Here is a 56,663-nt window from a genome sequence, read left to right as displayed (position 1 = left end):
GGCCAGAATCAGCCCCATGTTGGCAATGGTGGAACCCACCGCGTTCCCCACCGCGGTGTCGGGCGAACCTGAGAGGGAGGCGATGAGGGAGACGGTGAACTCGGGGATGGTGGTGGCCAGGCTGACAATGGTGGCGCCGATCAGCACCTTGGGCAGCCTGGTATACGACGCGAACCAAATGGCCGAGTCGGCGAACCAGTCACCACCCTTGACGATGAACAAGATGCCCAGCCCGAAGAGAAGAATGGTTAGTATGATGGATTCCAATGAAATGCCTCCATATCGTTGTGAAGTAAAATAGAGGTAAAGATGCCAACCTCATCCTATCCCTCCAACCCCCACGGCGCAAGCGCCAGCCCGTGGCGGTGGCCCCGGGGCCCGATGGGGCCAGGACGACAGGGCAGGAGGTTTGCCATGGACCTGCGCCAGCTCCAGAAAGAGGTCGCCCGGTGGATTGAACGCACCCCCGAGGGGTACTGGCCGCCTCTGGCCAACCTGGCCCGGCTGGTGGAAGAGACGGGCGAACTGGCCCGTGCCCTCAATATCGGGTACGGATCCAAAACCCTGAAGCCTGGTGAACCACCGCCCTGTCTGGCAGAAGAGATGGGCGATCTCCTCTTCACCCTCCTGGTTCTGGCCAACCAGACGGGGGTCGATTTGGAGCAGGCCCTGATCGCCACCCTGGACCGGTACGAACGACGGCGCCAGTCGGGAGGCGGCTCCCGGAACACCGAGACCCCCCGGTTCTTACCCTAAGGTGAGGCAGCACCACTCGGGGGGATACCTGGATGAAGTTTGATGCGGCGGCCGACCTGCTTGCGGCCATGAAACCCTTCGTGCGGACCGACATGGAGCCCCGCCTGGATGGTCTGGAACGGCTGGTCCGCACCAGCACCCACCTGAGAGGCCAACTCCACGCCGTGCGGGATGTCCTGCCCCCACCCCGGCGCCGGGCCTCGCGGCGCCTTCTGGCCACCGGCAACCCCTCGGATCCGGGGGCCCCGGAGGCGGCAGACGAAGGCTCCCTGGCGGTCGCCGCCCTCCCACCGGAAGAGGACGAGGCTGGCGGCCTTGAGGCGGCCAGCCAGCCTGACCCGCCCCGCGCCGAGCGCGGAACCCCGCTGCTCTTCCTCCTGCTCCTCCTCCTCTTGGCCCGGTGAAAGCCCTGCCCGTTGGGGCCCTGGGCTCCCCGGTCCGAGGACCCAGCGGAGCCCGGGCGCGCTTCCCGTCGCTCCGGGCCACCACCCGCGGCCCTGCCTCGCCCAAGGGCCCCCAGCATACTTGACCATTCCGGGCTGGATTCATAGAATAGCCCTGAACCACCAGCACCGAAGATCCCATACAGAATTGTAGGCGATGATATGAAACCTGCGGAACACACCCAACCTCACGTGCCAGATGCTGCGACCGAGTACCCAACCATCCTGGACACCATCGGCCGGACGCCCGTCGTCCGCCTGCAGCGGATCGGCCCGAACCCGCCCGGCACCCCGGGCCCGACCATCTTGGTCAAGCTGGAAGCCCGGAACCCGGGGGGCAGCGTCAAGGACCGGCCCGCGTTGGCCATGATCTCTGCCGCCGAGGCCGCCGGCCGGCTCAAGCCCGGCGACACGGTGATTGAGCCCACCAGCGGCAACACCGGCGTGGGGCTGGCGGTGGTCTGCGCGGCCAAAGGCTACCGGCTCATCTTGACCATGCCCGAGGGGATGAGTGAGGAGCGGCGGAGGCTCTTCCGGCTCCTGGGGGCCGAGCTGATCGAAACGCCGCGGATTGAGGGGATGGCCGGCGCCATCCACAAGGCCAACGAGCTGGTGGAGAAGCATGGGTACTTCATGCCCATGCAGTTCGAGAACCCAGCCAACCCCCAGATCCACCGGGAGACCACGGCCCAGGAGATCCTGGAGGCGACGGGGGGGAAGCTGGACGTCTTCGTCGCCGGGGTGGGTACGGGCGGCACCCTCACCGGGGTGGGCGAGGTGCTGAAGGAGAAGATTCCCGGCGTCCGGGTGGTCGCCGTGGAGCCAGCCCAGTCCGCGGTCCTTTCGGGTGGTCCCCGGGGCCTCCACCGGATCCAGGGCCTGGGGGCAGGGTTCGTCCCTGGGGTGCTCAACCGGGAGATCATCGACCGAATCATCCCGATCAGCGACGAAGACGCCTTTGAGATGACCCTCCGCCTCGCCCGGGAGGAGGGGATCCTGGCCGGGATCTCCTCCGGCGCCGCGGTGACGGCAGCCGTGGAGGTGGCCCGGGAACTCCAGCCGGGCCAGACGGTGCTGGCCGTGCTGCCGGACACGGGCGAGCGTTACTTGAGCGTACTGGAGGCCTAAAGGCATGAAGGTGACGGAGGAGGTCCACCGGCAGATGGTCCAGCATGCCTACGCCGGGAGCCCCTTGGAAGCGTGCGGCATCCTGGGTGGGCACGGGGACCTGGCCGACCGCTTCTTCCCCACCACCAACGCGCAGCAGAGCCGGGTGGGCTACGCCATCCCGGAGAAGGAGATCCTCCAAGTGATGCGCACCCTCGACCGGGAGGGGGCGGACCTGGTCGGCATCTTCCACTCCCACCCGGCCACGCCCGCCTATCCGTCGTCCACCGACATCCGGCTGGCCTACTACCCCGACGCCTTCTACGTCATCTGCTCCCTTCAGAATCCCCGCCGGCCGGTGATCCGAGCCTTCCGCATCCGCAACGGCACCGTCAAGGAAGAGCCCATCGAGATCATCCGCCAGCCGCCCCTGGTTTCCGGGCGGGGGGAGTGAAAGGGAGGGCGTCGTCATGGTCGAGGTGTACATCCCCACACCCTTCCGGGTCCATACGGGGGGCACGGCCCGAGTGCAGCTGGAGGCAGCCACCGTCGGCGAGCTGCTCGCCCGGCTGGTCGACCAGTTCCCCGCCCTGGCCAGCCACGTGCTCACCGAGGAGGGGACCCTGCCCGAGCACCTGAACGTCTTCCTCGACGAGGAGGAGGTGCGGAGCCTCCAGGGCCTGGAGACCCCGCTGGTGGGCGTCCGAGAGGTGGCCCTGGTGCCGGCCATGGCCGGCGGGGCGGCCCCCTTGCTCTCAGCGGCCCAGCTGGTCCGCTACGACCGCCAGATCCGCCTGGATGAGGTGGGGGTCGAGGGCCAGCGGAAGCTCCTGGATGCCCGGGTGCTCCTGGTGGGTGCCGGCGGCCTGGGGTCGCCGGCAGCTATCTACCTGGCCGCGGCCGGAGTGGGCACCCTGGGTCTGGTCGACGGGGACCGGGTGGACCGGAGCAACCTGCACCGCCAGCCCCTGCACTTCGACGAGGACGTGGGCCGCCCCAAGACCGAGTCAGCCCGGGAGCACCTGGAGCGGCTCAACCCCGACGTGCGGGTGATCGAGCACCGGGAGGTCCTCACCTCGGAGAACGCGCTCCAGATCCTTCGCAACTACGACGTGGTGGTCAACGGGTGCGACAACTTCCCCACCCGGTACCTGGTCAATGACGCCTGCGTCCTCTTGGGCAAGCCCCTCGTCGACGCGAGCATCCTCAAGTTTGAAGGCCAGTGCACCGTCTACCTGCCGGGGCAGGGGTGCTACCGCTGCCTCTTCCCCAGCCCGCCGCCGCCGGGTTCGGTGCCTAGTTGCGCGGAGGCGGGGATCATCGGCGCCCTGGCCGGACACATGGGCACCCTCCAAGCCCTGGAGGCCATCAAGGTGATCTTGGGGATCGGCGAGAGCCTGGCGGGCCGGATGGTCGTCTTCGACGCGCTGGAAGGCCGCTACCGCCAGCTCCGGTTCCGTCGGAACCCTGACTGCCCGGTCTGCGGCGACCGGCCCACCATCACCCAGCTCATCGACTACGAAGCCTTCTGCGGCGTCCCCCAGCCGAAGGCGACGGTGGAACCCCTGGCCGCCCCGAACGGGCAGGCGGCCCCGAACGGTCACGGGGAGGCGCCTCGGCCCCAGCCCCGGCCCGCCCCCGAAGGGGCGCCCGCGGTGGTCCTGCCCGATGAGCCCCCGGAGGTGGTGGCCGTCCGCCGGGCGGGTTGGAGCCTGGAGCCCGAGGCCGCCCAGGCCAAGCTCGCCGATCCCCAGGTCCTGTGGCTGGACGTCCGGGGGCCCGATGAGCACCGCCTGATCCGGATCCCCGGGGCCACCCTCATCCCCCTGGACCAGCTGCCCGCCAAGCTCGCCGCCCTGGATCCCCAGCGGGAGACGGTCGTCATCTGCCGCACCGGGCACCGGAGCGCGCTCGCGACCCGGTTCTTGCGGGCCCGGGGCTTCACCCAGGTGTACAACCTGGAGGGCGGCCTGGTCCAGTGGGTCAACTACGGCTTCCCCACCGAACGAGGAGCGCCTGCTGCCGCTCAGCGGCCGTCGTCCTGACCCGACTTTTCCGCCGCTAGCCGGGCCCGGGTCGCCTCGATCCGGGCCTCGGCCCGGGCCACGTACTCGGGCTCGATCTCGTAGCCGACGAAGCGCCGGCCTGTCTCCAGGGCGGCCACCGCCGTGGTGCCCACGCCGGCGAAGGGATCCAGCACCACCTCGCCCTTGTAGGTGTACAGGCGGATGAGGCGCCGGGGGAGCTCCACGGGGAAGGGAGCCGGGTGACCCACCCGACGGGCCGACTCGGGATTGAAGCTCCAAATGCTCTGGGTCAGCTCGAGAAACTCATCCCGCTCCAGGGTGGGCTCCCGGCCTTGCCGGGGCCGGTCGAAACGCTCCTTGCTGAAGACCAGGATGTACTCGTGGACATCCCGCAAGGTGGGGTTGGAGGGCGAGAGCCAGCTGCCCCACGCACAAGAGCCCCCCGGCGCGGCGGCCTTGCTCCAGATGATCTCGCCCCGCATGAGGAAGCCGATCCGGAGCATCACCTGGGTGACGTACAGGTGAAGGGGCACGTAGGGCTTCCGTCCCAGATTGGCCACATTGACCGCCGCCCGCCCGCCCGGCACCAAGACCCGGTAGGCCTCCCGGAAGACCGCCTCCAAGAGCTCCAGGTACTCGCTCAGGGAGAGATCCTCATCATACTCCTTCCCCACGTTGTAGGGCGGGGAGGTGACCATCAGGTGGACCGAACGGTCGGGAAGCTGGGTCATCTGGCGAGCATCCTGGCAGAAGATGCGGTTGGTGGCCTCGGGAGGCAAAGGCGTCTCCCCCGGGGAAGGAGCCTCGCCCTGGCCGCTGGCCGGCGGGGACGCCGGCCGCCCGGGCCCGATTCCCTTAGGGAGGGGGATGCCGTCTGGGCTCGATTGGTAGAGCTGGCGGGCGTAAAATGGGCTGGAATCGTGCCCTTCCCGCCGCGAGACGCCGAAGGCGCTGGTCCGGGTGCCCCGGCGGGTCCGCTCCCTCACACCCCTCACCTCGTCCGTTCTCCCGTTATGGGGTTCGTCGTGCAAACAGGCTCTCCCAGGGCGCACGCCACGCCCCGGGAGAGCCTTTCGCGACCGGTTCCGCCCTTTCCTGCCTCGCTCAGGAGAACCCACCCTCACCGGCGGGAGAGGTGGGTGATCCAGCGGGCGATGGTCTCCACCACCTCCGGCGCCACATGCCCCGGATCCTCGTACTCCCCGGGGTGGGAGGGCCCCGTGCCCACCATGAACAGGTGGTTCAACTCGGGAAAGAGGTGGAACTGGACCCCGGCGCGACTGGCCAACCCGGCCTGGAACCGCCGGAAGTCCGCCTCGGTCACCTGGTAATCCCGCCCACCCTGGAGGACCAGCATGGGGAGCTCCAGCTCGCGGGCGACGGCGACCGGGTCCAAGGCGTCCAGCTCTTGCCAGTACGCGGCCGGCGCCCCCAAGATCATGGCCTCCGGCGCTACCGCCCCGCTCACCGCCTGGGCTAAGGCGGTACGGAAGGCCTCCACCTGCGCCTCTTCCTCAGGCGTCACCTGCCCGTCCACCTGGGCCAGGTAGGCGAGCTGCTCGGGCAGGACCTGGGAGACGGGCCGGGCCATGGGGGCCAGGAGGATCACCCCCGCCAGCTCAGGGGCTCGCCGGGCGATGACCGGAGCCAAGGTACCGCCCAGGCTGTGGCCGGCCAGGTAGATGGGGCCGATCTCCGGCCGGCCCGCCAGGAGCTCCACCGCGGCCAGCGCGTCGGCCACCACCTCGTCTTCCAAGGTGACCTGGGTGGGGTCCAGGCGGGGCCCGTGGACGAAGGTTCGCTTATCGTAGCGGAGCACCGCGATGCCCCGGGTGGCCAGGCCCCACGCCAGATCCCGGAAAGGACGGTTGGGGCCGATCCGCTCGTCCCGATCCTGGGGCCCGGACCCGTGGACCAGCACCACCCCGGGGAAGGGCCCTTCACCCCTGGGGAGGGTGAGGGTCCCGGGCAGCTCGTAGGGCGGCTGGCCGACGGTCACCTCCACCTCGACGAACCGGGACGGGTCGGCGTAGGGTGGAGGCGAAGCGTCCGCCTGAGCCTCGCCGGGCGGGTCTTGGCGGGGCACAACCCAGAACCCGGCAAGCCGGCCCCGGTCGTCGAACGCGTAAAGGAGATCCACCTCGCCGCCGGCGAAGGTGGCCGGCTGGCGCACTTGGACTACTGGCTCCTCCCCGGCCACAAAGGCCTCACCCACCGCCTGTAGGGGTCCCAGCTGGGCCTCCAGGGAGGCCCACACCACGGCCAGCTGGCCCGGGGGCAAGGCCGCGGCCAGGGCCGGGTCGAAGCGGGCTTCCACCTCCTGGAACCGGCCGGCCCGCAGCTGGTCGGTGATCTGGACCGCCCAGGCCAACGGGTCACCCAACGCCTCCGCGGCCCCGGTTAGGCCCGGTCCGACCAGAATCACCATAGCCCACCCCAGAAGGATCCGCCCGAACCGCAGGTCCATCCCCATTCCGCTCCCTCCTGGCCCGGCGTTACCGGGCGTTGATCCGTTGGAAAAGCACCGCCGAGTAGACGGTGGTGACCAGCACCACCACGAGGCTCCCGCCGATGAGCGCGTAGAGGGCCGCAGCCCGGGAGAAGGGCCAGGCCAGCCAGGGGAGGAGGCCGGCCAGCACAAAGAGCCGCCCGCCCAGCCGGTGGGTCCGGCGCCAGACCTCTTCATTGGCCAGGGTCCAGGGGGTGCGGATCCCGACGAAGTAGTTGTGGCGGATCCGCCCCAGGGAGTTGCCCAGGTACACGAAGAGAAGGCTGACACCTAGGGTGACCACCAGCCCCACATCGATGGGCCGCCCCAGGGCCGCGTACAGGGTGACGCCGTGGAGACCGGCGAAGAAGAAGGCCATGAAGACCCGGAACCCCCGGTAGAACCGGATGAAGCGGGGGTAGTTGGCCCGCTTGGGATCCACCAGCGGGAGGAAGAGCAACATGAGGTAGATCCCCACATTCAGCAGGGGAAGGCCGATGGCCCCCCAGAACTTGCCGGCAAACCCATCGGCCTCCCCGTGGAGGTTCCAGTGGATGGGCACCTGCTCCGGCAGGTGGGGGTAGAGCATCAGGCTTGCCACGAAACTGGCCAGAAGGGCGAGCCAGGCAGGCCAATCCCGCCGGGCTTCCTGCCAGTCCACCCGGTACGTCGACGGCTCACTCGCGGACATGGTTGGATCCCTCCCCATGGTCAGATCGGCCCGCTCCGTCCTCCTTCGAGGTGGCGGGGGCCTCGCCTGCCCCGACCAGGTCCATGACCCAGGCCATCACCTCGGCGAAGACGGTGGTGTCCAGGGAGTAGATAATGTGCTGGCCTTCGCGCCGGTCCTCCACCAGCCCCGCCTGTTTCAGGACAGCCAGGTGATGGCTCACGCTCGGCTTGCTGATGGAGAAACCGGCGGCAATCTCGCCGGCCGAGAGATCCCCCTGGGCCAGCATGCGCAAGATCTGGCGGCGGATGGGATCGGACAAGGCTTTGAACACCTGGGTGAGGGACATGGGTGCCCCCCTTACCAAGATAGATATTTAGCTACATGTCGAATCATCGTCCCCAGCATACCACAGGCCCGGGCCACCGTCCAGGCCAGGATGGAAGAGGAGCTCCCGGCGAGACGTGGAATTTGGTACCTCATACCCCGGAGGGCGTCATACGTCGAGCAGGTGTCAGATAAATCTTCCTATAAAAAGGAACCGTTCCGGTTCGCGACGAATCTTATTCGCCAAGTCGCACCTTCGCGATGAAGTCCGCCGGTTCTCCATCATCTTGACGAGGAGGGGCAACGTGACCCAGTACCGTTGGCACGCAGCAGCATTGGTGGTGTTCTTGGCGGCCTTCATGGCTGGCGTACCGACTGTGGCCGCGCAGCAGCACTTCATCAGCATCGCCACGGGTGGCACGGCAGGGACCTACTACCCGCTGGGAGGCGCCCTGGGCGAGATCTACAACCAGCACGTCCCAGGCGTCAACGCGAGCGTGCAAGCCACCGGGGCCTCGGTGGCCAACATCAACATGCTGGCCCAGGGCCAGGTCGAGTTGGCCCTGATCCAGAACGACATCGCCTATTACGCCGCGAACGCCCAGGAGATGTTCCAGCGGCCGGTCACGGCGGTCCAGGGCATTGCCACCCTCTATCCCGAGGTGATCCAGATCATCGCGCGGGCCGACGCGGGGATCCGGTCCATCGAGGATCTGCGCGGGAAGCGGGTGGCGGTGGGTGACGCCGGCTCGGGCACTGAGGCCAACGCCCGCCAGATCCTGGGCGCGGCCGGGATCACCTACAATGACATCAGCGTCCGGTACCTCTCCTTCGCGGAGGCCTCCAGCAACCTGCGGGATGGGCACATCGACGCCGCCTTCGTCACCGCTGGGCTGCCTACCGCGGCCATCCAGGACATTGCGGCCCAACGGGCCATCACCTTGGTTCCCGTGAGCGACGAGCTGGTGGCTCGGCTTCAGGAGGAGTACCCCTTCTACACCCAGGTGGTGGTGCCGGGCGGCACCTACCGGGGCGTGGACCAGGACGTTCAAACGGTGGCCGTCAAGGCGATGCTGGCAGTCCGGGCCGACCTGCCTGAGGACCTGGTCTACAACCTGACCAAGGCCATGTTCGAGAACCTGCCGCGTCTGGCCCAGGCCCACGCCCGGGGAGGCGACGTGAGCCTGGAGACGGCCTTGGACGGCATGTCCATCCCCGTCCACCCCGGTGCGGCTCGGTATTACGCTGAGGCTGGCCTGTAACGACGGATGAGCCTGTTCGGCGCCGGCGGCCGCTGGGGGCCGCCGGCACCCAGCCCGTTGGGCAAGGTGGGAAGCCTGCGGGAGCGGCTCGCCCACCTTGCCCGTCTCCCGGTCAGGGTGTGGCTGGCCGGCCTCTTCAGCCTGGTGGTGACGCTGCAGGCGGGCCCCGTCCTCGTGGCGGCCTCGGCCGATGGGGCGGGTTGGGTCGTGGTGGTGGACGGGGCGGTCCCGATCCCCGCCCCCGGGTTGGAGGCCGACCGGGACGGGTCAACCCTGGTCATCCCCCTGCCCGCCACGTGCCCCCGGTTTGGGATTCTCTTCCGCCACTCGGTCGAGCAGACGCCGGTGATTGAGTGGTTTGAGCCGGCCGGTGACGGCGATGGGCTCCTCTTGGTGGCGACCGAGTACCGTTCCTACGGGGCAGGCCTCCCCACCGAGGCGCCGCCCGGCGCCCGTTTCGTCCGTTTGCCCGACCGGTTCCGCATCGAGGGCCTGGCCGTCCCCGTGGGGGAGCTGAACCTCCGGATCCTCCCCCTGACCGAACACGCCCTCCTGGTGGGCGGGGAGGCGTACGACCTCACCCAGTGGGCCGGCCCGGACGGGAGGCTGCGGGTGCGGGTGCTCGCGGCTGGCCTTGTGAGGAAAGACGACGAAGAGGAGGGCCGTTCGTGAACCGTCAACATTCCGAGTCTCAGAAGCGGCTGGATCCCGGGCCAACCCCGGCCCACCTTCCGTCGGACCCAGGGCTGGCGGCCTCACCTGGCGAGGAAGGCTTTGACCTGGATGAGGTGCTCGCCAAGTACGACCGCGAGTCGGCCTTCCGGCGCCTGGCTGGGCCTGTCGGCCGCCTGATCGCGCTGGTCCTGATCGGGTTCTCCCTCTTCCAGCTGTATACCGCCGCCTTTGGCGTCCTGGACGCCCGCATCCAGCGGGCCATCCACCTGGCCTTCGGCATGAGCCTGGTCTTCCTGCTCTACCCGGCCCGGAAGGGCGGCTCCCGGACCAGTCTGCCCTGGTGGGACGTCCTCCTGGCCGTGGCCTCGGCGGCTGTCTCCCTCTACCTGGTGGTCTTCTACCACGAGATCGTCATGCGGGCGGGGATGCCGACCACCGCCGACCTGGTGGTGGCCACCCTGGCCGTCCTCCTGGTGCTGGAGGCAGCCCGGCGGGTGGTGGGCCTGCCCATCGTCATCATCGCCGGGGCCTTCCTGGTCTACGCTTTGGTGGGCCGCCAGCTGCCCGGCTTCCTCGCCCACCGGGGGTACAGCTTCAGCCAGATCGCCAACCACATGTACTTCACCACCGAGGGGATCTTCGGCCTCCCGTTGGGGGTCTCGGCCACCTTCATCTTCCTTTTCATCCTCTTCGGGGCGTTCCTGGAGAAGACGGGCATCGGCCGCTTCTTCATCGATCTGGCCAATGCGGTGGCCGGCTTCGCCTCAGGAGGCCCGGCCAAGGTGGCCGTCATCACCAGCGCTCTGGAAGGGACCGTCTCCGGCAGCTCGGTGGCCAACACCGTCGGCTCGGGCAGCTTCACCATCCCCATGATGAAGCGCCTCGGCTACCGGCCTGAGTTCGCGGCCGCGGTGGAAGCGGCCGCCTCCACCGGCGGCCAGCTGATGCCGCCCATTATGGGCGCGGCCGCCTTCCTCATGGCCGAGTTCACCGGCATCCCCTACATCCGCATCGCCACCGCGGCCCTCTTGCCCGCCATCCTTTACTTCACGGGCATCTTCATCGCGGTCCACTATGAGGCGAAGCGCCTGGGTCTGAAGGGGATCCCCCGGGACCAGCTGCCCAGCGTCTGGTCGGTCATCCGGGAGCGGGGCCACCTCTTCCTCCCCCTGGTGGCCATCATCGTCCTCCTGGTCCAGGGGAACACCCCCATGAAGGCCGCTTTCTACGGCATCGTCCTGGCGGTGGTGGCAGCCATGATCCACCCCTCGACCCGGATGAGCCTGCGGGACATCATCGCAGCGCTGGAGCAGGGCGCCCGGGCCGCCCTGGGCGTGGTGATGGCCACGGCCGCCGCCGGCATCATCATCGGGGTGATCACCCTGACGGGCCTCGGCCTGAAACTGGCCAGCGGGCTGGTGAGCCTCGCCCAGGGGCAGCTCTTCCTCACCCTCTTCTTCACCATGATCGCCTCGCTCATCCTGGGCATGGGCTCGCCCACCACGGCCAACTACGTCATCACCTCCACCATCGCGGCCCCGGCCCTGCTCCAGCTGGGCTTGCCCGTGCTGGTGGCGCACATGTTCGTCTTCTACTTTGGGATCCTGGCCGACATCACCCCGCCGGTGGCCCTGGCCGCCTACGCCGGCGCCGGGATCGCCGGGGCCCAACCCATGAAGACAGGGGTGACCGCCACCCGGATCGCGGTGGCCGCCTTCCTGATCCCCTACATCTTCGCCTACAACCCGTCGATGCTTCTCATCGACGTCACCTGGCAGCAGATCCTCCAGATGGCGATCACGTCCATCCTGGGCATGTTTGGGGTGGCGGTGGCCATGGGCGGCTTCTTCCGTACCAACCTGACGGTGCCCGAGCGGATCCTTTTCGCCCTGGGCGGCGTGCTCATGATCGATCCGGGGCTCGTCACGGACCTGGTCGGCCTCATCCTGCTGGCTGGCGGCATCGGTCTCCAGCTCTGGCGGGTGCGCCAGCAGCCCCACCGGCCGGTGGGCGCGTCGGTCTAGGGGGCCCCGAGGCCTCAAGGGCAGCATGGGCGACCAGGCCCGCGGGAGGCTCCCGCGGGCCTGGTCGCGCCCGGTCGCCCGACGGTTGGGGCGGCGCAGGGCGGGAACAAGGGCCGCAAACACAAAGCGGGAAGGCCGTCCTGGCCTTCCCGCTGGTGCGCCCGAGAGGATTCGAACCCCTGACCTTCTGATCCGTAGTCAGACGCTCTATCCAGCTGAGCTACGGGCGCCTGCTTGGCCGCCAGGGTAACCCCTGGCGCATCGCTTAGTATACCAGCCGGAAGGGTTCCCGTCAATCCGCCGGGAGGGGCAAAGCCCCTGGCGAGGCCCGCACCGCCTCCTCGTTGTACGCCCGCAGCACGTCGCCCTTGGTGATGATCCCCAGGATCCGGCCCCGATCCTCCCGCTCGACCACCACCACCCGGCCCACATCCTGGCCTGTCAGGGTGGCGAGCACCTGGTCCAGGGTCTCGTCCGGGAAGCTGACGATGGGCCGGGAGCTCATCACCTCCGCGACGGGGCGTTGCAGGCGGCCCTCCAGGGGTGTTTCCCGCACATCGTCCAGGGTGACCATGCCCACCAGCCGATCCTGGTGGTCCACCACGGGGATCCCGTGGTAGCGGTACTCCCGCATGAGGGCCACCACATCGGCCACCGTCTGGTCGACCCGGACCGTCCGCACCTCCCGGGTCATCACCTGGGCGGCGGTCACCCGCTGGAGCACATCGATCTGGCGGCCAGACCGCCACTCGATGCCCGCCTCATAAAGGCTCAGGGTGTCCAGGTTGTACGGGCTGAAGGCCCGGGAGACCCGGTAGGCCGCGGCGCACGCCAGCATGGTGGGGAGGATGACGGCGTAGTCCCGGGTGAGCTCAAAGAGGAGGAGGGTGGCAGTGAGGGGCGCCAGGGTGAAGCTGGCCAACATGGCCCCCAGCCCGACCAGGGCGTACCCGCCCACCTCCCCGGTGATGGCCGGGAAGAGCTGGCCCATGAGGGTGCCGTAGCCGCCCCCGAGAAAGGCCCCGATCACGAAGCCAGGAGCGAAGGCGCCGCCGGCCCCGCCCGAGCCCAGGGTGATGGCCGTGGTCGCCACCTTGACCAGCGCCAAGGCCAGAAGGACCTGCCAGGCGAGCCCCCCTTGGGCGGCGACGGCGATGGGGGTGTACTCCGCGCCCAGGGTGATGGGAAGGAAGGCGCCCACGGTACCGAAAAGGAGCCCGCCCACCGCCGGACGGAGCCAGGACGGACCGGGCAGGCGCTGGAAAAGCCGGCCGCTCCCCCGGATGGCGGCGATGTAGAGCCGTCCCATGAGGCCGGCGGCCAGGCCCAGGCCCGCGTAGAGGAAGAGCTCGGCCCAGTGGTGGAAGGTGTAGGCGGGCACCTGCAGCACGGGCTCCCCGCCCAGGACCCCGTGGGCCAGAACGGTGGCCGCCACCGCCGCCAAAACCACCAGGCTGAAGGTCCCCGCGGCGAAGTCGCCCAGGATGATCTCCAGCGCGAAGAGGGAGCCCGCCACGGGGGCGTTGAAGGCAACGGCCACACCGGCGGCCACCCCGGCCGCGAGGAGGGTCCGCATCTCCCGGCCCGACAGTTTCATGAGCCGGCCCAAGGTGCCGGCCAACCCGGCGCCGATGATGACCACCGGGCCCTCCCGTCCCGCGGAGCCGCCGGTGCCAATGGTGACCGTCGACCGGATGAAGATCCCCAGCGCGTCCCGCAACCCCACCAAGGGCCGACCCAAGGCCGCACCGTAGATCACCCGGGCCACCCCGTCCAGCCGGTCCCGAGGGCCCAGGAGCCCCAAGAGCCCCACCACCAGACCGCCCGCGATCGCGAGGAACACCACCCGAGGCCCGGTTCCGGCCACCAGGGCCTGGCCCCAGCGGACGGCGGCCTGGGTCGCGGTGTAGTAGGCCAGGGACCCCAAACCGGCCAGCAAGCCAGCCAGGACCACCAGCGCGAAGAAGAGGTTGACCCGGAAACCGGCCCGTCGCAGGTCGAAGAACTCCCTCCACCTCCCCCGGGTCGGGGGCTGAAGGGGGTGGGGCATGCAGCTCACCTCGTCTGTGGGCAAACCAAAAGATTGTGAACGGCGTCTCAGAACAAGCGGGTTCAGCCGACCAGCTGGCTCGTCTCCGCCTGAAAGATCAAGGAGAGGGTTCCGTTCAAGTTATCGATGGCATCCGTTTGGTCGAAGCCCAAGTCCCGCAGGACCTGGACCGTCTCCTGGTCTTGGTCCAGGACCTCCACCATCAGCCGCTCCAGCCCCTTCTCCTCCCGGGCATACCGGGCCAGGGTCCGGAGCGCGTCGGCCAGCACCTCGGGGCGGCGGGCCTGGGGATCGCCCAGGAAGGGGATCACCCACGCCTCTCGGGCCACAGGGTTGATCCCGTGGAGGTCCAGATCGCCCACGTACCCCGCCTCAGGGAGGTCGATGGCCCACTGCTCACTCCTGGGATCCTGGGCCAGGGTGGCGAACCACCGGCGCAGGTCCTCCTCAGTCCGGGCATCCACCTCGATGCCGATGGTCCGCCGGTGGATCTCCGGATCATTGGTCCAGACCACCCGGCGGGCCATGTCCGCCTCCCGGAGCGGGCGCAGGGTCACGAGCCGGCCCCGGAGACAGGGTTGACCCATGGGTCTTCCCCCTTTTGCTGGCTGCCCTAGGGGCTGGAACGCGGAAACGCCCGCCCTCGACAGGCGGGCGCCGTTGCCGATCTTGGCGGAAGGGGAGGGATTCGAACCCTCGCTAGGGCCTTTCGACCCTACTAGCGGTTTAGCAAACCGCCCTCTTCGGCCACTTGAGTACCCTTCCACGCTCCCGACCCAGACCGGTCGGCTTTCTCACTGTACCACAAGGCATGCGAAACTGTCAACGGAGCGGCCGCCCCCTCCCGGCCCGGATCCGCCTTTTCCAGCCAGTCCCACCCGGTATTCCCGTGCCTTCCGTTGCCAACGCTAAGGACGCTCGTTTATCATGGCGGTGAGCCATCCTCGGCTCTCCTGGCCGTGTGCAGGAGCCTTCCCGACAGGCGACGGGGTAGGAAGGCGGTGACAGCGTTGGAGCACGCCTGGGGCGGCCAGGTCGATTGGACGCTCTTGGGGGGTCAGGCCAGCCTCGGCCTCCTCCTCGGGTATGCCGTGGGTTACACCACCAAGAAGGCCCTGAAAGTGGGGCTGATCCTCGTGGCCCTCCTCCTGGTCATGGGCATCGCCCTGGAGGAGTTGGGTTTTCTCGTCATCAACTGGGGTGTTCTCGAGGAGACCTATCGGGGCTCGGTGGAGCAGATGGGGGGGCTGGGCGGGATGCTGCGCCAGTGGTCGGAGCGCCTCGCGGCCTACCTCCCGGTGGGCGCCGGCTTCAGTGTCGGCTTTCTCCTCGGCCTGCGGAACGGTTGACCCTCACCGGATCGCCTGGCCCTCGCCCTCAGTCAGCCCCTCCACCACCAGCCGGATCACCGGCAGTTCCACCTGGGCCGACCGGTTCGCCTCCTTGAACAGGACCTGGTGGAGGCACGCCTCCAGCTGAGGCAGCAGGGCGTCGATCGCCATCCCTTGGTAGCGGGGGGCAAACTCCCGCAGCATCCGGGCCGCCGAGTGAAAGAGGCTGGCCGCGCCAAAGAGGTTCCCGTCTTCCCAGTGGCGATACGCGCCCGCCACCTGGATGAGGCCTTTGTAGAACCGTTGGGTGGTCTGGCGCTGCCAGAGTTCCAGCAGCGCCTCGTACGCCTGATGGTACTCGCCTTGGTTGAAGCGCCGGACGAACCTTTCGTACTCTTCTGGGTACACCGCCCGCGGTGCCCCCTTTCCCTCCTGGTCCCCGGCCGGGGCTGCCGCCCGGCCTGCGGCTTACGGTCATTCTAGCACGCCGCAGCCTGAGCGGCAGCCCCGGGGACCGCTGCCCGCCGGAGATCTTCCCGGGCTGGGGGCCCGGGGCTCACCACGCCTCTCTCAGGGCCTCCCAGTCGGCCAGGTCCGCCCGGAAGAGCAACCGATCGTCGCCCGCGGCCCACAGGAGGCGGATCGCCCCATCCTCACCGTCGGGCAGGCGGGTGATGGTGACGGGGGTGGACGGCTCAATCCCAGCGGCCGGCTCCAGCACCAGTTGCTCCGCTCCGGCCGGCAGGGCCTCGCCCGGCCGGTACCCGGCCTGGCGTTCCGCGTCGGCGCCGGCGGCCAGGACCTCCTGAGCCCGGAAACTCCGGATCTGCTGGAAGAGGGCCCGGACCTCGGCCTCGTCGGCCCAGCCCGCCTCATCCCGGACGAGGCTCCGGGTCTCCCCGTCGCCGGTCCACCGCACCGCCGCCAGGGCCTGGCTCAGGTCGCTGGGCCAGGTGGGGGGCAGCAGGCTCCGCTGGGCCAGGCGGAGGGGCTGGGCCGTCACATCGAAGAAGGTTTGGATCCGGTCTCCCCGGATCCGGTAGACGGTCCGCTCCCCCGCCAGGCGGACGGTGACGCCAGACCCATCAGGAAGGAAGTTACCCACCCAGAGGACCTGAGCGTGGGGCAGGCCCGCCTCCGCCCCCGTCGGCGGGGAGGTCTCGGAGGGCTCGTCCTCCGCCGAGGAGCTTGCCGGGCTCAAAAGGATGAGCGCCTCCCCCCGGGGGTTCTCCAACCCGTAGTGGGCCAAGACCTCGTCGGTCGCCTCCTCGGCCAGGATCTCCTCGGCGCGCATCAGCTCCAAGTCAAAGAGGAGGTCTTGGACCGCGGACCGGTCGGCAGGGGCCTGGACCGGCTGGTGCAGCCGCCAGGCGTCCCCGGACCGGCTGAGCTCAACGGGGGCCTTCCCCTCCCAGAGGAGCCGGATCCCTTCCGCCCGCTCGGGGCCGAAACGGGCGAACTGCATCAACCGGAACCCCTGGTGCTCCCCCAAGAGGGTCTCCAGGGGATAGGCCGAGAGGGTGTAGACCCCCTCTCGCTCGGGGGTGGCCACGTAGTAACTCTGAATGCCCCCAGTGGAGCTCCGCAGCGGGGTGGCCTCGCCCACCAGGAGCTCCCGGATGATGGGTTCCGCCTCCCCCTCTTGGGCCACATGGAGCCGGACCGTCGCCTGAGGCGGCTCCAGCCCGTAGGCCGCCCGTTCCGCGGCGCTCTCCGTGACCTGGGCCAGGGGCCGGGGTTCGGCTAAGGAGAAGAGGAGGCTGGCCAGGGTCCCTGGATCGGCGGGAACCGGCTCGGGCTCCACCAGCCACCACGCGGTCTCGGGTCCGGGCGGCAGGAACTGGTCAAAGGGCGCCCGCGCCACCCCCTGGAAGCGGGCGGGCAGCCGATACGCCACCGGCTCCGGCTCCACCGTCATCCGGTCGAAGACCAGCCGCTCCCCATCGGACCGGAGGACCTCCACCCGCCTCACCGCGTTCCGGTCCTCCTGCCAGAAGGCGTCCAGAGTCAGGGCATCGGAGGGTTGCTGGGGCCGGCCGCTCCAGAGGGTGTAGGCCAAGAGCCCCGCGAAGACCAGCACCGTGCCCAGAATCCCCCAGGTTCGCCGGTTCACAGCGCCCGCCTCCTCCACCAGACCAGGCCGCCCGCGAGCAGCACCACCAAGGGGAGCCCCACGACGAAGCCGTAGAAGAGGTGCCTCATGAAGGAAGGGGTCAACTGGACGGTGGGCGGGCTGATCACCTTCGGCCGGATGCTGATCAGGTGCTCCTCCCCCACCAACCAGTTGAGGGCGTTGAGGAAGAAGTCCTGATTGCCCTGGATCCCCAGCATCTGGCCCTCCACAAAGGAAGCGTTGCCCACCACGACCGCGACGGGCTCGGGGACGGCCTCACCCGCCTCCCCCGTGTCAGCCGCCTCACCCTCGTCCTGGGCCGCCCCGTCGGCGCCGGCCCCGTCCTGGGCCGCCGGGCGGGTGATGGCCACCGCCAGGGTCAGGGGGCCGGGCGTGTCCTCCTCATCCTTCCGCAGGGTGGTGCCCTGCAACGTGGTCTCACCCCAGGCGTCGAAGCTGCTTTCGAGGAGGGTGGTCACCCGGTAGGGCGCCGGGTCGTCCAGCCGCTCCAGGGAACGGGCCCCGGGCAGCATCACCCGCATCTGCCGCTCCTGCAGCTCCCGGGTGATGGCATGGTACCGGAGGGTGGGCATGGGCGAGAGGGGGTCCAGGAAGAAGGACTGGGCCGGGTCCACCACCACGTCGGTCCGGAAGCGGACCCCCAGTCGCTCGGCCAGCTGGTTCCACCCGTCGATGGGCCGGTTGGAGGGATCGAGCAGGAGGATGAGCCGGCCGCCTGCCTCCAGATAGGCGGCGATGGTCTCCTCCTCTTGCGGGCCCAGGTCGCTCTGGGGCCCCACCGCCACCAGCACCGTGGCATCCTCGGGCATCCCGCCCTCCTGGGCGAGGTTGAGGGTGGCCACCGTATACCCTTCGCCCTCCAGGTAGGTGGCCAAGCGGCCCAAGCGGTCGGCGGGGGTGGCCTCACCGTGGCCGGTCAGGAAGTAGACCTTCAGCTGCTGTTCCCGGCCCAGCTCCACCAGGGCCCGGGTGATGGCCTGCTCGCCCCGGAACTCCAGCTCCTCCCGGGCGGTGCCGAAGCCGTACAGGTTGCTCGGCTCGATCCGCCGGCTCCGGCTGCCCATCTCCAAGATCACCGTGTCATACTGGGTGACCTCGTACTGGCGGGCCAGCGACGGCTCCTTGACCGGATCGACCAGGCGGAGCTGGAAAGAGCTGCTCGCCCGGTCATACTGCTGGAGGAGGTCGGTCAGGAGCCCGCTCGGGCCGTCCCGGACAAAGGCCGTCACCTGCACGGGAGCCGGCAGGCGCTCCAGCACCTGGCGGCTCAGGGGCGAGAGGGTAAAACGTCCTTCGGCGCTCAGGTCCGCCTGCCAGCCCGTCCGGCCGGCCAGGATGTTGAGCAGCACCAGGATGCCGAGCACAGCCACCGTCAGCACGGCCGACTCGCTGCCCCGCCGGATCCGCCTCCTCCGGCCGAGGCGCCTGCTTCCGGAGTCTGCGGGTGGTCCCGCCGTCGGTCCACGGTCGTTCATCCCCACAACCTCCGTTCCAGGTTCCGTTCAGCCAAGAAGAGAAAGCCGGCGATGACGCTGAGGAAGTAGGTCACGTCCGCGGCGCTGATCAACCCCCGGGTGAAGGGCTCAAAGTGGGTGAAGGCCGACAGGGCCAGGAGCACCTGCCGGAGGGTCCCGGTCACCGAGCCTGCCGCCAGGTCGATGAACCAAAAGAGCAGGAGCAGGCCGAAGCCGGTCACCGCCGCGATCACCTGATGGTGGGTGAGGGTGCTGGTGAAGAGCCCCACCGCCAGAAAGGCGGCCCCCAAAAGGAAGAAGCCCAGATACGAGGTGAGGATGGTGGGCAGGTGGGGGTCGCTCCGGAGGATCAGGACCAGGGGGTAGCCCACGGTCAAGAGCAGGATGCCGGCAAAGAGGGTCGCCACCGCCAGGAACTTGCCCACCACCACCTGACCCAGGCTGACGGGGCTGGTGAGGAGCAGTTCCGCGGTCCCCCGGGCCTCCTCCTCGGCCCAAAGGCGCATGGTGAGCACGGGCACGATAAAGACCAGGACGATGGAACTGTTGCCGAAGTAGCCGCTCAGGGAGGCCAGCGCCGTGTTGGCCAAGAACAGCCAGAAAAAGTACCCCCCCAGGGCCAGGAAGACGGCGGCCACCACGTAGGAGAGGGGGGAAGCCAGAAGGATCCGGAGCTCTTTCCGGTAGATGGTGCCCAGTCCACTCATGCCGAACCCTCCCCTGCCTCGGCCGGCTCCTGCGTCACCAGCTCCATGAAGACCTCCTCCAGGGAGAACCGGGGCCGGGTCAGCTCCAGGATGGGCCACTGGGCCTCGGCCAGGGCGAAGAAGATGGCCGGCCGGGCGTCCATCCCGGGACGCTCGTCCACCTGCAGGCGGACCTGGCCGCCGGTCTCCGGCTCCAGGATCCGGACACCGGCCACCTCAGGCACCTGCTCGAGCCTCTGGGCCACCGCCGGAGCTGGAGCCTGGACGACCAGCTCCAGGCGGCCGCCCGCCTTGCTGGCGCTCAGGTTCTCCGTCCGGTCCTCGGCCACCAGCCGTCCCCGGTTGATGATGATCACCCGCTGGCAGAGGGCCTGCACCTCCGGCAGGATGTGGGAGCTGAGCAAGACCGTGTGGGAGCCGGCCAGCTCCCGAATCAGCTCGCGGATCTCGATGATCTGCCGGGGATCCAGGCCCACCGTGGGCTCATCCAAGATGAGGACGGGCGGCTCGCCCAAGAGCGCCTGCGCGATCCCCACCCGCTGCCGGTACCCCTTGGAGAGATGGCCGATGAGGCGGTGCCGCACCCCCGTGAGGCCGGTCCGCTCCATGGCCTGTTCCACCTGCTTGGTCCTTTGGGACCGGGGCACCCGCTTCAGATCGCTGACAAAGGTGAGGTAGGTCAGCACGCTCATCTCAGGATAAAGGGGAGGTGACTCGGGCAAGTACCCAATCCGGCTCTTGGCCGCCACCGGGTCTTCCACCGGATCAAAGCCGGCCACCTCCACCCGGCCTTCGGAAGGCGGCATGTAGCCAGTGATGATGCGCATGGTGGTGGTCTTCCCCGCCCCGTTGGGCCCGAGAAAGCCGACCACCTCGCCCTCCTCCACCGAGAAGCTCAAGTCCTCCACCGCGGCACGCCCCGCGTACCACTTGGAGACGTGCTCCAGATGGATCACACCACGCCACCTCCTCCTAAGGGTTCATTGTAGGAAAGGCCCTCGGACCGATTCAAGAGAGGGGCTCCCCAAGCCCCCGTCAGCGCCCGAGAGGGCGGCCGGGAGGCTTCCGCCAGATGTTTCTCGGTTCTTGCAGGAAATGGCCTACCTCAGGAGAAATCTGTTTCTGAAAGGATTGGTGCATGTTTCATGGCGACCCTTCGTCAGGTAGCGGAACTCGCCGGCGTCAGCGCCGCCACGGCCTCCCGGGTGATGAACGGGGATCCCCGGGTGCGGCCGGAGCTGCGCCGGCGGGTGGTCGAGGCGGCCACCCGCCTGGGGTACCAGCCCGCCCGGCCCCGCCGGTCCCGGGCCACCTCCCGGATGGTGGCCCTCCTGGTCCCCAACGTGAGCTCCCCTTTCTACTGCGCGGTGCTCATGGGGGTGGAGCAGGAAGCCTTCGCCCGGGGGTACGACCTGGTGCTCTACACCACCGAGGGTCGCTCCCAGGAGAACGTGGTGGAGCGGATCCAGCAAACGGACGGGCTGGCTGGGCTGGTGGTGATCACCCCCCGACACCGGGAAGAGGAGCTCTTCGCCAGCCAGAAGGGGCGCCTCCCCATGGTGGTCGTCGACCACCGGAATGCGGGCAGCCGCTACCCCCATGTGGGGGTCGACAACCTGCGGGGGGCCCACCGGGCGGTCCAGTACCTCCTCAGCAAGGGGTACGATCCCATTGGGCTGATCACCGGTCCCCTCACCATCCAATCGGCCATCGACCGGGTCCGGGGAGCCCGGCTCGCCCTGCAGGAGGCCGGCCTGGAGCTCGATCCCGACCTGGTCTGGGAGGGCGACTTCACCCAGCCGACCGGGTACCGGCTGGTGGCCGAGCGGCTCCGGTCGGGCCGGCCCCTGCCCCGGGCGATCTTCTGCGCCAACGACCTCATGGCCCTGGGAGCCCTGGCCGCCCTGCACGAGCACGGCGTGTCCGTCCCTGACGATGTGGCGGTGATGGGCTACGACGACCTGCCCCTGGCGGCGACGGCCATCCCGCCCCTCACCACCGTGCGCCAGCCGGTGGCCGAGATGGGCGCCATCGCCTTTCGCATGGTGATCCGCCTGGCTGCCGGTGAGGATCTGGAGACCGAGCGGGTCCTCTTGGAGACCCAGCTGGTGGAGCGAGCCTCCGCCTAGCCGGGCCGGCCCCTCGGGCCTGGAGGTGGACTGCAATGACAAGGCTCCGGCCTCTGGAGGCAGCGACGCCATCCCGGGCTCGCACTCCCGCCTCCACCCGGTGGAAGGCGCACCTCCGGCGCTTCGGCCCCGCCTACCTGCTCATCCTGCCCGCCGTCCTGGGGATGCTCTTCGTCCACTACATCCCCATGCTCTCGGGCATCATGGTCGCCTTCCGGGACGTCAACCTGTACACGGTCACCCAGTGGACCAGCGCCCCCTGGGTGGGCCTGCAGAACTTCATCGACGGCTTCGACCCGGCCGGCCGGTTGGGGGCCCGCTTCTGGCGGTCCCTCTGGAACGTGACCCTCTTCGGCGTGGTCACCATCGTCCTCGGGTACGTCATCGGCATGGCCGTCGCGCTCCTCCTCAACCGACCCTTCCCTGGCCGGAACCTGGTTCGGGGGCTGATCCTCCTCCCCTACATCACCCCCGACTCGGTCGCCTACAGCGTCTGGCGTTTCATCTTCCAAGCCCGGATCGGGCTGGTCAACAAGTGGCTCTTGGGGTGGGGGCTGGTGGAGGAGCCCATCATCTGGCTGGTGGGCAGCCGGGCCCTCTACGCGGTGATGATCGCCGCCCTCTGGAAGGGGTGGCCCTTCGCCGCCCTGATCCTGGGGGCGGGCCTCCAGAGCATTCCCAAGGAGCTCTATGAGGCGGCCCGGATCGACGGGGCCGGCCGGTGGCAGCAGTTCCGCTACATCGTCCTGCCCCTCCTGGCCCCCATCAGCCGGACCTTGATCCTGATGTCCGTCCTGTGGAACTACAACGCCTTCAACCAGTTCTACGTCATGCTGGGCAAGGATCCGGGGTGGGCGGCCGACGTCCCCTCCACCCTCATCCACCGGGAGAGCTTCACCACCTTCGACTTCGGGGTGGGGGCGGCCATGTCGTTGGCGCTGATGGCCATCATGTTGATCTTCACCGCGATCTACCTGCGGGCGGTACGGCGGGGCAGCAGCCTCGCCGAGGGGTGAGGTGAGACGCATGGCGACGCGGTCCAACACCCAGCCGCGCAGGCGGCAGCGCCTCCGGCGGGCTTTGGGATGGGTCCTCTTCTCCGGCGCGGTGGCGCTGGTCCTCTTGAGCGTCCTGATCCCCTACGGGTGGATGGTCTCCGGCTCCTTTAAGACCTCCTTGGAGCTGCAGGGGGCCGATGTGACCCAGCCGGGACGGGAGCCCTCGTGGATTCCCCGGTCCTTCACCTGGGAGAACTACCTGAACGTCAACCGGACGGTGCCCATGCTGGATTACTTCAAGAACAGCCTGATCATCAGCAGCGGAACCATGGTGCTGGCCACCTTGCTGGCCTTCCTGGCCGGGTACGCGCTCAGCCGGTTCCGCTTCCCGGGCCGGGAGGCGTACGTGGTCTCCGTCCTCTCCACCCAGATGCTGCCGGGCATCCTCTTCCTCATCCCCTACTTCATCCTCTTCACCTGGATCAACCACCGCTTCGGCATCCAGCTGCGGAACACGTACCCGGGCCTCATCCTGACCTACACCTCCTTCGCCCTGCCCTTCTCCATCGTGATGCTCTGGAGCTTCCTCGACACCATCCCCAAAGAGCTGGATGAGCAGGCGCAAATCGACGGGGCCAGCCGCCTCCGGACCCTCTTTTCCGTCATCTTGCCCCTGGCCCGGCCCGGCCTGGCCGCGGTGGGCATCTACGCCTTCATCATGGGCTGGAATGAGATCCTCTTCGCCTCGGTGCTGACAGGACGGGGTACCCGGACGGTGGCGGTGGGGCTCCTGGAGTACATCACCGCCCAGGAGGCCCACTGGACGGGGATGATGGCCGCCTCGGTGCTGGTCAGTCTGCCGGTCGTTGTCCTCTTCACCCTCATGCAGCGGGCCATCATTGACGGTTTGGTCGCGGGCGCGACCAAAGGCTGACGCGGGTCTCCCGCGGGATGAGGTGATGGAGGCCGTCGAGGGCTGGCTGCCCGTGCAAACACCCGGAAGATTCCAGCAAGGGAGGGCATCTGTGTGCTGAGCAACCGTCTCATGCGAGGTCTGGGAGCCCTGTTGCTGCTGCTGGCTTTGGTCGTGGCGGGGACGGCGGCGGCGGCCGCCCAGGAGATCACCTTCTGGGTCATGCCCAACGCGCCCGACGCCATCCATGTTCCCTGGCTGCAGAAGAAGGCGGAGGAGTTCCACGCGGAGACGGGCATCCGGGTCCACTTCGAGGTGATCGGCTGGGACGTGGCCTGGAGCCGGATCTCGACCGCCATCATCACCGGTGAGGGCGTCGACGTCTTCCAGGTGGGCACCACGTGGAACCCCCAGCTGGCGGCCACCGGCGGGCTGTCCCAGCTGGACATCAACGAGTTCGGCGGCGCGGACGCCTTCATGGCCGCCAACCTGGCTTCCACCACCTACAAGGGGGACTTCTACGGCGTCCCGTGGTTCGCTGAGACCCGGGCCCTCTACTACAACAAGGACATGTTCGCGGCCGCCGGCGTGGAACCCCCCCAGACCTATGAGGAGCTGGTCGCCGTCGGCCAGAAGCTGATCGCCACCCACGGCGCGGGCCGGGCCATCGCCATCGCCGGCACCAACGCCTACGACCTCATCCACAACTGGGCCATCATCCTCTGGGCCTTCGGCGGCGAACTGGTGGACATCGACGCCCGGCGGGCCGTCTTCAACGGGCCGGAGGGTGTGGCCGCCATGGAGTACTACGTCGATCTGGTCCGGCAAGGCCTCGCCTCCCGGGCAACGGCTGAGTATAACCAGGACCAGGCGGACGCTGCCTTCATCAACGGCAACGTGGCCATGGCCTTCATGGGTCCGTGGAACATTGCCGACATCGAGATCGAGAATCCGTCCCTGAACTACGGCATCGTGCCGCCTCCTGCGGGGCCGGCGGGGCGCGCCGCCTTCTCCGGCGGGAGCAACCTGGCCATCCTCCGCCAGAGCCCCAACCAGGAGGCCGCCAAGAAGTGGATCCAGTTCCTCCTGAGGGACGAGAACCTGGTCGATTACACCAAGAACCTGACCAAGATGCTGCCCGCCACCCTCTCTGCCTTCGAGGACCCCTACTATGAGCAGGGTGTCTGGCAGACCTTCAAGACCACCCTCGGCTTCGCCCGGGCCTACCCGCCCCTGGCCACCTGGGGGACCATCGAGAACGCGATCGTGGGCGAGTTCCGCAACGTCCTGGCCGCGTACGTCGATGGCACCCTGGAGCGCCAGGGCGGTGTCCAGGCCTTCCTGAACCGGGCGGCAGAACAGGTGGACCGCGCGCTCCGCGACGAGCGGTGACGGACGCGGCGGGCGGCCGGGCTCCGGCCCGGCCGCCCCTCCCTCCGGTGCAGGGCGACCTTCAACCCAGGAAGGAGATTGTGACCATGCTCGCTTTCCCAGAAGGGTTCCTGTGGGGAACGGCCACCTCGGCCTACCAGGTGGAGGGGAGCACCCGGGCCGACGGCCGGGGTGAGTCCATCTGGGACCGTTTCACGGCGGAGCCGGGGCGCATCGACGACGGCTCCAGCGGTGAGCCGGCCTGCGACCACTACCGGCGCTGGCGGGAGGACATCCAGCTGATGCAGGCCCTGGGGCTCCAGGCGTACCGGTTCTCCATCAGCTGGCCCCGGATCTACCCCACCGGGGAGGGCGCGCCCAACCCCGCCGGCCTGGACTTCTATGACCGGCTGGTGGATGGCCTTCTGGACGCACAGATCGAGCCTCTGGTCACCCTCTACCACTGGGACCTGCCCCAGGCTCTGCAAGCCCAGGGGGGCTGGGCCCGCCGGGAGACCGCCGCCCGTTTCCGGGACCTGGCCGTCACCGTCATGGAACGGTTGGGCGACCGGGTGAAGCTCTGGCTGACCATCAACGAGCCATGGGTGGTCGCCTTCCTGGGGCACCTGTACGGCGAGCACGCGCCGGGCCTGCGGGACCTGGCCACCGCGGTCCGGGTGAGCCACCACCTGCTCCTCGCCCACGGGCTCGCCCTGCAGGCCTTCCGCCAGCTCAACCTGCCGGGCCGGATGGGCATCAGCCTGGATCTCCACGCCTACGTCCCCGCCTCCTCGGCTCCGGAGGATCAGGAGGCGGCCCAACGGGCCCTGGCCCTCGAGAGCGGGTGGTTTCTCGATCCCCTCTTCCGGGGCCGCTACCCCGACACGGCCCTCGCCTGGTACCAGGCGCGGCAGGTCGAGCCGCCGGTGGAACCGGGAGATCTGGAGCTGATCGCCCAACCCATGGACTTCCTGGGAGTCAACTACTACACCCGGCACGTGGTGGCCCACGACCCCTCGGAGCCGTGGACCGGCATCCGGAACGTGGCCGGTCCCGGTCCCGTCACGGCCATGGGGTGGGAGGTCTACCCCCAGGGGCTCCAGGAGGTCCTGACCTGGGTTCACCGGACCTACCTGGCTCCCCGCTTGGCGGCCGTTCCCGCCTCCTCTCGGGCACGGGAAGAGGTCCCGTCCGCGGGGAGCCAGCCCTCCCCGTGGGACCACCCCTGCCCCCTGATCATCACCGAGAACGGCGCGGCGTACCCCGACGAGCTGGTGGAGGAAGGGGGCGAGCTCCGGGTGGCCGATCCCGAGCGGATCGCCTACCTGGAGGGGCACCTGCGGGCCATCTGGCAAGCCCTTCAGGAGGGGGCACCCGTGGCCGGCTACTTCGCCTGGTCCTTCCTCGACAACTTTGAGTGGGCCCGGGGCTACACCCGCCGCTTCGGCCTGGTCTACGTGGACTACCCCACCCAGCGGCGCATCCCCAAGGCCAGCGCCCTCTGGTACCGAGACGTGATCGCCCGGCACGGCCTCGACGCCTGACGGGAGGCCGCCCTTGCCGGCCGGGGCCAGGCCCTGGGAGGCTCGGGCCTTCTCCACGCGCCGGCGGAAACCTGCCCCCCACGGAAGAAGGCCGCCTGCTCAGCCCTTGAGCAGGCGGCCTCACGCTTCTCCGGGCCGTCCCCTGGGATGGGGAGAGGGTGGGGCGTCCCAAGCTTCGCCCCGCAGAGGATGCCCCAGGGGCGGAGCCCCACTGGCGGAGGGGGTGGGATTCGAACCCACGGGGCCTTGCGACCCTGCGGTTTTCAAGACCGCCACGTTCGGCCGCTCCGTCACCCCTCCACGAGGAGCCCCGCCCGGTCGGCTTCAGCCTAACACGGTCTCTTCGGCCCTGTCAATTCAGGCCGGGGGCTGCAGGACCTCCAGCCCGCCCATGTAGGGCCGGAGCACCTCGGGGATTCGGACCGAGCCGTCCTCCTGCTGGTAGTTCTCCAGGAGCGCGGCCAGCGTGCGGCCCACAGCCAGCCCTGAACCGTTCAGGGTGTGGACGAACTCGGGCTTCGCCTTGGGCTCGGGCCGGAAGCGGATGCCCGCCCGCCGGGCCTGGAAGGCCTCGAAGTTGCTGCAGCTGGAGATCTCCACGTAGCGGCCGTAGCTGGGCATCCAGACCTCCAGGTCGTAGGTCTTGGCGGCAGCGAAGCCCAAATCACCCGAGGAGAGGCAGACCACCCGGTAGGGGAGGCCGAGGCGCTGGAGCACCGCCTCCGCGTCCTGGACCAGGGACTCCAGCTCCTCATAGCTGGTCTCGGGCCGGACCAGCTTGACCAGCTCAACCTTGTCAAACTGGTGATTGCGGATCAGGCCCCGGGTGTCCCGGCCAGCCGAGCCCGCCTCAGCCCGGAAGCAGGCGGTGTAGGCGGTGTAGCGCAAGGGGAGCTGGTCGGCCGCGAGGATCTCGCCCGCGTGGAGGTTGGTCACCGGGACCTCCGCCGTGGGGATGAGGTAGTAGTCCGTCCCCTCGCACTTGAACATGTCCTCTTCGAACTTGGGCAGTTGTCCCGTGCCGATCATGGCCGCCCGGTTGACCAGGAAGGGCGGGAAGACCTCGGTGTAGCCGTGTTCCTGAGTGTGGAGATCGAGCATGAAGCTGATCAGGGCCCGTTCCAGACGCGCCCCCGCCCCCCAGTAGAGGGCAAACCGGGCCCCGGTGATCTTGGCCGCCCGCTCGAAGTCGAGAATGCCCAGACGGGGGCCCAGCTCCCAGTGGGGCTTGGGTTCAAAGGCGAATCGGGGTGGCTCGCCCCACCGGCGGATCTCCTGGTTGGCCGTCTCATCGGGGCCGGTGGGGATGCTCTCGTGGGGCAGGTTGGGGATCTGGAGGAGGCGCTCCTCGATCTGAGCCTCCACCGCCTTGACCTGCTCGTCCAACGCCCGGATGGTCTCGCCCAGCTCCCGCATGGCCTGCATGCGGTCGGCCACATCCTCGCCCGCCTGACGGGCCCGGCCGATCTCCTGGGAGACCCGATTCCGGTAGGCCTTCTTCTCCTCGACGGTGGCCAAGAGCCGGCGCCGCTCTTCGTCCAGGCGGAGGAGCTCATCAATGGAGGGGAGCGCCTCCTCCCCCCGCCGGGCCAACGCGGCACGGGTCTCCTCGGGATGCTCCCGGATCCACTTGAGATCCAACATGGACGTCACCCTCCTGCTCGCCCCGGCGACGGCCCCGGCCGCCGGTGGCCCGCCGGGAACAAAGAAAAAACCGCCCGACTTCAGGGGCGGATTGGACCGCGGTGCCACCCTGATCCTTCCGGACGCGCCTCGCCGGAGGATGGCTCGTGCGGGCTGTATCGGGCCCAACCGGTTGGCTTCACCGCCCCGCGCTTCAGACGGGGGCGGCTGGCCGCCTGCTCCGGGGTGGATTCCCCTTCCCGCCCGACCGGCTCGCAGCACCCGCCGGCTCTCTGGACGGGCTGGGCGAAGGGTACTGGTCCCCATCATCGCCTCTGCCTTCTCCCTTGGTTTCCATTATATCCGGACCTGGTCGGGCCCGGCAAGGCCAGCGCCGGCGGGCGCAGGCTCGCCTTGGACGGCGGCCGCCTCCCGGACAACCTGCCGGTAGATCCCCTCCACCGCCCCCAGAGTCCGCTCCAGGGAGAAGGTCTCCCGGGCGAAGGCGGCGGCCGCCTCCGCCTGGCGGGCTGTCCGCTCGGCCTGGTGGAGGCAGAGGGCGCAGCGGCGGCTGAGGGCCGCCCGGTCTCCGGGCGGGACCAGATGGAGGAGCTCCTGGCCACCAGGCCTCCCGGGCCTAGCCACCACCTCGTCGATGGCCGGCAACCGGTACCCAACCACGGGCACCCCCGCCGCCATGGCCTCCATGATGGTGTAGGGGAAGCCGCCCTCGCCCCGGGAGGGATGGAGGAGGAGATCGATGCGGGCGAAAAAAGGCTCCGGTTCCTGCCAGCCCAGGAGGTGGAGCCGCTCGGCGACCCCTCGGTTCCGGGCCAGCCGGACAGCGGCCTCCCGATGGGGACCCTCCCCGCCCACCACCAAGACCGCGGGCCATCCTGCTTGGACCAGCCGGGCCAGAACCTCCACCGCATCCAGGACGCCCTTGGGCGCCCACAGGCGCCCCAAGTACCCCAGGATCGGGATAGGGATGGGCGGCTCTCGGGGCCCCACGGGATGCTCAGCCGGCCCTTCCGGCGCCTCACCCTGGGCCTCCGACGCTGCCGACCAATCGAGCCGGGCTGCCTGCTCCCGCCGCCGGCGCTGGGCCAGGGCGTCCATCTCCTCCCGGGCCAGGCCGTTCCGCACCACCTGGAGCCGCGCCGCCCCGCCAGGCCAGAGCTGGGCCACCTCCCTCGCCAGGCTCTCGGAGACCGCGATCACCCGCAGGGGACGGCCCTCCGCCGCGCGGAAGAGCCGCCCCAACCAGAGCCTCGCCAGCACCCCGGCCGGCGGGCGGGTGTGGAGGGTCCACACCGTCGGCCAAGAAGGGGCCATCTTCCGGAAGACGGCCCACGCAGGCCGCCAGCCGTGGACGTGCACCAGGTCGAAGGGCGGGCTCTGGCCGTCCCCCGGATCAGCCCAAGGCTCCCGGCCGTGCCCGGCGGGGGCCCAGGAACCGCCGCCTCCCGGCAGGGGCCAGAGAGCCTCCACCGCCGGAAGGGCGTCAAGGCCGGCCAGAACCGCCGGGGGACCGGCCACCACAAAGCGGTGGCCCGCCAGGCCCCGCAGGAGCTGGACCAGGTGCCGGCGGAGGCCCCCTTCGGCTGAACCGACCACCTGCAGGACGCGCATGGGCATCCCCCCCACGGGGGCAGTTTGCCCCGGCGCGCCCCGGCACCCCCAGGGGCGGCCCTGACCCGGGAGAGGGTAGGAAAGGGCCGGGGCCGTGGCTTTCGCCACGGCCCCGCTTGCCATCGAACCCAACCGGCGCCTGTTCGCCAATCAGGCCCGATGCCTCGAAGGTGGCGCCTTCCCAGCGGAATGATGGTGCATCACCGAGAGAGATGGAACAAGAGCTGCTGCCAGCCGCTGGAGCACCACGCTCAGGGGCGGAACGCCCCATTATGATTGTATTTACCTTACCATGGCGCTCCGCGGAGTGTCAAGGCAGGTCCTGGCCGCCTTCTCCCGGAAGAACCGGGGCCGCCGGTGGCCGCACCCGCAGCGGGCCGCTTGTTCCCCCGGGACAAGGAGCCCAGCGGGCCGTCCCGAACAGAGGGAGCAGCTGGCTCTTGGAAGGAGGCGTCTGCGTGACCTTGCGCTGGGGTCGGACCTTCTTGCTGGGTTTGGGATTCTTCGCCATCTCAGGGGCCTGGGCGCTCTTCAACGTCCAGGTCCCCCTCTACCTGCGGGGGTTCCTGGCGCCCCGGTTCCCCGAGCAGGTGAACACCTTGGTGGGCACCTTCATGATCCTGGACGAGATCGCCGCCCTCTTCCTGGAACCGTACGTGGGCGCCCTCAGCGACCGGACCCGGACCCGCCTGGGCCCCCGGCTGCCCTACGTCCTGGTGGGCATGCCCCTGGCGGGCCTGGCCTTCCTCTTCCTCCCCTACCACACCAGCCTCGTCAGTCTCATCGCCCTCGTCATCCTCTTCGACTTCTTCATGGGGATTCACCGCTCCCCCACCGTCGCCCTCATGCCCGACGTGACGCCGGAACCGCTGCGGAGCCCGGCCAACGGCGTGATCAACCTGATGGGCGGCCTGGGCGGCGCCGTCGCCTTCGGGGTGGGGGCCCTCTTCCTGCCCGACCATGACCGGACGGCCTTCGCCATCATGGGCGGCCTCTTGCTCGTGGTGCCCTGGATCCTCCTCATCTTCCTGAAGGAGGCCAGGACCCCCCTGGGGTGGCGGGACGGGCCGCCAGAGGAGGAAGCGCCTGGGCTTCTCACCACCGTTGGAGGCCTGATCCGCTCCCGAGACCGCCGGCCCCTGGCGCTCCTCTTCGGGCTCCTCTTGATCTGGGGTTCCTGGAACGCGCTCAACCAGCTGTTCAGCACCTACGCCACCGTCCGGCTGGGGATGACCTCGGGCGCCGCCTCTCAGGCGCTCCTGGCGGCCGCAGCCATGCTCATTCTCCTGGCCATCCCCGGCGGCCTGGTGGGAGCCCGGCTGGGCCGGCACCGGACCATGGCCACCGCCGGCGGGCTGCTGGTGCTGGTTCTGCTCGTGGCGCCCCTCCTCCGCCCCGGCCTTCCCCTGCTCCTGGCCCTGGCCGCGGTGGGGATTCTCTGGGCCTTCATCGTCGTCAACGCGTACCCCTCGGTGGCCGCCCTCGGCCAGAATGTCCAGACGGGCACCTACACGGGCCTCTACTACCTGTTCACCACCACGGGGGCCATCCTCACGCCCCCCGTCCTGGGCGCCCTCATGGACCGGTTCGGTGAGGCCTTCCTCTTCACCGGGGCCGCGCTCCAGACCCTCCTGGGCGTTCTCCTCCTCTGGCTGGCCGCGCCCCGGGCCGCCCACGCCCCGGAGGTCCGGCCCTAGCGGGCGGCCGCCGGCAGGGGCAAACGAGAACGGGCCGGGGAGACCCGGCCCGCTTCCGTCCCCACCTTGACCTGGAGCGGATCAGAGGATGGGGCTGGCGTGCTTGGCCTTCAGCTGCTCCCAGCGGAAGTCGACCTCCCGCTGGATTTCCTCCAGCATCTCGGCATATTCCGGCTTGAGCAGGTGCCGGGTCTTGCCCATCATCTTGAGCCACTCGCTGACGGGCACCTTCTTCTCCCGGTCCTCGGGATTGTAGGTGATGGTGGTCTTCCCCTGCTCCACCTCGTAGAGCGGGAAGAAGCAGCTGTTGACGGCCGCCTCCAGGATCTTGGTGCCCAGCCGCTCCTCGCTCCGCCAGTTGAGGGGGCAGCTGATGAGGATCTTGCCGTAGGCCGTCCCCTCGTGGGTGGCGTAGTACTGGGCCTTGGCCGCCTTCTTGACCAGATCCTGGGGGAACGCCTCGGAGCCCGTGAAGACGTACGGGATGCGGGTCGCCGCCATGATCTGGGCCGTGTCCTTGTGGTGGAAGGTCTTGCCCCTGCCCACCGAACCCACGTTGCTGGTGCTGGTCCGGTGCCCGTAGGGCGTCGAGTACGACAGCTGGGCGCCGGTGTTCATGTACCCCTGGTTGTCGTACTCCAGGATGATCAGCCGGTGGTTCCGCAGGGCGGTCCCCAGGGCGGAGCCCATGCCGATGTCCATCCCGCCGTCCCCGGTGATCATGATGAAGGTGAGCTCATCATCGGGCGGAAGCTCGCCCCGACGCTGCCGCTCCCGGAAGGCCTCCAGCGCACCGGCCAGGGTGGGGGCCCCGTTTTGGAAGAGGTTGTGGATGAACGAGACCCGGTGGGCGCTGTAGGGGTACCCGGTGGTGGTCACGTAGGCGCAACCCGTCTGGTAGAGGACCACCACGTCGCCCTCGATCCCCTTCAGGAAGGTGTCCACCCCAGAGAAGATGCCGCAGCCGGGGCAGGCCCCGTGACCCGAGAGGATCCGCTTGGGCCGCGCGGTGAGCTCCCGCGGCCGGGCGATCTTCACCTCAAGGCGGCCCGTCTCCTCGTTCTTGGTCACCTCGACCAGGCCCTGGTTGACCTCTTCCTTGGTGAGAGGATCGACGACCCGCACGGGCGTCTTCTCAGGATCGCCCGGCGTCACACCCAGGTAGTCGAAGGGCTTCTCCACCTTGCCCGTCTTGGCCGTCTCGATGGCCAGCTCGAAGAGAGCACGGGCGTCCTCCGGGTAGAACTCCTTGCCGCCCAGGCCGTAGATCCGGGAGAGGACCAGGGTCTTGTTCTCCCGGTCGTCCCAGAGAGCCGACTTGATCTCGTGGGTGAGCTGGGACCCGTCCTCGCCAAAGGAGGTATCGGCCCGCTCGCCCACCACCAGGGCCTTGACGTTCTTGAGGGCACGGCGGATCTCCTCAGCCGGGAAGGGCCGGAGCACGTTGGGGCTGATGACGCCCGCCTTGATGCCCTCTTCCCGCAGCGCGTCCGCCACGTCCTTGGCCGTCTCCGCCGCGGAGTTGACCAGGAAGAGGGCGACCTCCGCATCCTCCATCCGGTAGGTGTCCAGGATGGGGTAGTGCCGGCCCGTCAGCTTGCCCCACTCGGCGAAGATCTCCGGGATCACCCGGCGGGCCTCGTCGAAGGCCAGCTTCAGCTGGTACTTGTTGTTGATGAAGTCGGGCTCGTTCATGTAAGGCCCGATGCTCACCGGGTTGCGCGGGTCGACGGAGGTGAACTCCTGGTGCCGCTCACCCAGGAAGTCCCGGACCACCTGGGGATCCTCAAAGTACTGGACCCGGCGCTTCTGGTGGCTGGTGAAGAAGCCGTCGTAGGCCACGATCACCGGGAGCTGGATCTTGGGGTGCTCGCCGATCTTGACGGCCAGCACGTTCATGTCGTAGACGGCCTGGGGGTCGCGGGCCAGGAGGACGATCCAGCCGGTGTGGATGGCAAAGTAGAGGTCCGAGTGGTCCCCGTGAATGTTCAAGGGGCCGCTGATGGACCGGGTGACCAGGTTGAGCACCATGGGCATGCGGGTGCCCGACTGGACGGGCAGCTGCTCCAGGGCGTACATGAGCCCGTTGGCGCTGGTGGCGTTCAGGACCCGGGCCCCTGCCGTCGCGGCGCCGTAGCAGATCCCCGCCGCGCCGTGCTCCCCGTCCCCGGGGATCATGACGATGTCGTGCTCCCCTTCCGCCTTCATGGCGTCAAGGAACTCGGCAATCTCCGTGGACGGGGTGATGGGGTAGTAGCCCATCACGTGGAAGTTGATCTGGCGGGCGGCCACCGCGGCCATCTCGTTGCCGCTCAGGAAGTCGACCTTCTGCTTGGGGCGCCCGGCCTCGCGCAGGGCCTCTTCGGCAACAGCCATCAGGCAATCACCCTTTCCGCGTGGACGAAGCGATGGGGGACCCGGCGGCTCGCGACCAGTTCGGCGGTCTCCCTGGCCTCCGTCAGGGCGCCGGGCACCGGGCAGGCTTCAACACACTTGAGGCAGCCCTTGCAGTACTGGTAGTCGATGCCCACCAAGCGCTGGGCCGGGCGGCCCTTCTTGTCGGTCCCCTGTTCCCAGACAAAGCAGTAGTCGGGGCAGACGAAGTCGCACTGGCCGCAGTCGATGCACTTCTCCCGATCGAAGACAGGCACGAAGCCCTCCCGGGAGGCGCTCAGATCCTTCAGCATGCTGTTGCCGGGATCGGCGACCACGCCGCCCAGGGGAGCGTTCAGGTACCCCCACTTGGGAGCCGGACGGTGGTAGGGCTTGCCTTCGCCCGTACCGTCGCCCAAGGTCTTCAGCTCCAGCTCCTCGTAGCCCCGGTCGAAGCTCCGCAGGTTCCGCTCGACCAGATGGGGGTACTTCCGTTCAAAGGTGGAGCGGATGACGGCCTTGACCGCCTCGGGATCAATGAAACCCGAAGCCCGGGTCAGCGCGCCCATCATCACGGTGTTGATGCGGCTCTTCTCCTCCACCGCGATCTGGAGCGCATCCACCACGCCCAGGGTGCCGCTGGTCATCTTCAGGTCCTGGGCCAGCTCATCCAGGCTCCGGGCGGTGTTGACGACCACCACGCTGTTGGGGTAGATGCCCCCGGCGGGGTCGCCCGTCCGGATCAAGGCCTCGTGGAAGATGGCCAGAAGGTGCGGCCGCTCCACGGGCGCGCTGGTCCGGAGCTTGATCTCCGGCGGGCCCAAACGGATGAAGCTTTTGACAGGCGTTCCCTTCTTTTCGGAGCCGTACGAGGCGAAGTTGGCCCCGTTGAAACCCATGTGCAGAACGGCGGCTTCGGCGAGCATCTTGCCCGCCAGGTTGGCCCCCAGCCCCCCGATGGATTCCAGACGAATCTCGTAGAATCCCTCTTCGTTGGTGACGGGCAACGTCGCGTTCATCGAGTTCCCCCTCTCCCTCACGACAGAGACACGCTCCGGGCGGCACCAAACCCACGCGTGTCCCACTCGATCGTACCATTGATCACAAGATCACACAACCGACGAACCGACCGATCCAACAATCCCCATCACCTTCTCCGCAAATAGGGTCAAAGTTCACGGGTCATCTGTCCCAAGGGTCGGCTCGTCCCCGGCAAGGTTGAGTCCCCGGGTGAGACCAGCGCGGCGCGTGAAAAAGGGCCCTGCCGCGGGCAGGGCCCTAGATCCCAGGCCGGCTCAGGGCCAGCCGGGGTAGAGGGGGAAGGCGTCGGTCAGCTGCCGGACCTGGTCGGCGATGGCGGCGGCCTCGGCCGGCGCGGTGAGGGCCCGGTCGATCAGGTCGGCGATGAGGACCATCTCCCCTTCTTTCATCCCCCGGGTGGTGACCGCCGGGGTCCCCAGCCGGATCCCGCTGGCGATGAAGGGCTTCTCCGTGTCGAAGGGGATGGTGTTCTTGTTGACGGTGATCCCCACCGCCTCCAGCCGCTCCTCCGCCTCCTTGCCCGTCAGGCCCCGGGCCTTCACGTCCACCAGGAGGAGGTGGGTGTCGGTCCCGCCCGTCACCAGGCGCCAGCCCCGCTCCTGCAAGGCCTGGCCCAGGGCCCGGGCGTTCCGGACCACCTGTTCCTGGTAGGCTCGGAACTCCGGCGTGAGGGCCTCCTTCAAGGCCACCGCCTTGGCCGCGATGACGTGCATGAGCGGGCCGCCCTGGATGCCGGGGAAGACCGCCTTGTCCACCGCCGGGCCCCACTCGGCGGTGGTGAGGATCAACCCACCCCGGGGCCCCCGCAGGGTCTTATGGGTGGTGGTGGTGACGAAGGTCGCATGGGGCACCGGGTTGGGATGGAGCCCCGCGGCGACGAGCCCGGCGATGTGGGCCATGTCCACCATGAGGAGGGCGCCCGCTTCCTGGGCGATGGCCGCAAACCGGGCGAAGTCCAGCTGGCGCGGGTAGGCGCTGGCCCCGGCCACGATCAGCTTGGGCCGGTGCTCCAAGGCCAGGCGGCGGACCTCGTCGTAGTCCAGCTCCTCCGTCTCCCGGGAGACATGGTAGGGGATGACCCGGAACCACTTCCCCGACAGGTTGACGGGGCTGCCGTGGGTCAAGTGGCCCCCGTGGGGCAAGGCCATACCCATGATGGTCGCCCCCGGCTCCAGAGCCGCGAAGTAGACGGCCTGGTTGGCCTGGGCCCCCGAATGGGGCTGGACGTTGACGTGCTCCGCACCGAAGAGGGCCTGGGCCCGCTCGATGGCCAGCCGCTCCGGGATGTCCACGTACCGGCAGCCGCCGTAGTAACGGCGCCCTGGGTACCCTTCGGCGTACTTGTTGGTCATCACCAGGCCCTGGGCAGCCATGACGGCCCGGCTGGCGAAGTTCTCGGAGGCGATCAGCTCCAGGGTCTGCTGCTGGCGACGGACCTCGGCGGCGATGGCCTCCGCCACCTCCGGGTCCACCCGCCGGATCTGCTCCAACGCTTCCGATCGGTAAAGAGCTTCCTCGTCGGCCACGATCCTCAGCCTCCTGCTGGCCCGGCCTGCCCGGCGGCTACCAACCGGGATGGGCGGCCTCGTACGCCCGGATGGCCGCCTCATGCTCCAAGGTGATGTCGATGGGGTCCAGCCCCTCCAAGAGCATGCGCCGCCGGAAGGCATCCAGCTCAAAAGGCTGGACCAGCCCGTGATCGTCCCGCACCTGGCAGGCCTCCAGGTCGACGGTCACGTAGTACCCCTCCTCCTCCGTGGCGCGGCGCATCAGCTCCCCAACCACCTCAGCCTCGAGCCGGACCGGAAGGAGGCCGTTGTTGAGGCAGTTGTTGTAGAAGATGTCCGCGAAGGAGGGCGCCAGGATGGCCCGGAAGCCGTACTCCTTCAGGGCCCAGGGGGCGTGCTCCCGGGAGGAGCCGCACCCGAAGTTGGCCCCGGTGATGAGGATGGTCGCCCCCTGGTAGCGGGGCAGGTTGAGGACGAAGTCGGGCCGGGGCTGGCCCTGCTCATCGTACCGCCAGTCGTAGAAGAGGAACTGGCCGAAGCCCGTCCGCTCCACCCGCTTGAGGAACTGCTTGGGAACGATCTGATCGGTATCCACATTGATCCGGTCCAAGGGGACCGCCAAGCCCCGGTGGACCCGGAACGGTTCCATGCGCACCGACTCCCTTCAGGCCATAAGGTCAGGCTGTGAGCACCCCGAGTTCCCGCACATCCACAAAGTGGCCGTAGATGGCGGCCGCAGCGGCCATCACGGGGCTGACCAGGTGGGTCCGCCCGCCCCGCCCCTGCCGGCCCTCAAAGTTCCGGTTGGAGGTGGAGGCGCACCGCTCGCCGGGTTGGAGGATGTCCTGGTTCATGCCCAGGCACATGCTGCAGCCCGCCTCCCGCCACTCGAAGCCCGCCTCCTTGAAGATCTGATCCAAGCCTTCCTGCTCGGCCTGGTACTTGATCCACTGGGAGCCGGGCACCACCATGGCCCGCACGCCCGGGGCCACCTTCTTCCCCCGGACCACCTGGGCCGCCGCCCGGAGGTCCTCCAGCCGGGCGTTGGTGCAGGACCCGATGAAGACCCGGTCGATCTTGATCTCCTGGATGGGTGTGCCCGGCTCCAACCCCATGTACTCCAGGGCCCGCTCCGCCGCCCGGCGGGTTTCGGGGTCGGCAAACTCACTGGGGTCGGGCACCCGGCCGGTCACGTCGGTCACCATGCCGGGGCTGGTCCCCCAGGTCACCTGGGGCGCGAGGCGGGAGACGTCGAAGACCACCCGGTGGTCAAAGGTGGCATCGGGATCGGTGGGGAGGGTCTCCCAGTAGGCGACGGCCCGCTCGAAGGCGGCGCCCTTGGGCGCGTACCGCCGTCCCTCCAGGTAGGCGAAGGTGGTCGCATCAGGGGCGACCATCCCCGCCCGGGCCCCGGCCTCGATGGCCATGTTGCAGATGGTCATCCGCTCCTCCATGGTCATCCGTTCCACCACGGGGCCCCGGTACTCCACCACGTAGCCTGTCGCCCCGTCGGTGCCGATCTGGCCGATGAGGCCCAGGATGACGTCCTTGGCCGTCACCCCCAAGCCCAGCTCCCCCTCGATCCAGATCTCCATGCTCTTGGGCTTCCACTGGGGGAGGGTTTGGGTGGCCAGCACATGCTCCACCTCGCTGGTCCCAATCCCAAAGGCCAGCGCACCGAAGGCCCCGTGGGTGGAGGTGTGGCTGTCGCCACAGACGATGGTCTTCCCGGGCTGGGTGAGGCCCAGCTGGGGGCCGATGATGTGGACAATCCCCTGGTCCGGGCTGTACAGATCAAAGAGGGTGATCCCGAACTCCCGGCAGTTGCGGATCAACGTCTCCATCTGCTGGGCCGCAATGGGGTCCGGGCTCAGGGGCTGGCCGGGAATCCTGGGGGTGGTGGGCACGTTGTGGTCCATGGTTGCAAAGGTGAGGTCAGGCCGCCGCACCCGGCGTCCGGCCAGGCGCAGGCCTTCAAAGGCCTGGGGGGAAGTCACCTCGTGGAGGAGGTGGAGGTCGATGTAGAGAAGGGGCGGCTTGCCCGGCTCCTCCACCACCACGTGGGCTTCCCACACCTTGTCGAAGAGGGTCTTTCCCGCCACCTTGGTCACCTCGATTTATACCGGCGGTCGCCAGGGTTTCAGAATGAGTACGGCGCCCGGCGGGAGAACCCTGCCCGGGCGCCGTCACGAAGGCTCTCAGGCCTACACCAGCGGGGGCGCCTCGGGCAGCTCTGCCAGGGCCCGGGCGATGGCCTCACCTGGATCCCTCACATCCTCCAGCTGGCCCGAGCGGTAGGCGTCGTAGGCCGCCATATCGAAGTGGCCGTGGCCCGACAGGTTGAAGAGGATGGTGCGGGCCTCGCCCTGATCCTTGCAGCGGAGGGCCTCGTCGATGGCGGCCCGGACCGCGTGGGCCGACTCAGGCGCAGGGACGATCCCTTCGCTCCGGGCGAAGAGGACAGCAGCCTCAAAGACCGCCCTCTGGGGATAGGCTCGGGCCTGGATATGGCCCTCATGGTAGAGCTGGCTGACCAAGGCCGAATCCCCGTGGTAGCGGAGCCCGCCCGCGTGGATGGCCGGCGGCACGTAGGTCCGGCCCAGGGTGTACATGGGCAAAAGAGGCGTCAACCCCGCCACGTCGCCAAAATCGTAGGCGTACCGGCCCCGGGTGAGGGTGGGGCAGGCTTCGGGCTCCACCGCCAGCACCTCCACCTCGTCCCCGGCAAACCGGTCGTAGAGGAAGGGGAAGGCGATCCCCCCGAGGTTGCTGCCCCCGCCGCAGGAGGCGATGACCAGGTCCGCCTTCTCCCCCACTAAAGCCAGCTGCTCTTTGGCCTCCAGCCCGATGACCGTTTGGTGAAGGAGGACGTGGTTGAGGACGCTTCCCAAGGCGTAGTTGGTATCCTCGTGGGTGGCCGCATCCTCCACCGCCTCGCTGATGGCGATCCCCAAAGAGCCGGGCGAGTCGGGCTCGGCCCCCAGCACCCGCCGCCCCGCCTGGGTGTGGGGGCTCGGGCTGGGGTGGACCGTCGCCCCCCAGGTCTCCATCATGGACCGACGGTAGGGTTTCTGGTCGTAGCTCACCCGCACCATGTAGACGGTGCACTCCAAACCGAACAGGTTGCAGGCCAGACTCAGCGCGCTCCCCCACTGGCCCGCCCCCGTCTCGGTGGCCAGCCGCCGGATACCAGCCTCCTTATTGTAGTAGGCCTGGGCCACCGCGGTGTTGGGCTTGTGGGAGCCCGCCGGGGAGACGCCCTCGTACTTGTAGTAGATGCGGGCGGGCGTCCCCAAGGCCGCTTCCAGCCGGTGGGCCCGGAAGAGGGGCGTCGGCCGCCAGAGGCGGTAGACCTCCCGAACAGGCTCGGGGATGGGGATCCACCGTTCGCTGCTCACCTCCTGCTCGATCAGGGCAGGAGGGAAGATGGCCGCCAGATCCTCGGGACGGACCGGGGCTCCCGTCTGGGGGTTGAGGGGCGGCTTGGGGGGCGTGGGCATGTCGGCCAGGATGTTGTACCAGTGGGTGGGCAAGCGTGACTCGTCGAGCAGGATCTTGGTGGGCACCTGGGACATCCTCAGCTCAGCTCCTCTCAGACGATGGCCCGTCTCAGCCTCTCGCTCACGGGGTCGGCCGCGCTGCCCTCTGGGGGCAGGTCGGCCGGATAATATCAGCACCTATTCGCCGCACCCCATCCAAGTCCTGCCAAGGCCGGTTCTGCCGGCGGCTCCGTCCGGCGTAGGGTAGGACGGGAACGGTCGGGCGCTGGGGGTGGGGTGGGTGCCGGGGGACGGCGAGATCGTCCGGGGGATGGCCCTGCTCAGGGTGCTTTCAGGGAGCTTGGAACTGGCCGCCGCCTACCTGATGATCCGCTGGGGCCGGGTGGACCACGCCATGCGGATCAACGGGCTCTTGGGCCTGGTCGGGCCGACGGTGCTCCTCTTGGTCAGCCTCCTGGGCCTGGCCAGCCTGTCGGTCCACCTGCCCTGGCCACGCCTGGGGTTGATCGCCTGCGGGGTGGCCCTCATCCTCCTGGGAACGCGGTAGGCCCGGCCGCGCGGCCGGGCCCTGGAGAGCGTTTCCCGGGAAATAGGGCTTGGGTCAGGGTGTGAGGCGGTTGAGCATTCGGGGGAAGGGGATGGTCTCCCGCACGTGGGGGAGGCCGCAGATCCACGCCACCACCCGCTCGATGCCCATGCCGAAGCCCGAGTGGGGAACGGTGCCGTAGCGGCGGAGGTCCAGGTACCAGTGGTACCGGTCCACCGGAAGCCCATGCTCCCGGAGCCGCTCCTCCAAGAGCGCCACGTCGTGGATCCGCTGGCCGCCGCCGATGATCTCGCCGTACCCTTCGGGGGCGAGGAGGTCGTCGCAGAGGACCACCTCGGGCCGCGCGGGGTCAGGTTGCATGTAGAAGGCCTTGCACTGCCGGGGGTAGCGCTCGATGAAGACGGGCCGGTCGAATTGGCTGGCCAGCCAAGTCTCCTCAGGCGCTCCGAAGTCGTCACCCCAGGTGAAGCCCTCGGGCCGCTTCTTGAGCATTTCCACCGCTTCATCGTACGTGAGGCGGGGGAAGGGCGGCTCCACCTTCTCCAAGGGGGCCAGATCCCGCTCCAAGACCTCCAGCTCCTGCCGGCGGTTCTGGAGCACCTGCCGGACCACGTGGGTGACCAGCTGCTCTTGGAGGGCCATGTTCTCCTGATGCTCCATGAAGGCAGCTTCGGGCTCCACCATCCAGAACTCCGTCAGGTGGCGGCGGGTCTTGGACTTCTCCGCCCGGAAGGTGGGGCCGAAGGTGTAGACCCGGCCGAAGGCCATGGCCGCGGCCTCCGCGTAGAGCTGGCCGCTTTGGGTGAGGTAGGCCTTTTCCTCAAAGTAGTCCGTTTCGAAGAGGGTGGTCGTTCCCTCCACCGAGAGGGGCGTGAGGATGGGCGCGTCCACCAGCAAGAAACCCTGATCGTCCAGGAACTGGCGGGTGGCGCGGATCACCTCGGCCCGCACCCGCAAGATGGCGTGCTGCCGGCGGGAGCGGAGCCACAGGTGGCGGTGATCCATGAGGAACTCCACCCCGTGCTCTTTGGGGGTGATGGGGTAGCCCTCGGCGGCCTGGATCACCTCCAGGCCCGTCACCGCCAGCTCGTACCCGCCGGGCGCCCGGGGGTCCGCCTTGACCACGCCCCGGACGATGATGGAACTCTCCTGGCCCAGGCGCTCCGCCCGCTCAAAGATCTCGGGCAGCTCAGGCCGGAAGAGGACGGCCTGGACGATCCCCGTCCCATCCCGCACCTGCAGGAAGAGGAGCTTGCCCGAGGAGCGCTTGTTGTACAGCCAACCCCGGAGCTCCACCTCCTGGCCCACGTGTTCGCCCAAACGCTCCACCCAGCTCCGCACCACGGCAGACTCTGCCACCCCAAAAGCCTCCTTGCCCACAGTCTCCTGCCCTTAGGGGGCGCCTTGGCCCGGCACCCAAAGCTTGCTCTGCACGGCGTCGACCGTCTTCCGCCCGCCCCCGTCCCCCGCGGGCCGGTCTGGCCCCTGGGGCGGGGCCTGACCTTCCATAAGGCCCGCGGCTTCGAGGAGCTCCCGCTGGATCTGGTTGAGCAAAGCCAAAAGTTCGGCCTCCGCCTCGAAGAGCTCTCGGATGTAGGGGTTGTAGGCGGCCAGGCTGGTCACGTGCTGGTAGCGAGCGACCAGCTCCTGGGGCACCTCTTCGCCCCGCTCGGTCCGTTCCAGGATCTCCTGCTGGACCTCTTGGACATCTTTGAGCATGATGCGGGCCGCCTCTCGGGACGCCACCATTTGGCGGGCCTCCCGCACCCGGGCGACCGCCTGGGATGAGGCCAGCGCCTCCCGCAGCGACCGGAGGGCCCCTGCCACCTGGGGCTCCATCCGCCTCCCTCCCCTCCCTCTTCGCTTCCCGCCAAGGCCTTCCTGGACGACAAAGCGCCCGACCCTCTGGCCGAGCGCTCCTCAACTCGCCTCAGTTTCTGGTGGAGATGAGCGGGCTCGAACCGCCGACCTCCTGCGTGCAAAGCAGGCGCTCTCCCAACTGAGCTACATCCCCACGCACACCGCCAGTGGCGGCGCGCCCATTCTAACATGTGGTGCCAGGGAGGTCAACGCCGCTCGGGCCAGATCAGTCTTCCGGTTCCTCGTCATCCACCAGGGTCCCGGCAGCAACCACCGTCTCGTCCTCCTCCAGGCGCATGAGCCGCACCCCTTGGGTGACCCGTCCCTGGACCGAGATCTCGCTCACTGCCATCCGGATCATCACCCCTTGGGAGCTGATCAGCATCACCTCGGCCTGGGGCTGCACCACCCGGGCGTCGATGATGGGCCCCGTCTTCTCCGTCAGGTTGAGGGTGCGGATGCCCTTGCCGCCCCGGCCCGTCCGCCGGTACTGGTCCAAGGGTGTCCGCTTGCCGTACCCGCGCGCGGTGATGACCAGGAGGTCGCTGTCGGCCAAGACCTCATCGGCGGCCACCACCTGATCCCCGGGCTCCAGGCGGATCCCCCGCACCCCTTGCGCGGTCCGTCCCATGGGCCGGACCTCGTCCTCCTGGAACCGGATGGCCTGCCCCTGGGCGGTGACCAGGATCAGCTCCTGCCGCCCGTCGGTCAGGAAGACATCCACCAGCTCGTCGCCCTCGGCCAGGGTGATACAGATGATGCCGTTCCGGGGCGTGTCGAACTCGGAGAGCGCGGTCTTCTTCACCGTCCCCTGGCGGGTGACCATGACCAGGTAGCGGTCGTCGTCGAACTGGTCGATGGCCAAGGTGGCCGTCACCTGCTCCTCCGCCTCCAGGGGGACGACGTTGACCGCGGCCGTCCCCCGGGCGGTCCGGCTTCCTTCAGGGATTTCGTAGGCCCGCACCCGGTAGACCCGGCCCCGGTTGGTGAAGAAGAGGACGTAGCTGTGGGTCGAGGTGACAAAGAGCCGCTCCACAAAGTCCCCTTCCCGGGCGTGGACGGCGGTGATCCCCCGGCCGCCCCGCCGCTGGCCCCGGTAGGTGTCGGCCGGAACCCGCTTCACATAGCCAAAGCGGGTCAAGGTGACCACCACCTGCTCGTCGGCGATGAGGTCCTCGGGCTCCAGCTCGGGCTGGGCGGGGACGATCTGGGTCCGGCGAGGGTCCGCGAAGCGCTCCCGGATCTCCAAAAGCTCTTTCCGGACCACGCCCATCAGCTTCCGCTCGTCGGACAGGATAGCCTTCAGCTCCCCGATACGGGCCACGAGCTCCTGGTACTCCTGCTCGATCTTCTCCCGCTCTAGGCTGGTCAGGCGGCGGAGCTGCATCTCCAGGATGGCTTGGGCCTGGCGCTCGGTGAGGCCAAACCGCTCCATCAGCTGGCTCTTGGCCGTCGCCTCATCGGGTGCCCGGCGGATCAGCTGGATGATGGCATCCAGGTTGGCCAGGGCGATGCGCAGGCCTTCCAGGATGTGGGCCCGCTCCTCCGCCTTGCGGAGCTCGAAACGGGTCCGGCGCTCCACGACCTCCCGCTGGTGCTTCAGGTACTCGACCAGCATCTCCCGGAGGGTGAGCACCCGGGGCTCGCCGTCGACCAGGGCGATCATGATGGCGCCAAAGGTGTCCTCCAACTTGGAGTGCTTGAAGAGCTGGTTGAGGACCACCTGGGGGTTGGCGTCCCGCCGGAGCTCGATGGCGATCCGCAGCCCCGAACGGTCCGACTCGTCCCGCAGGTCGGTGATCCCCTCCACCCGCTTCTCCCGGACCAGGGCGGCGATCCGCTCGATGAGTTGGGCCTTGTTCACGTTGTAGGGGATCTCGTGGACGACGATCCGGTAGCGGCCCCGGTCCATGGGCTCAATCTCCGTCTTGGCCCGAACCCGGATGTGGCCCCGGCCCGTCAGGTACGCCTGGCGGATGCCCTCCTTCCCCAGGATGAGGCCGCCGGTGGGGAAGTCCGGACCCTGGATGATCTCCAAGAGCTCCTCGGCAGTGGTCTCCGGCTTGTCGATGAGCCGGACCAGCCCATCGATCACCTCGCCCAGGTTGTGGGGCGGGATGTTGGTGGCCATGCCCACCGCGATGCCCGCGGCGCCGTTGACCAGCAGGTTGGGCAGGCGGGCTGGGAGGACGGCGGGTTGCTGTTCGGTCTCGTCGAAGTTGGGAACGAAGTCGACGGTCTCCTTGTCCAGATCCCGCAGAAGCTCCATGCCCACGGGCGAAAGGCGGGCCTCGGTGTACCGCTGGGCCGCGGGAGGATCGCCGTCGATGCTGCCGAAGTTGCCGTGGCCGTCGACCAGCGGGTAACGGAAGTTGAAATCCTGCGCCATGCGGACCATGGCGTCGTAGATGGCCGCATCGCCGTGGGGATGGTACTTCCCCATGACGTCGCCGGTGATGCGGGCCGACTTCCGGTGGGGCTGATCGGGGCGGAGGCCCAGTTGGAGCATGGCGTAGAGGATCCGCCGCTGGACCGGCTTCAGCCCGTCACGAACGTCGGGAAGCGCGCGGTCGACGATGACGCTCATGGCGTAGTCCAAGTAGGACCGGCGCATCTCCTGTTCCAAGTCAACGGGGACGATCCGTCCGCCGCTCTCCGTCACGGCCACCCATCATCGTCCTTTCCAAACGGCCCGGCTTCCCTCAGATGTCCAGGTTTTCCACCTCGCGGGCATGGGTCTGGATGAACTCCCGCCGGGGCTCCACCTTCTCGCCCATCAGCACCGTGAAGATCTCATCGGCCGCTGCCGCATCACCCAGGGTGACCTGCTTGATGGTCCGGGTTTCGGGGTTCATGGTCGTCTCCCAGAGCTGCTCCGCGTTCATCTCGCCCAGACCCTTGTACCGCTGGATGGTGGCGCCCTTCCGCCCGATCTCGGCCAGAACCTGCTCCAACTCCTCGTCGCTGTAGGCGTAGTACATGGCCTTCCCCTTGCGGATGCCGTAGAGCGGAGGCAGGGCGATGTACAGGCACCCGTCCTCCACCAGCTGGGGCATGTACCGGTAGAAGAAGGTGAGAAGCAGGGTGCGGATGTGCGCGCCGTCCACGTCGGCGTCGGTCATGAGGATGATCCGCCCGTAGCGGAGCTTGCTGGCGTCGAACTCTTCGCCGATCCCGGTGCCCAAGGCGGTGATCATGTTTCGGATCTCGGCGTTGGCCAGCATCTTGTCCACCCGGGCCTTCTCCACGTTGAGGATCTTGCCCCGCAAGGGCATGATGGCCTGGAAACGCCGGTCCCGGCCCTGCTTGGCCGTCCCGCCCGCCGAGTCCCCCTCGACGATGTAGAGCTCGCACCGGTCCGGGTCGGTCCAGGTACAGTCGGCCAGCTTCCCCGGCAGCGCGCTGACCTCGAGGGCGCTCTTCCGGCGGGTCAGTTCCCGGGCTCGCCGGGCCGCCTCCCGGGCCCGGGCGGCGGTGAGGGCCTTCTCCACAATCCGTCGGGCCTCGTTGGGGTGCTCCTCAAAGTAGGTGCTCAGCTGCTCGGCCACCACCGACTCCACCAGGCCCCGGATCTCGCTATTGCCCAGCTTGGTTTTGGTCTGACCCTCAAACTGGGGCTCCTGGAGCCGGATGTTGAGGATGGCCGTCAGGCCTTCCCGCACATCCTCCCCCGTAAGGGTGGTCTCCCCATTCTTAATGAGATTGTTCTTGCGGGCATAGTCGTTGACCGACCGGGTGAGGGCCGCCCGGAAGCCGGCCAGGTGGGTGCCGCCCTCGCTCGTCCGGATGTTGTTGGCGTAGGGCAGGACCGACTCGCCGTACCCGGTGGTGTACTGGAGGGCCACCTCGACGTAGGTGCTCCCCACCGTCTGCTCAAAGTGGATGGTCGGGTGGAGCACCTCGTGGTTTCGGTTCAGGTGTTCCACGAAGGAGCGGATCCCGCCGTGGTACTGGAAGAAGTGCTCCCGCTGGTCCCGCTCATCCAAAACATGGAAGAAGACGCCCCGGTTGAGGAAGGAGAGCTCCCGCACCCGGCGGACGATCCGATCCACCTGCCAGGTGGTGTTGGGGAAGATCTCGGGATCGGGTTGGAAACGGATCCGGGTCCCTCGCCGCTTGGTGGGGCCCACCTGTTCCAGGGGCGTGACGGGCTGCCCCCGCTCGTAGCGCTGGCGGTAGTGGACCCCATCCAGGAAGACTTCGGCCACCAGCCAGGCAGAGAGGGCATTGACCACCGAGACACCCACCCCGTGCAGACCGCCTGAAACCTTGTACCCCCCCTGGTCGCCGAACTTGCCGCCGGCGTGAAGGACGGTCATCACCGTCTCCAAGGCGGATTTGCCCGTCTTGGGGTGGATCTCCACAGGGATGCCCCGGCCGTCGTCGGTGACCGACAGGCTCCCATCCTCGTGGATCACCGTCTCGATGGATGAGGCGAAGCCGTTCATCGCCTCATCGATGGAGTTGTCGATCACCTCAAAGAAGAGATGATGGAGGCCGCTCTCGTCGGTGCTGCCGATGTACATGCCGGGCCGCCGGCGGACCGCCTCCAGGCCCTCCAAGACCTGAATCTGGGCGGCTCCGTACCCTTCCTGGCCCGGCGTCGGCGAGGCGCCGTTCCCCGTCAGGGATGGGTTCTCCAGCATACATGGCGACCTCCAGCCACTAAGATAGGCTGTCACCGGTCCTGGCCGGCGGTGGACCGCTTCCGGGGACAACCGACAAGTATTCTACCATTCACGCCCAGATCCAGCAAAGGCAGGTGCGGCCGCCTTTACCGCTCCCGGCGCCCCCCGGCCCCCTGCTCCGCCCGCCGGGCCAAGGTCGTCGTGGAAATGGGCGAAGCGTACACCCGATCCCGGGTCACCACATAGGCATGGACCGGCTCCTCGGGACTCGGCACCAGGCGGCCCTGGGCCTCGGCTTGGGCGGCGTAGGCCCGGGCTGCGCTCCCCTCGGCGCTGAGGATGGCCACGATCTCCCGCAGCCGTACCACCCGATCGCCGCCGAGATGGAGATACACCGGCGTCACCCCCCAACGCTTCCGTCCCTCAGGGCCTCCTCTTCAGGCTGGATCTGCCCCGCCCGCACCCGGTAGCTCCGGCCCTGTTCCCGGAGGCCAGCAGGCAGGCTGGTCGCCTCGGTGCTGGTGACCAGGGTCTGGGTGCGGCCCATGGCCACCTCGACAAAAGCCGCCTGCCGGACCGGGTCCAGCTCCGAGAGCACATCGTCCAGCAGCAAGACGGGGTACTCGCCCAGGTAGGAGGCCATCAGTTCCAGCTCCGCGATCTTGCACGCCAGGACCACGGTCCGCTGTTCTCCCTGGGAGGCGAACCGCCGGGCCGACCGGCCGTCCAAGGTCATCTCCAAATCGTCCCGCTGGGGTCCGACCAGGCTGGTCCCCCGCCGGAGCTCCAGGGGCCTCGCCTCCCGAAGACTGGCTTCCACCCGTTCCCGAATGACATCGAGGCTCGTGGGCGCCTCGTCTTCTGTCTCCTCGAGAAAGTACGGCCGGTACCGTAAGGAGAGCTCCTTGCTCCCCGCTACCCGCTGGTGGGCCTCAGCCGCCAGGGGCGAGAGGGCTTCCACCGCCAGGGCGCGCCGGTGGATCACCCGGCTCGCCTCCTCCACGAAGGCGGCATCCCAGACCTCCAGGCTCCCCGCTGAACCCTCCCCTTGCCCGATCCGGTCCAAGAGCCGGTTCCGCTGGCGCAGGATCCGCTGGAACTTGGCCAGGGCCTCCCGGTACGCGGGCAGGGCCTGGACCAGCTGGCCGTCGAGGTACCGGCGCCGGGCCTCAGGCCCGCCCTTGACCAGGTGCAGATCGTCGGGGACGAAGAGGACCGCACTCAGGTACTCCAAGAGCTCCCCCAGCCGCCGGACCCAGTTCCCATTGACGTAGGCCCGCTTGCCCCGAGGGGTGAGCACCACCTGAAGCTCGTACCGTCCCCGCAGGCTCTCGGCTTCCAGCCGCACCTCGGCCTGAGGCGCGCCCCAACGGATCATCTCCTCATCCCGGCCCGCCCGCATGGACCGCCCCGTGGCCACCAGGTAGATGGCTTCCAGGAGGTTGGTCTTCCCCTGGCCGTTGCCGCCAAGGAAGAGGTGGAGGGAACCGGGCAGGGAGAGGGCCAGGCGGGTATAGTTCCGGAAGGAGATCAGTTCCAGCCCTTCGATGCGCACCGCCTCACCCCACACCCGCCGTCGTCACGCCAGCCGGATCCGAAGCCCCCCCACTTCCACCTCTTGGCCCTTGAAGAGCTTCCGGCCCCGCCGCTCCTCCACCTGGCCATCCACCCGGACCTGGCCTTGGGCCAGAAGCTGCTTGGCCCCGCCACCGGTCCCCACCACCCCCGCCAGCTTGAGCAGCTGGCCGAGGGTGATGGGCTCCCGCTCCAGGTGAATCACCCGCACCGCCGCCTGTTCGGCCATCGAACCCACGTGCCCCCTCGCCCGAGCTAAGGAAGCCTGACAGGCATGACGACGTAGGTGTAGCCTTCCTCACCCACGGGCTCGATGGTGCCCGGGTGATCCCCCTCGGAGAAGGCGAAGCGGACCTGGGGAGTGGAAAGGACCCGCAAGACCTCCGTCAGGTACCGGACCTGGTAGGCGGTCCGCCCCGCCCCCTCCAGCTCCTCCACCGGCACCGACTCGCTCGCTTGCCCCGCTTCCGCCCCGTGGCTCTCCAGCTGGAGCTCCCCGTCCACCTGGAGCCGGACGACGGCCGGTCCCTTCCGGCTCACCAGGGCGATCCGCTCCAAGGCCTCCAGGAGGGCCAGGCGGTCGACCGTCAAGCGGACCTGCTGCTCCTTGGGGAAGACCCGCCGGTAATCGGGGAAGACCCCTTCGATCAGGCGGGAGAAGAAGAGAAAGGTGCTGGTCTGGAAGGAGACGTGGTGCTCCGAGACCCGCAAGACGACCGGCTCCTCCAGGCCGGCCAGAAGTCGCCGCACCTCGCCCAGGGAACGGCCGGGCACCAGGACGTGGAGCGGCTCGGCCGACACCTCCGCGCCCTCCTCCGGCGGGACCAAGGGGACCTGGTAAAAGGCAAGCCGGCTGGAGTCGGTGGCCACCGCGCGGAAGTGGCCCCCTTCCACCTCCACCAAGACCCCGCTCAGGACGGGACGGCTTTCCTCCGGCGAGGCAGCGAACTCGGTCCGCTCCAAGCCCTCCCGCAGGAGGCGTGCGTCCACCTGCCAGGGCCCTCCCTCCACCTGGGGCAGGGTTGGGAAGTCCGAGGGATCCAGGGCCCGCAGCTGGAACCGGCTCGCCCCCGAGGTGAGGTGGACCACCCCCGACCCGTCGGTGGCCAGGCGCACATCCCCGCCCGGGAGCCGGCGGACGATGGAACTGAGGAGCCGGCCGGGAAGCAGGACCCGACCCGGTGCCCGGACATCGGCCTCGATCTGGGTGGTCACCCCCATCTCCAGGTCGGAGGCCGTCAGGCGAACTCCGGAACCCCCACCTTCACCCGCCTCCAACAGGATACCTGTAAGGGCGGGGATGGTGTCCCGGGAGGAGACCGTCCGTTCGACCAGGGCGACCGCGGTGCTGAACCGTTCGTGGTCGAGGAGAAGCTCCACCGGCGTCACTCCTTCTTCTTCGACGACGACGATCATCAATCGATCGATTGATAGAATCGGTAGTCGTCGTAGTCGTCGGGCTGTGGATTCAGGGGAAAAGGGGACCAAAGGCCGTCATAGCGCCCTTTCTCCCCTGTGGGCAGGGTGGGGACGGGCTGGGGAGGGCGGTCCACCCTGTCCCCAGAGGGGACCACGCACCCACCCAGGGCCCCGGGGCCGTCCCCAGATCTCCCCAGGGGCTCCACACGTCGTCCACAGCTTGTTCAGATCTTGGCCAGAAGGCCCTTGATCTCCTGGACCGCTCGGGCCAGGGCGGGGTCCATCTCTTGCTCGGCGCGGATCTTGTCGCAGGCGTGGATCACCGTGGTGTGGTCCCGCCCGCCGAACTCCTGGCCGATCCGGGGCAGGGATTCGTCGGTCAGCTCGCGGGCCAGGTACATGGCTACCTGCCGGGGCAGGGTGATGTTCCGGGTCCGCCGCCGGGAGAGCAGGTCGTCCACGGTCACGCCGAAGTAGTCCGCCACCGCCTTCTGAATGGCGGCGATGGTGGTCGGTCGGGGCTGGGAGGAGCGGACCAGATCCTTCAAGGCTTCGGCCGCCACCTCCAGGGTAATGGGCGCGTTCCGCAGGGAAGCGGTCGCCACCACTTTAATGAGAGCGCCCTCCAGCTCCCGGATGTTGGAGTCCACCTGGGAGGCGATGTAGTTGAGGACCTCATCGGGAAGGTCGAGGTTCTCAGCCATCGCCTTCCGCCGGAGGATGGCGGTCCGGGTTTCGAAGTCGGGAGGCTGGATGTCGGCCGTCAAGCCCCATTCGAACCGGGAGCGCAGCCGCTCCTCCAGAGTGGGGATCTCCTTGGGCGGCCGGTCGCTGGAGATGACGATTTGGCGGCCAGCTTCGTAGAGGGCGTTGAAGGTATGGAAGAACTCTTCCTGGGTGCTCTCCTTGCCCGCCACAAACTGGATGTCGTCCACCAAGAGGACGTCCACGCTCCGGTAGCGGGCCCGGAAGTCCACCATGGACTTGCGTCCCAGGCTCCGGATCAGGTCGTTGGTGAAGGTCTCAGAGGAGACGTAGACCACACTCAGATCCCGGTTATGGCTGAGGACGTAGTGGCCGATCGCTTGCATGAGGTGCGTCTTGCCCAGCCCCACGCCCCCGTAGAGGAAGAGGGGGTTGTACGCCTTGCCGGGAGCCTCAGCCGCCGCCAACGCCGCGGCGTGGGCGAACTCATTGCTTGGCCCAACCACGAAGGTTTCGAAGCGGTACTTGGGGTTGAGCTGGGTGGAGCGAGGGCGGAAGGCAGGGGCAGGCGTAACGGTCCGCTGGACGGGCGCCACTCGGGGCGGTTCGGGGCTCCTGGGCGGTGAAAAGGTCGCCGGGAAGGGACGCCGCTCGGGGAGGGGCGGCTCCGGCGGCCCGGGAAGAACCCGACCGGCGGTCAGATCGCCGGCCACCATGCGGACCGTCCAGGGCTGGCCACTGACGGACTGGAGGATCGCGTTCAGCTCCTCCTGGTACCGAGCCGCGACCCAGTCTCGGGCGAACTCGCTGGCAAAATGGACGATGAGAGCATTGCCGTCGATGCCCAATACCTGCGTCTCCCCGAGCCAGGTGGCGAAGCTGGGTCGCGCCATGCGTCGTTGGAAGACCGTCAGGGTTTCCAGCCACAGGGCTTGGAGATCGTCTTGATGCACGGCGGTTGGGTGTGGCATGAAGGCGCGCGCAACCTCCTTTCGCAGGTCGGGGAGCAGGGTCGAGTGGATGGTCGGATTCCCCTGACGCGAAGCAGGGAGTCCCCGGTAGAAGTGCGTTCCTGGAATTCGGCCCCTGGCGAAGCCAGTCCTGCCCGCGGTCCCTGGCGACTTATCCACTTCGCGTCTACAGGAAACCCACAGGTTGTCCACAGGGTCTTGTGGATAAAGGCGATCATCCCCAAGGGGGAGGAGGACGATGGCAATGGGCCTGCCAGCGCGCGGGAACACGCGTCTGGTAGGCCCTCGCGCGCGTCGGGGCCCGCGCCGGAAAGGCCGCGCGACGGCGATCCGAAGCGGTTCGCGGGCCCTCGGCTGTCCACACTATCCACAGCTTTTCCACACGAGCTCACAGCTGGGGACAAGGGGTGAAGAAGACGTATTCCGATTCCTGGTGTGGGTCGGCGGGGCACGGTAGTTGGAGCGCGCTCGGGTCCCCGATGCCTGAGGGTGCCGGGGCGGCCTCCGGGGCGTGAAGGGGATTCCGTTGACACCCTCTTCGGGGCTCGACTATAATCGTGGGTGCACTGCGACGGGATCGTTGTTGGGCGGGCCCGCCCCGAGGAGGCATGGAAGGTGAAGCGGACATACCAGCCGAAGCGGCGCCGCCGGCTTCGTCGGCATGGGTTTCGGGCGCGTATGGCGACGCCTGGCGGCCGGAGGGTTCTGAAGCGTCGCCGGGCCAAGGGGCGGTGGCGCCTGACGGTGGGCGCGTCCCGATAGGTCCGGTGGAACGGCTCCGGCGGCGGGATGAGTTCCGCCGGTGCTACCGCCACGGGGCGAAGATCGCTGGTCGCTGGATCGTGCTCCACCGGCTGGCCCCTTCCCCGGGCAGGGAGAGGGTCCGGGTCGGCTTTACCGTGAGCCGGCGGGTGGGGAAGGCCGTGGTGCGCAACCGGGTGAAGCGACGCCTGCGGGAGGCGTGGCGACGGTGGATCAAAGAGCTCCCGGTGAGCGGAGATGTGGTGGTCGCCGCCCGGCCCCAGGCGGCGGAAGCATCGTACGCGGAGCTGGAGGCGGAGCTGGGATGGCTTCTCCGCAAGGTCTGCCGGACGGGCGGCAACGGAGGAGGGGCCCCTTCCGCCTCGAAGCCTTCAGGGCCGGCCTCTCCTTAGTGGGGGTGGCCGCGGTGCGCGGGGTGATCCGCGCGTACCAGCTGGCCCTTTCGCCTTTGTTTCCTTCAAGCTGCCGCTACTACCCCACCTGTTCGTCGTACACGATGGAAGCGGTGGAAAAGTATGGGGTGACGCGTGGCCTCATCTTGGGCGCGAAGCGGTTGGCCCGTTGCCACCCGTGGCACGAGGGCGGCTATGATCCCGTGCCATGAGCGGCCGCGATGGTCAGGCGTCCCGCCCGCGGGGGAGTCCTAGGCGATGCAGTTGCTGACCAATTTCATGGAGTTCTTGCTGGAAGGGGCCTACGCCATCACCCATAATTGGGGGCTGGCCATCATTCTCCTCACCATCGGCGTGCGGGCGGCCATGTACCCGCTGACCGTCCGGCAGAGTGAGGGCATGGAGATCATGAAGCGCCTCCAGCCCAAACTGCAGGAACTCCAGAAGAAGTACCAGGACCGCCCGGAGGAGCTGCAGCGGCGGATGCTGGCCCTCTACAAGGAGCACAATTACAATCCCTTCTCGGGCTGCCTGCCTGTGCTCATCCAGTTTCCGATCCTCATCGGCCTGTTCAACGTCCTGCGCACCTACCAGTTCGACAGCGGCTTTCTCTGGTTGGACCTGGGAGCGCCCGACCCTTATTACATCCTGCCCATTCTCGCCGCGGTGACCACCTACACCCAGATGATGCAGACGTCGACAGGGGACGCCTCCCAGCGGATGATGATGATGCTGATGCCCATCTTCATCGGGTGGATCAGCCTCGGCTTCCCTGGGGGGCTGGTCCTGTACTGGGTGGTCAGCAACCTGTTGGGCATGCTCCAACAGTGGCTCATTGCCCGCCGCATGGCGGTGCAGCAGAGGAGTAGTGAAGCGTCGTGAAGATGGTGGAAGTCTCGGGACGGACGGTGGAGGAGGCTGTCGAGGCAGCCCTGGACCAGCTGGGAGCGACCCGAGACCAGGTGGACGTGGAGGTGCTCGACGAGGGGACCCGGGGATTCCTCGGTATCCTGGGCTCCCGGGAGGCCCGGGTGCGGGTCCGGATGCAGTTCCGGCCCGAGGAGCAGAACCGGAAGGCGCGGGAGTTTCTCGAGGGCCTGCTCCGTCGGATGTCGATGGAATGCGGCCTGGAGACCCGGTTTGGGGACGATGAGATTCTCCACATCAACATCACCGGCGGCGATACGGGGATCCTCATCGGTCGCCGGGGCCAAACCCTCCAGGCCCTGCAGTACCTGGTCAACGTGGTGGCCAACCGGGGCGAGGAGCGCTACCAGTCGATCCTCCTCGATGTGGAGGGGTACCGGGATCGCCGGGCCGAAGTGCTCCAGCGGCTGGCCCGGCGGAAGGCCCGCCGGGTTCTGGAGACGGGCCAGCGGGTCGCCCTGGACCCCATGAACCCGTGGGAGCGACGGGTGGTCCACATGGCCTTGCGGGATATGGAGGGTGTGGAGACCCACTCGGAAGGGGAGGAGCCGGCACGCCGGGTGGTCATCAGCCCGGCTCAACGGGGCTGACGCCCCGGAAGTTTGCCTGGAAGGGGAGGACGGGCACGTCCTCCCATTTTTGTATTTGGCGCCGGCCAGAAGACGGCCGGGGAGGAGGGGAGCCGCGGTGGAGGGGACGGAGAGGCTGGCGGAACGGCTCAGGGCCTTGCTCGAACGGTTGGGGCTGTCCATCCATGGGGAGACGGCCGTCCAATTGGTCGCCTATGGGGAGCTGGTCTGGCAGGGCCAGGCCCGGGCCCGGCTGACGGGGGCGACCAGCCTGGAGGAGCTGGTGACCAAGCACATCGTCGACTGTGCCACCCTCTGGCTGGTGGAGGGGGTGGAATGGGATGGGTGGATCGACGTGGGCAGCGGCGCCGGACTCCCCGGCCTGGTGCTGGCCGTGGGACGGCCGGAAGGCCAGGGGACCCTGCTGGAGGCGACGGGAAAGAAGGCTGACTTCCTGCGCCAGGCGGTCACGGCCTTGGGATTGGAGGCCAGGCTCCAGGTGGTTCACGGGCGGGCCGAAGAGTGGGGACGGGGGCCCGGCCGCGAGCGGTACCGGGTGGCCGTGGCCCGGGCGGTCGCACCGGCCCGGGTCTTGGCCGAGTACCTGCTGCCCCTGGTGGAGGTGGACGGGGTCGCGGTGATGATGAAGGGACCGCAAGCGGAAGCCGAGCTGGCCGAAGCGGAACGGGCGCTCCACGTCCTCGGGGGGCGGGTGGAACGGGTGCACCGCCTCACCCTGCCCGAAGATCAGGGCGAGCGGCGGCTGGTGGTGGTGCGGAAAGACCGGCCCACCCCCGAGGGGTACCCCCGCCGGGCAGGCTTGCCGGCCAAGCGTCCGCTGTAGCGGGACCGGCCAGGGGGCCCGGTCCGGCGAGGAGGAAGCTTGTACGAAAGGAACGAAAGACACGGTGCTGGAATGGGGTGGAGGAGGCAGGTCCGTGAGTAGGCTGGGAAACTTGCTCAGGGGGCGGCAGCGGGCGGCTTCGGAGGACGGGGAGAAGGAGCAGGTCCAGCAGCTTCCCATCGCCCGTATCGATCGGAACCCATACCAGCCCCGGGAGGTCTTCGACGACGAGGCGCTGGCCGCGCTGCGGGCGTCCATCGAAGTGCACGGAATCCTGCAGCCTATCGTGGTCCGGCCCGCCGAGGAGGAAGGCCGGTACCAATTGGTGGCTGGGGAGCGGCGGCTGCAAGCAGCCAAAGCCCTGGGCTGGGAGCACGTCCCGGCCATCATCCGGACCGTTGGCAACCAAGAGCTGGCCGAACTGGCCCTGATCGAGAACCTGCAGCGGGAGGACCTGCACTTTCTGGAAGAGGCCCGAGCCTACCAGCGATTGGTTGAAGAGTTTGGCCTCACCCAGCGGGAACTGGCGGAGCGGGTGGGGAAGGGACAGTCGACGGTCGCCAACAAGTTGCGGCTGCTCCAGCTGGCCCCCAAGGTGCAGGAGATCGTCCGGGAACGGGGTCTGAGCGAGCGCCATGCCAGGGCCCTCCTCCAGCTGGAGGGTGCCGAAGCCCAGGAGGAGGCGGCCCGGATCATCGCCGATCGGGGGATGACCGTCCGGGAGGCCGAAGCCTGGATCGCCCGGCGCAAGGAGCGGGCCCAGCAGGCCAAGCAGCGACGGGTCTGGATTCTGAAAGATGTCCGCCTCTTTCTCAACGGGATCCAGCAGCTGGTGAAGCAGGTCCAGTCCAGCGGCATCCCGGTGGAGTGGGAACAGGAGCAAGACGGGGATTGGATCGAGGTTCGTCTCCGCATCAACCGGAAGGGGAATGAACGCCGTGGGTAGGGTGATCGCCATCGTCAACCAAAAGGGTGGGGTGGGGAAGAGCACGACGGCGGTCAACCTGGGGGCCTACCTGGCCGATGCGGGCAAGCGGACCCTCCTGGTGGACATCGATCCCCAGGGGAACGCCTCCAGTGGTGTGGGCGTCAACAAGGGCACCTTGAAGGCCTGCATGTACGACGTGCTCATCGAGGAGCAGCCCATTGAGGCCATCATTCAGCAGACCGCGGTGCCGGGGCTCGATGTAGCGCCGGCCAGCATCGAGCTGGCGGGGGCGGAGGTCCAGCTCGTCTCCACCATGTCCCGAGAGTACCGCCTGGAGCGGGCCCTGGAACGGGTTCGGCAGGCCTACGACTATGTGCTGATCGACTCCCCGCCGTCCCTTGGTCTCTTGACCATCAACGGCTTGACGGCCGCCGACGGGGTGCTGGTGCCCATCCAGTGCGAGTTCTACGCGCTGGAAGGGCTCAGCCAGCTGATGCAGACCATTGAGATCGTGCGCCACCACCTGAACCCGGATCTGGCCGTGGACGGTGTGGTCCTCACCATGTATGACGCGCGGACCAACCTGTCGGAGGAGGTGGCCCGGGATGTGCGGGCCTTCTTCGAAGGGCGGGTCCCGGTCTTCGAAACCATCATCCCCCGCAATGTCCGCCTCTCGGAAGCTCCCAGTTTTGGACAGCCCATTCTCCTGTACGATAACCGTTGCTCCGGGG

General features: G+C 68.6%; 53 protein-coding genes and 4 tRNA genes (2 of these 57 running past the window's edge). 24 read left to right on the top strand and 33 right to left on the bottom strand.

What is annotated here, in order from left to right; translation table 11 throughout:
- A protein-coding gene (locus FWJ67_RS02035) for a calcium/sodium antiporter (protein WP_414481771.1) crosses the window boundary here: on the bottom strand, positions 1-267 show its beginning. 696 nt of this gene lie to the left of the window's left edge; only the first 267 of its 963 coding nucleotides appear in the window; the start codon lies at positions 265-267; its stop codon lies beyond the left edge, outside the window.
- Positions 268-414: 147 nt separating this feature from the next.
- On the opposite strand from FWJ67_RS02035, the gene FWJ67_RS02030 reads away from it, so the two are divergent.
- The 5 genes from FWJ67_RS02030 (at position 415) to moeB (ending at position 4,351) form a co-directional block, all read left to right on the top strand.
- Positions 415-756: a nucleotide pyrophosphohydrolase gene (locus FWJ67_RS02030; protein ID WP_304174948.1), complete on the top strand. Its 342-nt coding sequence runs from the start codon at positions 415-417 to the stop codon at positions 754-756.
- Positions 757-788: 32 nt separating this feature from the next.
- Positions 789-1,160: a hypothetical protein gene (locus FWJ67_RS02025; protein WP_304174946.1), complete on the top strand. Its 372-nt coding sequence runs from the start codon at positions 789-791 to the stop codon at positions 1,158-1,160.
- Between the two features lie 231 nt (positions 1,161-1,391).
- The gene (gene cysK, locus FWJ67_RS02020; protein WP_304174944.1) at positions 1,392-2,327 is read left to right on the top strand and encodes a cysteine synthase A; all 936 of its coding nucleotides are present in this window, start codon (positions 1,392-1,394) and stop codon (positions 2,325-2,327) included.
- A 4-nt stretch (positions 2,328-2,331) separates the two neighbouring features.
- On the top strand, positions 2,332-2,760 hold the full coding sequence (locus FWJ67_RS02015; RefSeq protein WP_304174942.1) for a M67 family metallopeptidase: 429 nt from the start codon (positions 2,332-2,334) through the stop codon (positions 2,758-2,760).
- A 16-nt stretch (positions 2,761-2,776) separates the two neighbouring features.
- Complete coding sequence (gene moeB, locus FWJ67_RS02010; protein ID WP_414481770.1) at positions 2,777-4,351, top strand: molybdopterin-synthase adenylyltransferase MoeB; 1,575 nt, start codon at positions 2,777-2,779, stop codon at positions 4,349-4,351.
- Here the strand turns inward: moeB and FWJ67_RS02005 are convergent.
- The 4 genes from FWJ67_RS02005 to FWJ67_RS01990 form a co-directional block, all read right to left on the bottom strand.
- The gene (locus FWJ67_RS02005; protein ID WP_304174939.1) at positions 4,333-5,319 is read right to left on the bottom strand and encodes a DNA-methyltransferase; all 987 of its coding nucleotides are present in this window, start codon (positions 5,317-5,319) and stop codon (positions 4,333-4,335) included. The two genes, moeB and FWJ67_RS02005, sit on opposite strands and share 19 nt — an antisense overlap.
- Before the next feature lie 134 nt (positions 5,320-5,453).
- Complete coding sequence (locus tag FWJ67_RS02000; protein ID WP_304174936.1) at positions 5,454-6,806, bottom strand: serine aminopeptidase domain-containing protein; 1,353 nt, start codon at positions 6,804-6,806, stop codon at positions 5,454-5,456.
- 22 nt (positions 6,807-6,828) lie between these two features.
- Positions 6,829-7,512, bottom strand: coding sequence for an SdpI family protein (locus tag FWJ67_RS01995; protein ID WP_414481769.1), 684 nt, complete (start codon positions 7,510-7,512; stop codon positions 6,829-6,831).
- Positions 7,499-7,840 carry an autorepressor SdpR family transcription factor gene (locus tag FWJ67_RS01990; protein WP_414481768.1) on the bottom strand — a complete coding sequence of 114 codons (342 nt, stop codon included), beginning with the start codon at positions 7,838-7,840 and terminating at the stop codon, positions 7,499-7,501. The genes FWJ67_RS01995 and FWJ67_RS01990 overlap by 14 nt, the downstream gene beginning before the upstream one ends.
- A 283-nt stretch (positions 7,841-8,123) precedes the next feature.
- On the opposite strand from FWJ67_RS01990, the gene FWJ67_RS01985 reads away from it, so the two are divergent.
- From FWJ67_RS01985 to FWJ67_RS01975, 3 genes are all read left to right on the top strand, one after another.
- Complete coding sequence (locus tag FWJ67_RS01985) at positions 8,124-9,080, top strand: TAXI family TRAP transporter solute-binding subunit (RefSeq protein ID WP_304174931.1); 957 nt, start codon at positions 8,124-8,126, stop codon at positions 9,078-9,080.
- Positions 9,081-9,086: 6 nt separating this feature from the next.
- On the top strand, positions 9,087-9,752 hold the full coding sequence (locus FWJ67_RS01980; RefSeq protein ID WP_304174929.1) for a DUF1850 domain-containing protein: 666 nt from the start codon (positions 9,087-9,089) through the stop codon (positions 9,750-9,752).
- Between the two features lie 74 nt (positions 9,753-9,826).
- Positions 9,827-11,779: a TRAP transporter permease gene (locus FWJ67_RS01975; RefSeq protein WP_414481782.1), complete on the top strand. Its 1,953-nt coding sequence runs from the start codon at positions 9,827-9,829 to the stop codon at positions 11,777-11,779.
- Between the two features lie 153 nt (positions 11,780-11,932).
- On the opposite strand, the gene FWJ67_RS01970 is transcribed toward FWJ67_RS01975, so the two are convergent.
- The 4 genes from FWJ67_RS01970 to FWJ67_RS01955 all read right to left on the bottom strand — a co-directional run bounded on the left by FWJ67_RS01970 (position 11,933) and on the right by FWJ67_RS01955 (position 14,594).
- Positions 11,933-12,009 (bottom strand) — tRNA-Arg (locus FWJ67_RS01970).
- A gap of 62 nt (positions 12,010-12,071) precedes the next feature.
- Positions 12,072-13,829, bottom strand: coding sequence for a chloride channel protein (locus FWJ67_RS01965; protein WP_414481767.1), 1,758 nt, complete (start codon positions 13,827-13,829; stop codon positions 12,072-12,074).
- A gap of 62 nt (positions 13,830-13,891) precedes the next feature.
- Positions 13,892-14,416 (bottom strand): GNAT family N-acetyltransferase, encoded by a 525-nt coding sequence (locus tag FWJ67_RS01960; RefSeq protein ID WP_304174924.1) that lies wholly within the window; start codon positions 14,414-14,416, stop codon positions 13,892-13,894.
- An 83-nt stretch (positions 14,417-14,499) separates the two neighbouring features.
- A tRNA-Ser gene (locus FWJ67_RS01955) sits at positions 14,500-14,594 on the bottom strand.
- Between the two features lie 236 nt (positions 14,595-14,830).
- Between FWJ67_RS01955 and FWJ67_RS01950 the strand changes: the two genes are divergently transcribed.
- Positions 14,831-15,178 (top strand): FUN14 domain-containing protein, encoded by a 348-nt coding sequence (locus FWJ67_RS01950; RefSeq protein WP_304174922.1) that lies wholly within the window; start codon positions 14,831-14,833, stop codon positions 15,176-15,178.
- Between the two features lie 3 nt (positions 15,179-15,181).
- Here the strand turns inward: FWJ67_RS01950 and FWJ67_RS01945 are convergent, their stop codons facing one another.
- From FWJ67_RS01945 to FWJ67_RS01925, 5 genes are all read right to left on the bottom strand, one after another.
- The gene (locus tag FWJ67_RS01945; RefSeq protein WP_304174920.1) at positions 15,182-15,568 is read right to left on the bottom strand and encodes a DUF309 domain-containing protein; all 387 of its coding nucleotides are present in this window, start codon (positions 15,566-15,568) and stop codon (positions 15,182-15,184) included.
- A gap of 148 nt (positions 15,569-15,716) precedes the next feature.
- Positions 15,717-17,273, bottom strand: a complete 1,557-nt coding sequence (locus FWJ67_RS01940) for a DUF4340 domain-containing protein (protein ID WP_414481765.1) — start codon at positions 17,271-17,273, stop codon at positions 15,717-15,719.
- Positions 17,270-18,673 carry a GldG family protein gene (locus FWJ67_RS01935; RefSeq protein ID WP_304174916.1) on the bottom strand — a complete coding sequence of 468 codons (1,404 nt, stop codon included), beginning with the start codon at positions 18,671-18,673 and terminating at the stop codon, positions 17,270-17,272. The genes FWJ67_RS01940 and FWJ67_RS01935 overlap by 4 nt, the downstream gene beginning before the upstream one ends.
- A 92-nt stretch (positions 18,674-18,765) precedes the next feature.
- Positions 18,766-19,476: an ABC transporter permease subunit gene (locus FWJ67_RS01930; RefSeq protein WP_304174914.1), complete on the bottom strand. Its 711-nt coding sequence runs from the start codon at positions 19,474-19,476 to the stop codon at positions 18,766-18,768.
- On the bottom strand, positions 19,473-20,432 hold the full coding sequence (locus FWJ67_RS01925; RefSeq protein ID WP_304174912.1) for an ATP-binding cassette domain-containing protein: 960 nt from the start codon (positions 20,430-20,432) through the stop codon (positions 19,473-19,475). Before FWJ67_RS01925 ends, FWJ67_RS01930 begins: the two co-directional genes overlap by 4 nt.
- 189 nt (positions 20,433-20,621) lie before the next feature.
- On the opposite strand from FWJ67_RS01925, the gene FWJ67_RS01920 reads away from it, so the two are divergent.
- From FWJ67_RS01920 to FWJ67_RS01900, 5 genes are all read left to right on the top strand, one after another.
- Positions 20,622-21,605: a LacI family DNA-binding transcriptional regulator gene (locus tag FWJ67_RS01920; protein ID WP_304174910.1), complete on the top strand. Its 984-nt coding sequence runs from the start codon at positions 20,622-20,624 to the stop codon at positions 21,603-21,605.
- A gap of 35 nt (positions 21,606-21,640) precedes the next feature.
- Positions 21,641-22,621, top strand: a complete 981-nt coding sequence (locus tag FWJ67_RS01915) for a carbohydrate ABC transporter permease (protein WP_304174908.1) — start codon at positions 21,641-21,643, stop codon at positions 22,619-22,621.
- 10 nt (positions 22,622-22,631) lie between these two features.
- Complete coding sequence (locus tag FWJ67_RS01910; RefSeq protein WP_304174905.1) at positions 22,632-23,537, top strand: carbohydrate ABC transporter permease; 906 nt, start codon at positions 22,632-22,634, stop codon at positions 23,535-23,537.
- Between the two features lie 93 nt (positions 23,538-23,630).
- Positions 23,631-24,908 carry an extracellular solute-binding protein gene (locus FWJ67_RS01905; RefSeq protein ID WP_304174903.1) on the top strand — a complete coding sequence of 426 codons (1,278 nt, stop codon included), beginning with the start codon at positions 23,631-23,633 and terminating at the stop codon, positions 24,906-24,908.
- 86 nt (positions 24,909-24,994) lie between these two features.
- On the top strand, positions 24,995-26,431 hold the full coding sequence (locus FWJ67_RS01900) for a glycoside hydrolase family 1 protein (RefSeq protein ID WP_304174900.1): 1,437 nt from the start codon (positions 24,995-24,997) through the stop codon (positions 26,429-26,431).
- 212 nt (positions 26,432-26,643) lie between these two features.
- Here the strand turns inward: FWJ67_RS01900 and FWJ67_RS01895 are convergent.
- From FWJ67_RS01895 to FWJ67_RS01885, 3 genes are all read right to left on the bottom strand, one after another.
- Positions 26,644-26,731: transfer RNA gene (locus tag FWJ67_RS01895), tRNA-Ser, on the bottom strand.
- Positions 26,732-26,788: 57 nt separating this feature from the next.
- A complete protein-coding gene (gene serS / locus FWJ67_RS01890) occupies positions 26,789-28,075 on the bottom strand; it encodes a serine--tRNA ligase (RefSeq protein ID WP_304174897.1) in 1,287 nt (428 codons plus the stop codon).
- Positions 28,076-28,411: 336 nt separating this feature from the next.
- On the bottom strand, positions 28,412-29,686 hold the full coding sequence (locus FWJ67_RS01885) for a glycosyltransferase family 4 protein (protein ID WP_414481763.1): 1,275 nt from the start codon (positions 29,684-29,686) through the stop codon (positions 28,412-28,414).
- A gap of 458 nt (positions 29,687-30,144) precedes the next feature.
- On the opposite strand from FWJ67_RS01885, the gene FWJ67_RS01880 reads away from it, so the two are divergent.
- Positions 30,145-31,383, top strand: coding sequence for an MFS transporter (locus tag FWJ67_RS01880; protein ID WP_414481762.1), 1,239 nt, complete (start codon positions 30,145-30,147; stop codon positions 31,381-31,383).
- Positions 31,384-31,464: 81 nt separating this feature from the next.
- Here the strand turns inward: FWJ67_RS01880 and FWJ67_RS01875 are convergent, their stop codons facing one another.
- The 6 genes from FWJ67_RS01875 to FWJ67_RS01850 form a co-directional block, all read right to left on the bottom strand.
- A complete protein-coding gene (locus FWJ67_RS01875; RefSeq protein WP_304174891.1) occupies positions 31,465-33,759 on the bottom strand; it encodes a thiamine pyrophosphate-dependent enzyme in 2,295 nt (764 codons plus the stop codon).
- The gene (locus FWJ67_RS01870) at positions 33,759-34,775 is read right to left on the bottom strand and encodes a 2-oxoacid:acceptor oxidoreductase family protein (protein WP_304174888.1); all 1,017 of its coding nucleotides are present in this window, start codon (positions 34,773-34,775) and stop codon (positions 33,759-33,761) included. Before FWJ67_RS01870 ends, FWJ67_RS01875 begins: the two co-directional genes overlap by 1 nt.
- Before the next feature lie 276 nt (positions 34,776-35,051).
- Positions 35,052-36,287, bottom strand: coding sequence for a serine hydroxymethyltransferase (glyA, locus tag FWJ67_RS01865; protein WP_414481781.1), 1,236 nt, complete (start codon positions 36,285-36,287; stop codon positions 35,052-35,054).
- 73 nt (positions 36,288-36,360) lie between these two features.
- Positions 36,361-36,954, bottom strand: coding sequence for a 3-isopropylmalate dehydratase small subunit (gene leuD, locus FWJ67_RS01860; protein ID WP_304174883.1), 594 nt, complete (start codon positions 36,952-36,954; stop codon positions 36,361-36,363).
- Between the two features lie 28 nt (positions 36,955-36,982).
- On the bottom strand, positions 36,983-38,407 hold the full coding sequence (gene leuC, locus FWJ67_RS01855) for a 3-isopropylmalate dehydratase large subunit (protein ID WP_304174880.1): 1,425 nt from the start codon (positions 38,405-38,407) through the stop codon (positions 36,983-36,985).
- A 102-nt stretch (positions 38,408-38,509) separates the two neighbouring features.
- Positions 38,510-39,871, bottom strand: coding sequence for a TrpB-like pyridoxal phosphate-dependent enzyme (locus FWJ67_RS01850; RefSeq protein WP_369686604.1), 1,362 nt, complete (start codon positions 39,869-39,871; stop codon positions 38,510-38,512).
- Positions 39,872-40,085: 214 nt separating this feature from the next.
- On the opposite strand from FWJ67_RS01850, the gene FWJ67_RS01845 reads away from it, so the two are divergent.
- Positions 40,086-40,352 carry a DUF2619 domain-containing protein gene (locus tag FWJ67_RS01845; RefSeq protein WP_304174874.1) on the top strand — a complete coding sequence of 89 codons (267 nt, stop codon included), beginning with the start codon at positions 40,086-40,088 and terminating at the stop codon, positions 40,350-40,352.
- Positions 40,353-40,406: 54 nt separating this feature from the next.
- On the opposite strand, the gene asnS is transcribed toward FWJ67_RS01845, so the two are convergent.
- The 10 genes from asnS to dnaA all read right to left on the bottom strand — a co-directional run bounded on the left by asnS (position 40,407) and on the right by dnaA (position 51,510).
- Positions 40,407-41,693 carry an asparagine--tRNA ligase gene (asnS, locus tag FWJ67_RS01840; protein ID WP_369686603.1) on the bottom strand — a complete coding sequence of 429 codons (1,287 nt, stop codon included), beginning with the start codon at positions 41,691-41,693 and terminating at the stop codon, positions 40,407-40,409.
- 51 nt (positions 41,694-41,744) lie between these two features.
- Positions 41,745-42,191 carry a YlbF family regulator gene (locus FWJ67_RS01835; RefSeq protein ID WP_304174869.1) on the bottom strand — a complete coding sequence of 149 codons (447 nt, stop codon included), beginning with the start codon at positions 42,189-42,191 and terminating at the stop codon, positions 41,745-41,747.
- A 99-nt stretch (positions 42,192-42,290) separates the two neighbouring features.
- A tRNA-Ala gene (locus FWJ67_RS01830) sits at positions 42,291-42,366 on the bottom strand.
- A gap of 72 nt (positions 42,367-42,438) precedes the next feature.
- Positions 42,439-44,874, bottom strand: a complete 2,436-nt coding sequence (gyrA, locus tag FWJ67_RS01825) for a DNA gyrase subunit A (RefSeq protein WP_414481780.1) — start codon at positions 44,872-44,874, stop codon at positions 42,439-42,441.
- Positions 44,875-44,914: 40 nt separating this feature from the next.
- Positions 44,915-46,858 (bottom strand): DNA topoisomerase (ATP-hydrolyzing) subunit B, encoded by a 1,944-nt coding sequence (gyrB, locus tag FWJ67_RS01820; RefSeq protein WP_304174863.1) that lies wholly within the window; start codon positions 46,856-46,858, stop codon positions 44,915-44,917.
- 128 nt (positions 46,859-46,986) lie between these two features.
- Entirely contained in the window at positions 46,987-47,235 is a 249-nt protein-coding gene (gene remB / locus FWJ67_RS01815; RefSeq protein ID WP_304174860.1) for an extracellular matrix regulator RemB, read from the bottom strand.
- Positions 47,236-47,240: 5 nt separating this feature from the next.
- Positions 47,241-48,395, bottom strand: a complete 1,155-nt coding sequence (gene recF / locus FWJ67_RS01810) for a DNA replication/repair protein RecF (RefSeq protein WP_304174857.1) — start codon at positions 48,393-48,395, stop codon at positions 47,241-47,243.
- A gap of 24 nt (positions 48,396-48,419) precedes the next feature.
- Positions 48,420-48,644 (bottom strand): RNA-binding S4 domain-containing protein, encoded by a 225-nt coding sequence (locus FWJ67_RS01805; RefSeq protein WP_304174855.1) that lies wholly within the window; start codon positions 48,642-48,644, stop codon positions 48,420-48,422.
- Positions 48,645-48,670: 26 nt separating this feature from the next.
- The gene (gene dnaN, locus FWJ67_RS01800; RefSeq protein ID WP_304174853.1) at positions 48,671-49,795 is read right to left on the bottom strand and encodes a DNA polymerase III subunit beta; all 1,125 of its coding nucleotides are present in this window, start codon (positions 49,793-49,795) and stop codon (positions 48,671-48,673) included.
- 263 nt (positions 49,796-50,058) lie between these two features.
- Positions 50,059-51,510, bottom strand: coding sequence for a chromosomal replication initiator protein DnaA (dnaA, locus tag FWJ67_RS01795; RefSeq protein WP_414481761.1), 1,452 nt, complete (start codon positions 51,508-51,510; stop codon positions 50,059-50,061).
- Between the two features lie 615 nt (positions 51,511-52,125).
- Between dnaA and rpmH the strand changes: the two genes are divergently transcribed.
- From rpmH to FWJ67_RS01755, 8 genes are all read left to right on the top strand, one after another.
- Positions 52,126-52,272, top strand: a complete 147-nt coding sequence (gene rpmH, locus FWJ67_RS01790) for a 50S ribosomal protein L34 (RefSeq protein WP_304174849.1) — start codon at positions 52,126-52,128, stop codon at positions 52,270-52,272.
- Positions 52,273-52,277: 5 nt separating this feature from the next.
- Complete coding sequence (rnpA, locus tag FWJ67_RS01785; protein WP_414481760.1) at positions 52,278-52,664, top strand: ribonuclease P protein component; 387 nt, start codon at positions 52,278-52,280, stop codon at positions 52,662-52,664.
- Positions 52,665-52,669: 5 nt separating this feature from the next.
- Complete coding sequence (gene yidD, locus FWJ67_RS01780) at positions 52,670-52,876, top strand: membrane protein insertion efficiency factor YidD (protein ID WP_369686599.1); 207 nt, start codon at positions 52,670-52,672, stop codon at positions 52,874-52,876.
- 46 nt (positions 52,877-52,922) lie between these two features.
- Positions 52,923-53,546 (top strand): YidC/Oxa1 family membrane protein insertase, encoded by a 624-nt coding sequence (locus tag FWJ67_RS01775; protein WP_304174845.1) that lies wholly within the window; start codon positions 52,923-52,925, stop codon positions 53,544-53,546.
- Between the two features lie 2 nt (positions 53,547-53,548).
- Positions 53,549-54,181, top strand: a complete 633-nt coding sequence (jag, locus tag FWJ67_RS01770) for an RNA-binding cell elongation regulator Jag/EloR (RefSeq protein WP_304174966.1) — start codon at positions 53,549-53,551, stop codon at positions 54,179-54,181.
- Positions 54,182-54,278: 97 nt separating this feature from the next.
- Entirely contained in the window at positions 54,279-55,004 is a 726-nt protein-coding gene (gene rsmG / locus FWJ67_RS01765) for a 16S rRNA (guanine(527)-N(7))-methyltransferase RsmG (protein ID WP_304174843.1), read from the top strand.
- Between the two features lie 94 nt (positions 55,005-55,098).
- Complete coding sequence (locus tag FWJ67_RS01760; protein ID WP_304174842.1) at positions 55,099-55,950, top strand: ParB/RepB/Spo0J family partition protein; 852 nt, start codon at positions 55,099-55,101, stop codon at positions 55,948-55,950.
- On the top strand, positions 55,943-56,663 hold the 5' portion of the coding sequence (locus FWJ67_RS01755; RefSeq protein WP_414481759.1) for a ParA family protein. The gene runs 44 nt beyond the window's last position; only the first 721 of its 765 coding nucleotides appear in the window; the start codon lies at positions 55,943-55,945; its stop codon lies beyond the right edge, outside the window. Before FWJ67_RS01760 ends, FWJ67_RS01755 begins: the two co-directional genes overlap by 8 nt.

The organism is Limnochorda sp., assembly GCF_047459355.1.
In the GTDB taxonomy this organism is placed as follows: domain Bacteria; phylum Bacillota; class Limnochordia; order Limnochordales; family Limnochordaceae; genus Limnochorda.
The sequence above is the reverse complement of the archived record's forward strand: the minus strand, read 5'-3'. Positions and strand labels throughout refer to the sequence as shown.

What these genes read in the sequence shown, in the direction of transcription:
- FWJ67_RS02030 (WP_304174948.1), top strand. Translation starts at nt 415, where the DNA reads ATGGACCTGCGCCAGCTCCAGAAAGAGGTCGCCCGGTGGATTGAACGC.
- FWJ67_RS02025 (WP_304174946.1), top strand. Translation starts at nt 789, where the DNA reads ATGAAGTTTGATGCGGCGGCCGACCTGCTTGCGGCCATGAAACCCTTC.
- FWJ67_RS02015 (WP_304174942.1), top strand. Translation starts at nt 2,332, where the DNA reads ATGAAGGTGACGGAGGAGGTCCACCGGCAGATGGTCCAGCATGCCTAC.
- moeB (WP_414481770.1), top strand. Translation starts at nt 2,777, where the DNA reads ATGGTCGAGGTGTACATCCCCACACCCTTCCGGGTCCATACGGGGGGC.
- FWJ67_RS02000 (WP_304174936.1), bottom strand. Translation starts at nt 6,806, where the DNA reads ATGGGGATGGACCTGCGGTTCGGGCGGATCCTTCTGGGGTGGGCTATG.
- FWJ67_RS01995 (WP_414481769.1), bottom strand. Translation starts at nt 7,512, where the DNA reads ATGTCCGCGAGTGAGCCGTCGACGTACCGGGTGGACTGGCAGGAAGCC.
- FWJ67_RS01990 (WP_414481768.1), bottom strand. Translation starts at nt 7,840, where the DNA reads ATGTCCCTCACCCAGGTGTTCAAAGCCTTGTCCGATCCCATCCGCCGC.
- FWJ67_RS01980 (WP_304174929.1), top strand. Translation starts at nt 9,087, where the DNA reads ATGAGCCTGTTCGGCGCCGGCGGCCGCTGGGGGCCGCCGGCACCCAGC.
- FWJ67_RS01965 (WP_414481767.1), bottom strand. Translation starts at nt 13,829, where the DNA reads ATGCCCCACCCCCTTCAGCCCCCGACCCGGGGGAGGTGGAGGGAGTTC.
- FWJ67_RS01960 (WP_304174924.1), bottom strand. Translation starts at nt 14,416, where the DNA reads ATGGGTCAACCCTGTCTCCGGGGCCGGCTCGTGACCCTGCGCCCGCTC.
- FWJ67_RS01930 (WP_304174914.1), bottom strand. Translation starts at nt 19,476, where the DNA reads ATGAGTGGACTGGGCACCATCTACCGGAAAGAGCTCCGGATCCTTCTG.
- FWJ67_RS01920 (WP_304174910.1), top strand. Translation starts at nt 20,622, where the DNA reads ATGGCGACCCTTCGTCAGGTAGCGGAACTCGCCGGCGTCAGCGCCGCC.
- FWJ67_RS01915 (WP_304174908.1), top strand. Translation starts at nt 21,641, where the DNA reads ATGACAAGGCTCCGGCCTCTGGAGGCAGCGACGCCATCCCGGGCTCGC.
- FWJ67_RS01910 (WP_304174905.1), top strand. Translation starts at nt 22,632, where the DNA reads ATGGCGACGCGGTCCAACACCCAGCCGCGCAGGCGGCAGCGCCTCCGG.
- FWJ67_RS01900 (WP_304174900.1), top strand. Translation starts at nt 24,995, where the DNA reads ATGCTCGCTTTCCCAGAAGGGTTCCTGTGGGGAACGGCCACCTCGGCC.
- serS (WP_304174897.1), bottom strand. Translation starts at nt 28,075, where the DNA reads ATGTTGGATCTCAAGTGGATCCGGGAGCATCCCGAGGAGACCCGTGCC.
- FWJ67_RS01885 (WP_414481763.1), bottom strand. Translation starts at nt 29,686, where the DNA reads ATGCGCGTCCTGCAGGTGGTCGGTTCAGCCGAAGGGGGCCTCCGCCGG.
- FWJ67_RS01875 (WP_304174891.1), bottom strand. Translation starts at nt 33,759, where the DNA reads ATGGCTGTTGCCGAAGAGGCCCTGCGCGAGGCCGGGCGCCCCAAGCAG.
- FWJ67_RS01870 (WP_304174888.1), bottom strand. Translation starts at nt 34,775, where the DNA reads ATGAACGCGACGTTGCCCGTCACCAACGAAGAGGGATTCTACGAGATT.
- leuD (WP_304174883.1), bottom strand. Translation starts at nt 36,954, where the DNA reads ATGGAACCGTTCCGGGTCCACCGGGGCTTGGCGGTCCCCTTGGACCGG.
- FWJ67_RS01835 (WP_304174869.1), bottom strand. Translation starts at nt 42,191, where the DNA reads ATGGAGCCCCAGGTGGCAGGGGCCCTCCGGTCGCTGCGGGAGGCGCTG.
- gyrB (WP_304174863.1), bottom strand. Translation starts at nt 46,858, where the DNA reads ATGCTGGAGAACCCATCCCTGACGGGGAACGGCGCCTCGCCGACGCCG.
- FWJ67_RS01805 (WP_304174855.1), bottom strand. Translation starts at nt 48,644, where the DNA reads ATGGCCGAACAGGCGGCGGTGCGGGTGATTCACCTGGAGCGGGAGCCC.
- dnaA (WP_414481761.1), bottom strand. Translation starts at nt 51,510, where the DNA reads ATGCCACACCCAACCGCCGTGCATCAAGACGATCTCCAAGCCCTGTGG.
- FWJ67_RS01775 (WP_304174845.1), top strand. Translation starts at nt 52,923, where the DNA reads ATGCAGTTGCTGACCAATTTCATGGAGTTCTTGCTGGAAGGGGCCTAC.
- jag (WP_304174966.1), top strand. Translation starts at nt 53,549, where the DNA reads ATGGTGGAAGTCTCGGGACGGACGGTGGAGGAGGCTGTCGAGGCAGCC.